Here is a 49547-nt window from a genome sequence, read left to right as displayed (position 1 = left end):
TCTGTTACCGTTCGACTTGCATGTGTTAAGCCTGCCGCCAGCGTTCAATCTGAGCCATGATCAAACTCTTCAATTTAAAGTTTAATTTGCACCGAAGTGCGACTCAATATTACTGACTAAAACTAATCACCGAAGTGATTGGTTATTCTGAATTAATGAATTAATGAATTAATTCGTGTGTCACTAAGTATTGATGTTGCCTTACAAGTAAGGTCTTTGATTTTTTTGAAATCACATCAACAATAAGTGCCCACACAGATTGTTTGATTAAATTGTTAAAGAGCGTGCCTTTCGGCGAGGTGCGTATATTACGCCACCTTAAAACGATGTCAACGTTAATTTAAATTTCAAATCAAACATCTTTCGTTATTAGACTTGGTTAACTGCTTGCGCCGCATCCCGTGTCTGTGGGTGCGCATTATAGAGATTCGAATCTTCTTGGCAACACTTTATTTGCAAATAAACACTGACTGCTCACTTAATAACCGAAAAGTGTTTTTCTTCATTTATATGCATATGCCAGAGTATATATGCATATGCCAGGGTAGTTGATCTTTCATGAGTGATTTATGAACGATTTGGAACTGCATGGTAATTCGCTATAATCAGTTTCGTCGAAAATTTGAAACCAGCGTGCAGACGAGGCTTAAAACTAGTATAAAGAAACAACCCCCTAAATTTTAATGAAGAGGTTATAAATCTATTTTTTAATTGTACAAGGTTTTATCCCTGCCTCAGGATTCGACTACTAATTCAAGCAGCCTTGGAAATATAAGGCACAGTTTTAATCCGCCTTCTTCACAGTTTTCTGCTTCAATTTCTCCTTCTAACCTTTGAGTTACTAGATTGTAAGCCAGATGCAGCCCTAATCCCACACTGCCCTGATAACGGTTTGACGTATAAAAAGGTTCAAAGATCCGAGCAATCGGTTCAATATCCACGCCGCAGCCGTTATCAATAAAATACAGTTCAACTAAGCCGTTTTTCATACGGCAGTCTAGTTGTACCTTGGGCTGGAACTCAGCGCCTGTTTGTTTTTTAAATGCATGGGCTAATGCATTGCTAAAAAATACTGATAATACTTTTCTTAATATGCCGATATACGTTTGTACAAAAATTTCATCCCCGCTTATTTGTATCTCTATTCCGGCATCTTCCTGAGAATACAGCCATACATTGGCCAGCTGCTGCAGAAAACTTTTCAGTTCAAACTGCGTTACGCCTTCCGGTCCATGTTCAAGGGATAACTCTTTAAACATACTGACCAGGTCGCTGGAGCGTCGAACATTACTGCTGATCAAGGCGGCAGCTTTCGCCAGAGTTTCAAGCTGCGAGGTAAGCTCGCTTTTTGTGAGCGTCTCATTGTTAACCATAGTACTTAAGTTTGTCCCCGCCCCCTCAACCAGTCCCGCGGCTGTAACACAAATACCCAGCGGGGTATTCAGCTCGTGAGCAATGCCTGCTGTCAGCTGCCCCAAAGAGGCCATCTTTTCACTTTGCACTAAACGACTTTGGGTCTCGGTTAACGCGGCAAGTGTTGAATTTAATTCTTTATTTGTTTGACTTAACGCCTGGGTTCGTTCCTCTACCTTCTGCTCCAGCTGGATCTGATCAGTTATTACTTTTTCCGATAACTGCTCAAGTACCGCTGATATCTGCAGAAACTCAGAAAAGCGTAAACCTGATACATGATATTGATAATCCCCCTGGGAAAAAGCCTTAACCTGACTGATTAACTTAGCTATCTGTTGTCCCACCAGTCGGGTTATCAGTAACGAAATAAAGGAAACAAACAGTAATATGCTTCCTACAATTAGACTTAAACGCCATAGATCTTCAAAAACAATCGCTTTAAGATCTTCGGAAGGTTCAGTAATACGCAGAATGAAGGTTTTATCTGCCAGTTTAATCGCCGCATCCCAGCTCATAATATTGGAGTCAGCTTCATTCTCTTTTATTAAACCCGTGCTATAAAGTTTTACATCCTGCTCCAGCAGCTGCAGCCCGCCATTGTCCGATCGCCACTTTTCAAATATCTCACTGAAAAATTGATAGGGCTCAAGCGTTACCAGGCTTCCCACCACCTTAAATTTAGTACTGCCGTGCTGAGTTTCCTGAATTAACGGTAATACCATCACCATTATCCAGCTGTTTTTAATCCCCTCGGTTAAATTATTCTCATTCAAAGCGGCAACGACAGCAGGATCATTTATATTAAAAACTAACGGCTTAATAATCTGCTCTTGTTCAACCTGCTGCAGAAACGGCTCCACCCGGCTGGTTATCGACGCCAGTTTCACCTGCTCTGCAGCAATCGGGTATACCTCAACAGGCCAATGGTCACGGTCTAAAATATAGCTGGCGCTGGCCGTGGGGGAGCGGCCGATAAATTTTTTAAGCTGCACGCCGGCCTGGTAACCAAATACGGCAGAGGTGGGTGTAAGCCTGACATCCGGGGTTTGAGACAGACGCTCAAGAGAATTCAACTGCACCGCCAACTGCTGCTCCAGCAGCTCCGACTGCAGCTCTGCTCTATGGCTTAAACTGGCTAATACCTGCTCGCGTGACTGCTGAGCAACCTTATCCAGCAGCAGATAAGTAACAAGCACCGTAGGCAGCAGGGCCACTAAAATAATCACCAGCCAGAACAGCCTATAAAGACTGCTTGAGCCTAAATGAGATAAAATCCTCATAATACGCTTAAAACACATATGACCATTACTCGGCTCCGGGTTATTTTTCGCTTTGTGATTTTTGATAATCCCGCTCCGCAAATTTCTGCATATAGTCAGCAGCCTCTTTTGCAGAGGAAATACCAGCCATATAGCGTTCAAAACCTTTTCTCATTCCTAACCAGGCACTGGCCATAACAGGATCCGGCGGCATGGGACTTGCCTGTGCCAGTTGTTTTAATAACATCTTAATATTGTCACTGGCAGCCGCCTGCACATGTTTAAATGAATTCTGATTTACTGGTAAAAAACGCTGTTGTTCAAAAAGACGATCTTGAAAGTCACTGCTTTGAAAAAACAGCGCCAAGGCAGATAATGATTTTGCCTTCTCTCCTTCTAGCGAGTTGTTCGGAAACAGTAAACCTAGTGTGGAAAAAAGCGGTCGAAACGGCTTATCATCAATGGCCGGGATCAATGTAATGCCCAGGTTTTTACCAAGCGAACGCTCAAAATCTGCTAAGGCCCATTCCCCGTTAATGGAGTAAGCAAAACGCTGATCCTGAAAATCTTTCTGGGCACAATCATAATCACATGCAGGGGGGATTAAACCTGAATCAACGAGCTCCTTGTAAAAAATAAGCGCATCTACATATGCCGGTGAATTAAGAGAAAGTTTGCCGTTATTAAGAATGGAACCGCCTAAGGTCTCAGCAAAACCGCTGAACCAGTACATTTCATGGTAGTTCCAGCCGATAGGTTCAATACCTTTGGCTCTTAATTCAGGCGCTTGTGCTTTAAGTTCTTTCCAGCTTTCTGCCGGCTTCTGCACATATTTTTTGTTATAAAAAAGCATCAAATGATTACCGCTGATCACCGGCACGCCGTAATAATTTTCCTGATAGCGCATAGAAGCGGCGGCTTCCGGCATCAGCTCAGAACTCAATAGAGATGCAGGCAGTTTAGATAGTTTGATAATGGGGGCGAGAGACGCAAAATCCGAAGGTGCCAGGACTACATCGGGCAATGAATTGTTAAGCGCGCCTTTAATCAGCAGCTGTTTTAAATTATCGGTATGTACAAATACCAGATTAACTTTATAACCCGACTCCTGCTCAAACAGCTTTACCCCTTGTTTAAGCATCGGCTCTGCAGACTCACGGGCATGCACCATATTGATACTGTGCCGGCTTTCCTGAATGCTTACTTCTGCAGCGGCGGTTCCAGCAAAAATAAACACTAATAAAATTTGATAATATATTAACTTATAAAGAAAATTTTTCATAATAGCCTCTAAACATCTCCTTATTAGAAGTCTAGTAGAGCTTTGTTTATTTGATCTGAAAAATCAGCTAAACATTAGAAACGATGAGCTAGGCTATGACTAGCGGTATTTTTTAGCGTGAAAGTCCCCTCTTTTATGTTAAACAGCTGTGCACTTTCCCCCTGGCTGAATATAAAGATTAAATTTATAGTTTTATAATTAGTACCTAGCTATCTGATTTAGGTAACATAGCGCCCTTTCTTTTTTTCAGTTTTATTTTGAGTGGTATTTTATGACATTTTCTTTGGGTCAACGTTGGATCAGTGATGCAGAATCGGAGTTAGGATTAGGCACTATTGTCGCTTTAGAAGGGCGTATGTTGACATTATTATTTGCAGCTTCCGGCGAACAGCGCCTTTATTCTATCGAAGAAGCACCGATCACCCGTGTTCGTTTTAATATTGGTGACGAAATACTAAGTCATGAAGAATGGAAATTATTAGTTAGTGAAGTTAAGGAAAACGACAATCTAATTACCTATGTTGGTGTACGTGTAGATACTGGTGAACCATGCCAGTTAAAGGAAACCTTTTTAAACAACTTTATTAAGTTCAATAAACCTCAAGATAAACTTTTTGCCGGGCAGATAGATAAATTTGACCGTTTTATTCTGCGTTATAAAGCCCTCACTCATCAGCATCAGCAGCAGCAGTCTAATTTACGCGGTTTATTAGGCGCACGTGTGGATCTAATTCCCCACCAGTTTTATATTGCAGAAGAAGTCGGTAAACGTCATGCTCCGCGTATCTTATTAGCAGATGAGGTGGGTCTTGGTAAAACCATTGAAGCCGGATTAATTATTCATCAGCAGTTAATTACCGGCCGCGCAAAACGCGTATTAATCGTTCTGCCTGAAAATCTGCAGCACCAGTGGTTAGTTGAAATGATGCGCCGCTTTAATCTGCATTTCAGTATTTTCGATGACTCCCGCTGTAATGATGCTTATCTTGATGAAATTAACCCCTTTGAAACAGAACAGTTAGTTTTATGCAGCATTAACCTGTTACGTAAAAAGCAGCATTTTGAACATGTACTAGAAGCCGACTGGGATCTGTTGATCGTTGATGAAGCACATCACCTGATCTGGGATAAACAAAAGCCAAGCCGTGAATATCAAGTTGTTGAAGCGTTAGCAAATGATATTCCAGGTGTTTTACTTTTAACCGCAACACCGGAACAGCTCGGCCACGAAAGTCACTTTGCACGTCTGCGCCTTCTGGATCCTAATCGTTTCTATGATTACCAGGCGTTTGTTAATGAAGAAGCCGGTTACAAACCTGTCGTTAATGCCGTAAATCAGCTGGTTGATAATCAGCAGTTATCAGATGATGCTAAAAACAGTATAACTGAACTGCTTGGTGAACAAGATATTCAGCCGCTGCTTAGGGTTATTGATGATCTGTCTCTTGATGAAGATGAACGTCAGCAGGCAAAACATGAATTAATCAGTAACCTGTTAGACCGCCACGGTACCGGGCGTTTATTATTTCGTAATACCCGTTCTGCAATTAAAGGTTTTCCAAAACGCTGCTTAAAATCTATTGCACTGCAGCTGCCGGAGCAGTATAAAACCGCAATCAAAGTTTCAAAAATGCTGCCGTCAGGCACACTTGCAGAACAGGCTTTAACCGCACTGTATCCTGAGCAGACTTACCAGGCATTCGAAGGCACAAGCAGTAATTCCTGGTGTCAGTTTGATCCGCGTATCAACTGGATTATCGATCTGGCACAGCAGTTAAAAGATGAAAAAATATTAATTATTGCAGCTCAGGCTGAAACAGCTTTAGCGATTGAAGAAGCATTACGCACCCGGGAAGCTATCAAAGCAGCCGTTTTCCATGAAGGTTTATCACTGATCGAGCGTGATAAAGCCGCCGCCTATTTTGCGCAGGTCGAAGACGGTGCTCAGGTTATGGTTTGTTCTGAAATCGGTTCTGAAGGCCGTAACTTCCAGTTTGCTCATCATCTTGTGCTGTTTGATCTGCCGATTAACCCGGATTTATTAGAGCAGCGTATCGGTCGACTGGACCGCATCGGACAGCGTTGTGATATTCAGATTTATACTCCGTACTTAAAAGAGACTTCTCAAGAGTTCCTGCAGAGCTGGTATGAACAGGGCCTGAACGCCTTTACCCAGACAACACCAACCGGCCACACAGTTTACGAGCTGGTTAAAGATGATCTGATTAAGCTCCTGGCAACCGGTGAAAACAGTGACGGGGAATTTGATAAATTAATTCAGACCACCCGCAGTACCAACCAGACACTTAAAACCCAGCTTGAACAGGGCCGTGATAAACTGCTGGAAATCAATTCAAGCGGTTTACTGCATGAAAGCGATCTGCTTGACGATCTGACTGAACTGGATCAACTGCCTGATTTCACTCAGTTTGCCCTGCAGCTGTTTGATGTTGTTGGTGTACAGCAGGAAGATCAAAGTGAACACTGCCTGGTACTTCGCCCTACCCCGCATATGTTAAGCAGTGATTACCCGGGATTAAGCGAAGAAGGTGCAACAGTAACCTTTAACCGCCGGACAGCATTAAGCCGTGACGACGTACAGTATTTAAGCTGGGAACATCCGATGATCACCGGCGGTATGGAGATGGTATTAAGCTCAGATACAGGTACAACATCCGTTTCTATTCTTAAAAACAATTCACTGCCGCCCGCGTCAACTTTCCTGGAACTTATTTATGTTGTTGAAGCACTGAATACCGATAATGCACAGCTGAGCCGTTTCCTGCCGACAACGCCGATTCGCTTACTGCTGGATAAAAATGCTAAAGATCTTGGACAAAATGTTACTTTTGACAGCTTTAACCGTCAGCTGTCACCGGTTAACCGCCATATCAGCCGTAAAATTGCCAATACATCACAAGCTCTGATCCACCAGCTGATTAAAGACTCCCTGCCGACAGCACAGTCATTAATGGCCGATATTTTAGCGCAGGCTAAGCAGAATATGCAGCAGACACTGCAGCAGGAGCGCGATCGTCTGCAGGCATTACAGGCTGTCAATCCGAATATTCGTGAAGAAGAGATTCAGTTTATTCGCGATCAGCAGGCTGACTTTGAACAGATCTTAGATCAGACCCAGCTAAAACTAGATGCGATTAGATTTATTGTTTCAACTCATACATAAAAAGTAATATAACGATAATCTATATAAAGAGGAGTCCGCTCCTCTTTTTTATTAACCAAGAAATAGAGCCGACATGCCGAATTTTGTTTACAATCCGCCGCAGACCCCCTACCTGGATATTATTTATCAGGATCAAGATATTGTTGTCTTAAATAAACCCTATGGTTTATTAAGTGTACCGGGACGTGAGAAAAAACACTGGGACAGCCTGGCACTGCGTATTTTACGCGTCTGGCCGGATGCATGTGTCGTACACAGATTAGATATGGCAACATCGGGCATTATCATTTTAGCGATGCGTAAATCAGCACAAAGCCATATGGGCCGTCAGTTCCAGCAGAAAGTTATAGATAAAACCTATTACGCTCGTGTTGAAGGCATTATCAAACAAGACTCAGGCATCGTTGACCTGCCGATCCGCTGCGACTGGGAAAACAGGCCGCGCCAGATTGTCGATTTTGATCAGGGAAAAAGTTCACAAACCGAGTGGACTGTAGTTAAACGAGAAAAAATGACCACTCTGGTATGTTTAAAACCCTTAACCGGACGTACCCATCAGCTGCGTGTGCATATGCAGGCTCTTGGCCATCCGATTGTCGGTGATGAATTTTATGCTACAGAATTTGGCAGGAAACTGTCACCGACACGTTTAGCACTGCATGCGGCCAGTATTACTTTAACTCACCCGAGCAGTGAGGAAAGAATTACTTTTAACTGTCCGCCCCCGTTTGCAGATATTTAAGAACACGATATAAAAGAAGATTAATCAGCGGCTGATATCGCCGGCCGCTCCCTTTTTGTCTTTTGCTGACCTTCATTGCAAACTACTAAACACCAGCACGAACCTCGTAAATTAACAACAAAACCGCCTATATTTTATGTTTTCTTAATAATTAAAGACTGGATATAGCCTTTTGCTATATCAAGTAGCAAAATTGTTGCAAAAATCGCTCTATTTTAGAGTGAAAACAGTAGCCGAACGCATATTTATTCACTAATATTTACCTCCAATTTTATTGTTGTAAAAAAACAACATATATTGCACAACGCTATCATTACGGCTCACAGAGAGAGTATTTGTTTCTGTGTATTGATATAAATAAAAAGGGAAAAATGATCCAGATCTATTTTTCCCTTTTTATTGTACGTAAAATCGACCAATCATAATAACAAGCGATCACGGACTTAACTATGCAAATAGGTATACCTAGAGAGATCCAAGAGAATGAAAACCGCGTAGCAGCAACTCCAAAAACAGTTGAGTTACTGATCAAGCAGGGTTTCACTTTTCTTGTAGAAACAAACGCCGGAACAGCTGCAAGCTTTTCTGATCAAGCATATCAGGATTCAGGCGCCGAAATCGGCACTGATAATACTCTGGTATGGCAGTCAGACATTATCTTTAAAGTTAATGCGCCTACCGATACTGAAATTGAACAAATAAAAGAAGGGGCAACTCTGGTTAGTTTTATCTGGCCGGCACAAAACCCTGAACTGCTGAAAAAGCTGACAGCTAAAAAAATCAGCGTGATCGCAATGGATTCAGTACCTCGTACCTCGCGCGCACAGGCACTTGATGCCCTAAGCTCGATGGCGAATATCGCCGGTTACCGTGCGGTTATTGAATCTGCGAACCAGTTCGGCCGTTTCTTCACTGGTCAAATTACCGCGGCAGGTAAAGTGCCGCCGGCAAAAGTACTGATTATCGGTGCCGGTGTTGCAGGTCTTGCAGCCCTTGGTGCAGCCGGCAGCCTAGGTGCAATCGTACGTGCATTTGATACTCGCCCTGAAGTTAAAGAGCAGGTTGAAAGTATGGGTGCTGAGTTCCTGGTTGTAGACTACCAGGAAGAAGAAGAAGTCAGCTCTGACGGTTATGCTAAAACCATGAGTGCCGGTTATCAGGCTGCACAGGCTGAAATGATGGCTGAGCAGGCTAAAGATGTTGATATCATCATTACAACTGCACTTATCCCGGGTAAACCTGCACCGCTTCTGATCACTGAAGAGATGATCGCTTCAATGAAAGACGGCAGTGTGATTGTTGATCTAGCGGCACAGGCCGGCGGCAACGCGGCTTTAACTGTTAAAGATGAGATCTTCCAGACAGAAAACGGCGTGAAAATCATTGGTTACACTGATTTACCAAGCCGCTTACCAACACAGTCAAGTCAGCTGTATGCAACAAACTTAGTTAACTTGATGAAGCTGCTTTGTAAAGACAAAGACGGTACTATTGATATCGACTTTGAAGATGAAGTAGTTCGCGGTGCAACTGTTGTAAAAGACGGTGAAATTTCATGGCCGCCGCCGGCAATTAACGTAAGCGCAGCGCCAGCTCCAAAAGCTGCAGAAGTTAAAGAAGCCGTTGTGGTTGAAGAAAAACCAGCAAACAAGTGGATCAAACCTGCACTTGCGGTTGTGGCAGCTGGATTATTCGGCTGGTTAGCAAGTGTTGCTCCAACAGACTTCCTGGCACATTTCACAGTATTTATGCTGGCATGTATCGTAGGTTACGGTGTTGTCTGGAATGTTGCTCATTCTCTGCATACACCGCTTATGAGTGTAACAAATGCAATCAGCGGTATCATCATTATCGGTGCCCTGCTTCAGGTCGGCAGTGACAGCACAGTTGTTACTATGTTATCTACGATTGCGATACTGATCGCGACAATCAACATAGTCGGCGGTTTTACCGTGACACACCGTATGTTGAAAATGTTCCAGAAGGATAAATAACCATGTCTCAAGGATTAATTACTGCTGCATACATCATTGCAGCCATCCTGTTTATCGGCAGCCTTAACGGCTTAAGCAGTCAAGAAAGTGCTAAACGTGGTAACGTCTTCGGCATCATAGGCATGATCATCGCGGTGATTGCCACCATTGCCAGCGCACAGGTTTCCGGTTTAGGTTACATTACTGTCGCAATGGCTGTCGGCGCAGGTATCGGTGTACGTTTAGCATTAAAAGTTGAAATGACTTCAATGCCTGAACTTATCGCAGTTCTGCACAGCTTTGTTGGTCTGGCGGCTGTCTTTATCGGCTTCAACTCATATATTGACCACGGCGTTCTATTAGGCGCGGCTAAAACAATTCACGACGTTGAAGTATTCCTGGGGATCTTTATCGGTGCGGTAACCTTTACCGGTTCAATTGTTGCCTTTGGTAAACTAAGCGGTAAAGTGAACAGCTCTGCATTATCGCTGCCGGGGAAAAACTGGATCAATATCGCAGCCCTCACAGCTTCAGCTTTATTATTAGTCAGCTTTGTAAGCGGTGATTTAGGCTTAACTGCATTAATCATTATGACAGTAATTGCATTAGCATTCGGCTGGCACTTAGTCGCATCAATTGGTGGTGCGGATATGCCGGTTGTTGTTTCAATGCTTAACTCATACTCAGGCTGGGCAGCGGCGGCGACAGGTTTCATGCTGGCAAACGACCTGCTGATCATCACTGGTGCATTAGTAGGTTCTTCAGGTGCAATCCTTTCTTACATTATGTGTAAAGCAATGAACCGTTCATTTATCAGCGTTATTCTAGGCGGCTTTGGTAACGAAGAGTTTGTACAGGAAGGCGGCGAAGAATACGGCGAGCATTTTGAGACCAGCGCACAAGAAGTTGCTGACTCATTAGCTGCTGCTAAAAATGTAATTATCGTACCAGGTTACGGTATGGCGGTTGCACAGGCACAGTACCCGGTTGCTGAGCTGACTAAACGTTTACGCGATAAAGGTAAAAATGTGCGTTTTGGTATCCACCCTGTTGCAGGACGTTTACCTGGCCATATGAACGTATTATTAGCCGAGTCTAAAGTACCTTACGATATCGTATTAGAGATGGATGAGATCAACGATGATTTCCCTGAAACTGACGTGGTACTGGTAATCGGCGCTAACGATACAGTTAACCCTGCGGCTAATGAGCCGGGTACTCCTATCTCAGGTATGCCGGTCTTAAGCGTTTGGGAGTCAGAAAAAGTAGTTATCTTTAAACGTTCAATGGGTGCTGGTTATGCCGGCGTACAAAACCCGTTATTCTTTAAAGAAAACTCTGAAATGCTTCTAGGTGATGCAAAAGCTTCGGTGGATGCGATACTTTCTAATCTGTAATCAGCACTCTCTGCAGATAAAAGGCGCTCTTTAGCGCCTTTTTTATTGCCTGAAATAATTCAGTGACTTAGCTTATAAATTTAGCGCAGGCTTTAAGCTGACGGTTTACTATCTGTTATAAATAAACTCTATTTAAATAAGCGAGAAAGATTCTCTATGCTGGAGCTCATTTTTATTCTTATTATTACTGCGGCTGGACTTGCGGGCATTATTGAAGGGAATAAATTTCATAAGAAAAAGGTTAAAAATACCATACTGCGCGGCATGCAGAAACAAAGCAGCCAAAAGCAGCAGATTCAGCAGAATAAAATTCACCAGCTGGATAAACACTTTTCTACTGCACTGATCAGCAGCCGTGTTGAACATGCTTTTTATATTATCAAACAGGCCTGGTCTGAGCAGGATATCTCCTCTGCCCGTGCTTTTATCAGTGACGGTATCAGCGAGTCATTTCAGATTCAGTTTGAGATACAAAAAAAACAAAACCGCCGTCGTAGAATAAAAAATCTGACCATCAGCTGCTGCGAATTAGTTGGAGTAGAAGCAGATAAACACTTTGAAACACTGCATTTTAAAATTACATCACGAGCAGGTTATCCAGTCGAACAGACAGGAGACAATAAACACACAGACAGCCAGATCCCGTTAACAGTTAAAACTGAATATTTAACTTATGTGCGCTTACCCGGTGTGCAGACCCGCACACAGCCGGGATTAATAGAAGGAAGCTGTCCTAACTGCGGGAGCACCTTACAGCTTAGCCAGTCTGCACAATGTCAGGCCTGTTTATCCCTGGTTAGTTCCGGCGAATACGACTGGATTTTAGCTAAAATAACCCAGGAAGCGCAGTGGCGTTTTCAGAATGCAAAACGTCAGATAAGCGGTGTCTGTGATTATCAGGTTGTCGATCCTGCTTTTAATATCCCGCTGATTGAAGATCGGGTGAGTTCAGTTTTCTGGCGGCTGCAGAAGGCCTGGTTAATGCAGGACAGCGCCCCGCTTCTCTCAGTTGCCCATCCGAGTTATATCGAAAAATTCAACCAGCAGTCATCTGAACACTTCTTTGATAATGTTCAGCTCGGCCTGTGCGAAGTAAGTAAAGTACAGTTTGCTGAAGAGTTTGACAAAGTGTACCTGTTAGTAAAATGGCAGGGTAATAAGGTTTCACATAAAGGAAAAATGTCAGCCGCCGCCGGATATTATGCGCATCACCTGACTATGATAAGAAAGTCAGGTGTTAAAAGCGACATCAAAAAAGGCCTGCACTCTTTACACTGTTACGGCTGCGGTGCACCGCAAAGCGATAATTATCAGGACTGCTGTGAGTACTGCGGCAGTCGTTTTAACCAGGGTGAGCAGGACTGGATTTTACAAGACTTTACCCCGCATCTTGAACATATTGTTAAGATTAAAGGTCAAGAATTTGCAATAGCAGAAACAACGCAGATCAAAAGTGATCGTATTTTTGATCCCGTCTCACTGTTATCGGGGTTAGTCTTAGTTTTATTTGCCGACGGCAGAGTTGATGACCAGGAGAAACAGCTGCTGGAGCAGTTTGTTAAGAACCGCCGTATTCCGCAGCAGGTATTAGACGGGATCATTCAGGCGGCCGAAAACGGACAGTTAGATATGCTCACCCCGGACGAAACTCTAGATGCCTCTGACTGGTTAGATAAGCTGATTGAGATGTGCTTAGCTGACGGTCAGGTCTGCACAGAGGAACGTAAACTATTATTACAGTTTGGTGAAAAATTTAATATTTTAGCCATTGATATTAATCTGCGCATTAAACGTAAACGTCAGCAATTATATCAGCAGAACCGACAGACTTTAAAATCGACACATATTAATAATTAGGGATAAATAATGAATATAATTGATCGCGTCAAATACGATGGTCCCGGTGATGTTTTTGCCTGGCGCTGGCCCCATGACAGTCTGGTCTGGGGAACACAGGTTATTGTTAATCAGGCACAGGAGGTGGTCTTTTATAAAGACGGTAAAGCACTTGATGTGCTCGGCCCCGGCCGTCACACACTAAAATCTGCAAATATCCCGTTATTAGAGCATCTGGTTAATATCCCTTTTGATAACCTCTCTCCCTTCGCTGCAGAAGTGTATTACGTTAATAAAGCCGTTAACCTGGATATGAAATGGGGGACGCAGGAGCCGATTCCGATTTTAGAGCCGCTTTATAATGTTTACATCCCGTTGCGTGCCTTCGGACAGTTCGGCATAAAGATTACCGACGCTAAGAAGTTTGTTACCACGCTAGTGGGAACCCTTGATGAATTCGATGCTGAGCAGATTATTAACTATTTCCGCGGGCATCTGATGAGCCGCATAAAGGACTTTATCTCCGAGAAGGTCATTAACGATAAAATATCCGTGCTTAATATCAGCGCACATCTAAATGAAATGTCGGCGACTCTGCAGCATGATATCAGTGCTGAATTTAACCGTTTCGGCATTGAAATCGTTAATTTTTATTTAAACTCAATAAACGTGCCCCAGGATGATGACAGCGTAAAACGTTTAAAAGAGATACTGGCCAAAAAAGCTGAGTTTGATATTTACGGTGAAACCTATAACACAGTCAAAATGTTTGATGTCGCGGAAAAAGCGGCCGCTAATGAAGGTGCTGGCGGTGTTGCTGGAGCAGGTGTCGGCATGGGAGTTGGTTTCGGTATAGGTAATCAGATGATGAATATGAACTCAGCATTAACGGCAGGTGAGCAGAGCACTATTAAAACAGGAGCCTCCTGCCCTTCTTGTCAACAAACTGTTCCGCAGGGCGCAAAATTCTGCCCCAACTGCGGCGGCGAGCAGGCCCAGGCAAAGCAGTTCTGTACGGACTGCGGCACAGAGAAACCGCTGAATGCTAAATTCTGTCCCGGCTGCGGTAAAAAACAATAAGCAGGAAAGGCATTCTGAACTGCCTGAAAGCAGAAATTCAGGCAGTTCATCCTGACTAATTTAATACCCTTTTAATAAATTCAGCCGCCGCTTCTACTGCTTTATGCAGATGCTGCTGATGGCTGAACCCGCTTTTGATCCGCGGTTTCAAATCATGGCTGCCGTCTGCAAGCCATAACCATTCAATATCAGCCGGCAGTCCGTAACTGTTCACCTCTTCTTTACTCCCCATAGTGTCTCGTTCACCTTGAATAATTAATATATCCTGTTTAATTAACGGAAAATGTTCGGTTCTAAGTTTTTCAGGTTTACCGCTTGGGTGAAAGGGAAAACCTAAACAGGTTATGCCTTTTATATTTTCTGCATTGCGGCAGCCGCTGACAAGCTGTGAAGCAGCCAGGGTTGCCATGCGCCCGCCCATTGATTTACCGCCGATCACCATAGGTTGATCAAACTGCTCCAGCAGCTCAACAAACTGTGCTGTTAACTTCGGCGCCCGTTCCGGCGGACGACGGGTACCGTTATCAACCCGCTGCTGCATATACGGGAAATTAAAGCGCACTACACGAATCCCCTGCTCAGCAAGCCCTTCGGCAATAATTTCCATAAAATCAGAATCAGCAGGTGCTCCTGCACCATGAGCAAAAACAAATAAAGGCCCGTCAAGCGGGCCGTTGTAGATTAGATTCATTGTTATCCAACAATTTAAATTAATATAAAAGTATAATGCTCAGCAGAGTTTAGATGGTCAAGGTTTAAAATCTTAGATTTATATTCAACAGCCGTTCTTTTCTCTGTCAGCAGAAGTACTGATCTTAACTGCCTCAGCCTGCTGAGTAACGATAGAAAATGAAAAAAATGTGCAGCAGGCTGTAGCATTACGACTTCTATTTTGCCAAAATCAAAGCACAGATAAATCAACACCTTATTCTCACGATAATTTCCTATTAATTATAAATAAAAGGCATACCCTTCCGTTATTACAGTACACAGCAGTAGTTGCTCCTTACCACTCTATTCAGGAATTAAACATGGCAGATCCCTTAGAGCTCAATATCAATTCTATTTTAAAACCCGGTAACAGTTTTCAGCCGCCCTCCGTCTGTTCTAGAGAATTTGCCAAGTGGACAAAAACCCTGCATACGGCCTTTAAAGGGAACAAAATAAAAGCAACACCTTATCTGCAGAGAGGCATTGATATTGTCTACTCTAATCTTGAAGCGATGAAACACAGGCACCATAAGAAACTAAGTGAAAGCTATGGTTATGGTGCATTTGATGTGACCAATGATCCGGTATGGATGGTTCTGTGCAGTCAGATTAGAGTACATTTCAGCAAAATAATAAGGGAGGTCCGTCCAAGTAGAACTCCGCTGGAAAATATCCGCTTTAAATGTATTAACCGCACCACCTATAATTTTTTGCTGCAGCAGATAAAACTCATTGAATCGCTGCAGACAAATATTGTTCAAAGCGGTGAGTTAGGGCGTATACAGCTTGAAGTGATTGATGCTCAACTTGACAGTCTGAAAAGTTTGTACGACCAGAAAGAGAGCATGGATAATAATGTCTGGCAGATCCTCAACGACCAGCATAAACGCAGTTTATATACAGCGATCTGCCATAAAGGTTTCAAGACAGGTTATGAAGATAAAGCTTCGGCAAAAGACGGCGCACTGAGCACCGAAAATACTCTGGACCTTTTTGCTGAAGCCAAAATTAAGATAAAACGTACCTGGGACTTTAAGAACATTATCCGTAATGAAGTCGATATACAGGCCGGATTTGAAGCGCGAGTCAAAGGAAAAATGGGCATGCACGCAAAATTCGGCGGCAACGGCGGTGCAACTGTCACCCAGGGACGGGCCGGCAAGCCGGAAATCGGCATCACAGGCAATGCAGGTGTCAGCCAGGTTCTGGCAAAAGAAACAAACTTTTCACAAGCCGAGCTGGAAAACCGTAACGGCTTTGCACCTATGCAGCTGGTTCCAGGTATCGATATCGGAGTCAATCTTGAGCTGGCTGCAAAATGCGGCCTGGTAGTTGAAGTCAGCCATGAACTGAGTATCGGGCAGTTATTTGCTCTGCAGAGCGAAGCATCCTTATTTGTCGGCGCAGAAGTTAAAGCACAGGTAAACGGAGCATTCAACAGCAGCAATATTCTCGGGGCTGATGAATTTATTGTCGGCAGTATCGGCGGCAGTGCGTTTATTGGTGCTAAAGCCAAGGGCTCGGTGACAGCTGTTTTTAAGGCGCGCAGTATTGATGCGGCACGCTTTAAAATTGAAGGGGCGGTGAGTGCCGGTGCAGGAATAAACGCGAAGGTTGAAGCGGTTGTCCGCGGCAGCGGCGACCTTAAAGTAAGAATGGCTGCAGGTGTGACAGCCGGCATCGGTACTGATTTTGATACAGAAACTATGGTTAACCCTATGCTCCTTAAAATTCTGTTATGGGATAAATTAGCCAGCCACTTAACCAGCAAAGCCTATCAGAAACGTAAAAATGAAAAGTATGACCGCAGTGTAAACAGAGTGGCACTTTGCCGTTGTCAGGATAAAGCTCTCACTTACATGGCGATATTAGATCAAAGCTACCAGCATCTTGGCGAAGAGTTATGGCGGATTTCCGTTGTCACTGACTTTACAAAATCCGATATCGAAGGCATGCGCGGCACTCTGCCGAGTCTGTTCAGACCGCCGGAACTTGAACAGGCCTACCTCGACTCGACTGATAACAGCGATGATGCGCTGACCAATGCCCAGGCCGGGGTGGAAAGAGCGGCGAATACACGCTTTAAAGAAAAACAGGGAGCGAAAAAGAAATCAAGCGCAGCAGCCAAACTGGGCAGCTTACTGGTCTTAGAGCCCCAGGTTTAATCTTCGTAAATTCAAAACACAGGGAAGCTTTAAACTTAAGCTCCCTGTGTTTATTGTATTTCCCGTTAATCATCACTGTAAAAATGCTGCTAATCGAATGAAATTCATACACTATTTAACAGATTGACACTCAAACCCCGCCCTTACTGGATTTTTTGCAGTCCGGCCTCTACAATGCGCGACAATTTTTATTCCTATATTTGCGAACAAAGATCATAACCTTTGATTTTACAGACAAATATTATCACTTAGATGAATCATGCCATGAGTAATTTACAAAAAAGACGTATTCGCCATGCAAAAGGCCCTTTTGCAATGACCGTGGTATACAGCTTTACTGGCGCGGCAATTTTAGCTTCCATTATTTTTTCCCTGCTGCTTTTTCTGTCGATAGACGATGATCCGTGGATGAAAGTTTTATTCGGCTCTCTGGCGGTTATTTTTGAATTAGGCAAGTTTTTTGCCTGGTATGAATTCGGCGAACGCATGGCAAGGCGGCATTTAACAGCGGCCCTTTCCGCATTTACTTTTTATTCAATTTTAGCAGCCATCTCAATCGGCGGCAGTATCGGCGGCATTAACAGTGCAACAAATACAGCACAGCGTCATGTGGATGTGCAGCAGAGTAAAGTTCATGCCTTTGATTTACAGATTGCCGCCATTGACAAGCAGATTGATTTAAACAACATAGCAGCTGAGAAATATATTACCCTGAACCGAATTGCTACAGGCGTTGCCCGCATTCAAAAAGAGAACGCCAAACTTCGTCAGCAGCAGGTTGAACTGGCAGTGCAGAGAGATAATTTACCCGTTGCCAGCCAGGGCTCGGTATTCGGGCTGATCGGCAGCCTGGCCGACGGCCTTAATACCACTCCTGTGACAGCGCAGCTGGGATTAGTGATCTTTTTATCGGTATTACTGGATCTTTTTGCAGCCTTTTTTGTCGGATTAATCGGCGAAGAGCTTAGATTTACCCGTACGACAGCAGCCGTAAAAAAACAAAGTGAACAGGCTGCGCAGACACCTCAGGCAGCACAGCCGATAGAGTCTAATGAACAACACAACGAAACCAGGATAGAGATATCACGTCCCGATATACTGTTTCAAAAAGCACTGGACATCCTGCTTACTGGTGATGTCCGCTGCAGTAAAAAAGCAGTTGCCGATAAACTTGATATCAGCAGTGAAGAGGTTAACCACATCTTTCACGCCCTGCTGGAAAAAGGTTTTGTCACCCAGAAACCTAACCGTCACTTCACCTGGCAGGGGGAGCAGGCCTGACCGCTAAACACCTTCATCTTGAACACCACTCTGCAGCTGTTTGTTTCGTGCTTTCTGATAAAAGTAGGAAACACTCAGCAGTATCGCACCGATCACCATAAAGGCGATAACCTTCTGGATAATCTCAAAGCTGGCCATATCCACCAGCAGAACTTTAATACAGGCTAATGCAAACACAGCTCCCGCTAACCTGATCATGCCCTTCCGCCCGGCCCTCAGGCTGATAAACATTAAAACACTGCCGTGTATCACAAGAAGAATGGCACTTAACGGCGCGGCAGCCAGTGTACTCAGCTGGTAACTCCACAACAGATAGCTCAAGGCTAACAAAATATGCCAGCCCCAGCGCAGCACATCCAGCGGCAGACTTTTCCGATGCAGACGAACGGCAGCCCCCCGTTCAACAATTAATTTCCCCAGGATCAGCAGTGTGCACAGCTCACAAAGCATCACTATCAGGCTTTCAGCAGATAAGCTGAAAGACACCTGGCTATGCAGCAGTACAGGCGCAGCGGCAAAAACAAACAGCAGTGCGTAAGCTGCGCTATAACTAGAGCGTAATACCAAAGCAGACGGGTGACGGCGAAGCAGTAAATAAAAATAGGCACACAAAGCTGCGGCAACAACTGCCCACTCAGGCTGCCATAAGCTCATTAAACTATGGGTAATAACCGCTAGAACCAGAGCAAAATAATAGGGGCTTAACTGCCACTGTAAGCGCAGAATAAGCTGCTGCAGCCTGTCCAGGTACAGATAACGATAAACTAAAAAGCCCATAAACAAGCCCCCTGCTGCTAATGCCGCCAGCCCCTGCCACAGTTCAAACAGGCAGCTGAGCGCAGTAATAATAATCGCGCTTATGGTTAGAATTTTGGCCTCTAAAATCAAAGCCCTATGTTTAACATATCGAGCCAGCATCAAGCTGATAAAGCCGCTTAACCAAAGTGCAATACTGATATAGTCAGTAAACAGGCGTATTACTTTCGGCAGGAACAGTAAAGGGACAGCTAATAAGCACAGAAGCTGCAGACGATAGGCTAATTTAATGATCTTCGAATCGCTGAAATAACGCCTGTACCAGTAATAAGTCAATAACAGAGAAACAAACAGTTCCACTCGGGCTAACTGTGCATAAAGCGGCTGCTGCGTAAAACTATAGCTGCCGGAGTCCATAATACCCAGTACCGTCAGAGCCAGCAGCGGTAAAAGCAGCAGCCAGGCGGTTATTTCAGTAAATTTAAGCTTATCTTTAGCGGCTAAATAAAGCAGCAGCAGGCTGATCACAGGAGCAATATTTACAAAATACAGCTCACTAAGCAGATAGGCGCTAAACAATAAACAGACGGTATAACTCAGGCTGAGCAGCTCTTTAATTACTATCCATATTTTCCCTTCAAGAGCTATAAACAATACTTGTCCATTGTTAAAAAGCAGTTTTTTCATCAAGGCAGCGCTTGTATACAGGGCTGCAGCTGTCATAAATAAAATAATTAAAGTAAAAGCATAGGAATCAAAATTATTAAGATTGTAGTGGCTGACACTAACAGCTTCACTTAAAGCGCCAATATTAACCAGCAGCCCAGCGGCTAAAAGAACATAGGCTTCTGAACGCGCAGTCAGATAGGATTCTTTAGCACCTAACCACAGCAGCAGCGTCCCTTCCAGCAGCAGCACTAAACCTAAAAAGTCGCGGCTGACCAGCTGCAGAGCGGCAAAACCGGCAAAGCTGGCGGCAAACACCAGCAGTATGGGACGCAGCGGCTTATAGCGGCTGAAAAACAGGTATCCGGCACTGCACAGCAGGGCGTTAACTAAAAATATCTGACCGCTGAATACACTTAACTGACTGACCGTCAGCAGTACAAAGGCCAGTAAAGCAAACGGCATAACCTGTATTGCTTTATTCATTAAACCAGGCTTTTCATCCGGCAGCCGCTCTCTTTTATTAAAAGCAAGTATGGCCGTCAAGGCGTAAACATAAAACAGGAGGTTTACCGAGAGCAGCGCGGCCAGCACCTGCCAGTCTAAAGACACAAAGGGTCGACCAAGATAAAGCATAAACAGTTCGATACAGGCAATATGCACTAAGGCAGTTACCTCCATCAGTGCCGGCCAGTTAAGCATACGGCTCTGCACCACAGCACAGCAGCCGATCAACAGCAGATAAGGCAGATACAGCAGCGGAGCCTGACTGTCAAAAAGCAGCATAACAGGAGCAAGCGAGCCCCCCAGAAGAGCAACAACGGCAATTACCCGAGTTTCAAGTTTCATGGAAAGAACAAAACCGGCAGAGGTGATCAGCAGTAGTAAAAGAAAGCTCATACTGCTCGGAATCAGTTCAAAATAGGGGCCGATAAAATAAGTACATAGATAGTTAAGGATCAGCCCCAGGCCGACCAGTCCCGAGGAGAAATCCTCCATACCGGGGCGTTTTTTACGGATAAACACAGCGAGAAGCAGAACAGCATTGGCGGCTGCAAACCCCGATAATGCCTTGGCCAGCTCTGAAAACCAGTTATTGATCGAATACTGCAGCAGATAAGCAAAACCAAGGGTCAGGGTAATAATTCCCACCACCGTCATTAAGAAAACCGGGCCTAACCCGCGCTGCTGATAATGTTTATAAAAAGAGTGAATTTGACAACTGACAGCGCTAAAGGGGCCGAATAAAGCACCGGCAAATTCGCCTAAGCGGTTTAACAGGCCTGACTGGCTGAGCTGAATAACAGCTTCCCGGGTAATTTCAACGCTAAGCTCCGGCTGTGCACTGCTGTTGTTCTGCTCACGAATATGCTCTGCACTGCTTGATAAAATATCGGCAGTGATTTCTTCACGCCCCGGGCGCAGTGTTTCATTTTCATAGGCATGAAAAACGGCATTACCATTTTTTATAGCAAGCTGCACAGTCTCTCTTGACTGCTTTCCTGAAGAGGACTGGCTATCAGCACTGTCTGACAACGAACCTAACTGCTCCAGCCGGCGGCTTAAATCATTAAAGCGCTTGTTTATATTCTGCTGCTGTTTATCCTGCGAGGTCCTGAGCAAATCAAGCTCGGCCCTAAGATTTAATAGCTCATCCTTTAACTGCATAATCCTGTCCCGAATCAATTTAGCTATAACACTCTATTTTTACAGAGAATAGTGTAGCCGCCTATTGTTCCTAGAGCTAGGAATATCATGTTTTTATGATTATCTTGTTAGATAGAGAGGAATACAGGCAGACATATCCCAGTTAACTGGGATATGTCTGAATTATTTTAAAAAGTTAACTTGCAAACTGTTCTTGATGCCAGTGATTTAAACGCGGCATTAACATCATCAGCAGCAGACTTAACGATAAACTGCCCATCAGTACAATGACTGCGTAAGGCGCGCTTAATCCGGTCTGCTGAGTAAGGCCGGCAAGCAGGGCTGCGCCGCTCATCTGGATACAGCCGAGCATTGCCGAAGCCGTTCCGGCGCGTTCGCCGAATGCAGACAGTGCCATGCTGGTAGCCGGTCCAAGCAGCAGTGCAAAACCGATACACAGCAGCATCATAGGCAGCATAAAGGTAAATGCGCCGGCTAGACCGGCATTCGGCCCCCACTGCTGCCCGATAAACTGCAGTACAGCTGATGCTAATAAGGTAGACAAGGCAATAATTACCGTCGGACGGTTACCAAAGCGTTTAATTACCATAGGTGCGCAGAAGCAGGCGGCAATATTAACCGCGGCATTCAGGCCGAATAACGCACTGAAACCTAATTCAGAAATACCCAGGTGTCTAATCAGCCAGTCGGGAGCGTAGGATACGTAGGTTAAAATAGATGCCATACCGGCCATGCAGGCTAAAGCATAAAACATAAAGTGCGGCTCGCGCAGAACGGGTTTAAAACGCTCCCAATGATATAGACGCCCGCTGGTATCGGTATTTTCCGGACGAGTTTCAGGCAGCCTGTATAACACAATCAGCAGTACCAGTATCGCAAACAGAGCCATAAAAATAAAAGTTGCACGCCAGCCGAACTGCAGCGCAAGCAGTCCGCCTAAGGTTGGGGCTAATGCCGGGATCACACAGATAACACCGTTCAGATAACTGTAATAATGCGCACTCTGCTGACTGTTAAAGCTGTCCCGCACGGCACTGAATACCACAATAGAAGTTGCACAAGCGGCAATCCCCTGCAGTATCCTGGCAATCTGCAGCCATTCAAACTGCACCGCCATGGCGCCTAATAAACTGCTCAGACCGTAAAGTACAATACCGGCAATCGCAATCGGACGGCGTCCAAAACGATCCGCCAGCGGGCCGATCAGAATTTGGCCTATACCCATAGCAAATAAAAACAACACTAAAGTAGACTGTACTTCACTGGCTGAAACATTAAACTCTGTTGCCATAACCGGCATAGAAGGTAAATAAATATCGATAGCTAAGGGGCTTAAAACCACCATAGTCATCAGTACGGGTAATATATTTTTGCGCATTTTTTTCCTCTGTAATTTTCTTTAAATAACACAGTAATAATCTAATTTTGTTCTTAGACTATGCGGCGCAGTTTACCCGGGTTATGATATGAATCATAATGGCATAATGTCCAAACCTAATTTCCTTTAAGGAATATCTATGAATATTGATAAACTAGCACGCATTGATCTTAATTTATTAGTAATCCTGCAGATACTTCTTGAAGAAGAGAGTGTTACCCGGGCGGCCAGCCGCCTGCACCTTAGCCAGTCTGCACTGAGTAAAAGCCTTAACCGGCTGCGGGATACCTTAGAAGATCCGCTTTTTTTACGCGGCGCCCACGGTCTAAAACCCACCAGCCATGCGCTGCAGTTAAAATCACAGCTGCCGGGCATTCTGCAGGGCCTGTATCAGGTTACCCTGCCGCCGCGCTTTACTCCAGCCGGCAGCCATCGCCAGTTCTCCTTTGCGATGGTCGAAAGCGCCTATGATACTCTGCTGCCTTATTATATCGGCCCGCTTCTACGCCAGGCACCTAATATTACTTTGAACTCATACGGCTGGACTGAAAAGTCAATGCAGGGGCTGCTGCAGGGGCAGATTGATCTGGGTATTACCGCCCGGGATCTGCACCCGACTTCTGATTTTAGACTCAATAACCTGCCCGACGGTATCACCCAGAGCACACTGTTTACCGATCAGCAGATCTGTTTAGTACGGCAGAATCATCCGGTTCTAGAAATATTAAAAACAGAGCAGTGGGATCTGGATAAGTATCTGCAGATGTCACATGTGCAGATACGCTGCGAAGGAAATGACTGGTGGGCACTGGATTATCATTTAGCCGAATCCGGTAAGCATCGCCAGATCAGTACTACCCTGCCCGATTTTTACGGCGCAGTCAGCGCCTGTGCACACAGCGATCTGATTGTTACCCTGCCGTCCAGTTTTGTGCCCCATGCCCAGAGGCTTTACCCGTTAGTGCAGCTGCCCTTGCCGATAGAGTTTTCACCGCTCGTTTATGTACTGTTATGGCACAAACGTAATGATGACGAACCCGGTCATAAATGGCTGCGTGAAACTATTTGTCAAAGTGTTGCGCAGGTCTTGCCGGCGGCGGATACAAGCTCAACCAGGCTCTGAAAAAAACATAAATAAGATTTTCTGTTTTACCTTATACCCAGGCCGCCTGCTGATTCCTGCATCTTCAAGTGGTTTGGCTATATAAATATTGAGCACTAGACTCCTTACAATACTATTTTCTTAACTCATTGATTTTTCAGCAAGTACAAAATTCACACAAGCACAAACTCCCTGTCTCTGTGCTTTTTCACTTTAATTCACAAGTTTTCACGAAATTTCATGCCGGTAAAATCCAGCTCTCGGTTAGCATAATCTGCATCATAATAAGGCTGGAGTTAACAATGAAAAATGATGCAGGCGAGCAGAGAGCGCAGTATGCCAAATTTTTATACCGCGCAACTTTTGGTCCGAAACAAGGTGAAATCGATAACTTACAAAAAATGGGTCTTAAGGCCTGGTTTGAACAACAGACACAAAGTCCGGCTTCTTATCATCTTGCAAAAGCGCAGGAATTTGCGGCACTAAGCGAAGAACCCGTAAATGACAATATGCGCACCGGTGCGTGGTGGCAGAGAAGCATACAGGCAGATGATCAGCTTAGGCAGAGAACGGCTTATGCACTAAGTCAGATATTTGTTGTGTCAAAACACGGCGTAGGCAACCGCCATGCAGAACTAGCCAATTATTACGATATTCTGCTCAAGCACGCTTTCGGTAATTTCCGTGATCTTCTGGAGGAGGTTACTTTAAGTTCGGTAATGGGCAGATACCTGACTCTGGAAGGCAGCCGCAAGGCAGATGCAGATAAGAACACTTTTCCGGATGAAAACTTTGCCCGGGAAATTATGCAGCTGTTCACTTTAGGCTTATGGCAGCTTCAGCCGAACGGCTGGCCTAAACTTGATGCGCAGGGCAATAAGATACCGTCATACTCTCAGAATGATGTCGAAGAGCTGGCCAGGGCGTTCACCGGCTGGCGCAGCAGCGACCTTTTTGCCCCTATGTATGCCGACAACGGACGCCACGACAGTGAAGCTAAAGAGATACTCGGCAGCTCTTTTCCTGCCGGTCAAAGTGCTGAAAATGATATGCAGCAGGCCTTAGATCTGCTGTTTAACCACGACAACACTCCGGCATTTATTGCAGCCTTATTAATAAAACGCTTTGTTACCAGTAATCCGCGCAGACAGTATATCCTGCGTGTGGCAGATGTATTTAGAAGTAATGCCGACGGTATCAGAGGTGATCTACTGGCAGTACTGAGCGCAGTACTGACCGACAGTGATGTAATCAACGGCTTCGCAGAATCCGGTGATCTGCAGAGAAAAAACACCTTCGGACGGGTACACGAGCCTATTATTGCAGTAGCTAATCAGGCCAGAGCTTTTGACATGGTTTCAGAGGGTCCACGGTGGTGGGATTTTCAGTACACTGAGGCTAATTTAGGGCAGTCTCCGCTAACCTCCCCGACAGTCTTTAACTTTTATACGTCGGACTTTACTCCCCAGGGCGAACTGGCAGAAAATAATCTGACTTCGCCGGAATTTTATCTGCTGACGGCAGATAATATGCGTCGTATTCATAACCGTTTATGGGGAAATATCTATGCGGCCTGGGCTTCACCCAGCGAAAGAAAATGGACCTGGGATGCTGCTGAATTTGAAGCACTAGAGGCCTTTCCCGAGCAGTATATAGCACTGATTAATGAGCGCTTATTCGGCGGTTTAATGTCACAAGAGTTAGCGGATTATCTCAATTATATGCTTACTGTTGAGCTGCAGGGCGAATATGTCCATCTCAGGGTAAGGAACACTCTGTATGTCGCTGTAACGTCACCTGAATTTTTCTGCCCGGAGTAATAGAATGAAACTATCTCGTCGATCTTTTTTACAAATGAGCGCAACGCTTGCATCATCAACGGCACTGGCATCACTGCCGAATACAGCTTCAGCTGCTGACATTCAAGACGGCCACAAAGCGCTGGTATGCATCTTTTTATTTGGCGGTAACGATGCTTATAATATGCTGGTGCCGCTCTCAGAGCCTGCATATTCAGAGTACATTAGCGCCCGACCGGAGCTAGGCCTGACTAAAGAGCAGATTAGCCCCACAGGACTGACTACAGATAACGGTGTAGCGCTGGGTATTCATCATGCTATGGCTTCTATGCTGCCGTTATTTGCAGACGGTCAGGCCAGCGTAGTTATTAACAGTGGCCAGCTGATCGAACCGACCACACGAAGTCAGATAGAACAAGGAGAAGTAGACTTACCCGATTTTTTAATGGCGCATAATTCGCAGCAGGAGATGTGGCAGTCAGGTACAGAGAATCTTTCGCATCCCTACGGCTGGGCCGGTCGAATGATGGATATGCTCGGCATCAGCAGCGGGATATCTCCTTTGTTTTCGATTAGCAATGAAGCAAAACTGCTGCGTAATGCATCCAGCAGTCAGACAGTTATCAACAGTTCAGGCGTAGATAACTACAACGCCTGGGATCAGGAAAGCCGAGTGAACGGTTATTTTTCTCACTTCAAAGACAGGGAGTACAGCAATGTCTATGAACGTAATTATGCTCTGCGAATGAAAGAAAGCGTCATAGAAAATGATGAATTAAAAAATGTGCTTAATGCCTACCCGGCAACGGGCAGTTATCCGCAAAGCGATCTGGCAGAGCAGTTAAGCATGGCAAGCCGTTTAATTCAGGCCAATGATATGATGGGACAAAAGCGCCAGGTCTTTTTTGTCGGAATAGGCGGCTTTGATACCCACAAAGATCAAAAGACTGCTCACCATAACCTGCTGGCTCAAGTTAGTGATGCCGTAGCGGCCTTTAATCAGGATATGAATGACCAGGGACTCAGTGAACAGGTAACCAGTATTACCATGTCAGATTTCGGACGGCGCATCATAGCTAATGCTTCGGGTACGGATCACGGCTGGGCCGGACATCAGATTATCAGCGGCGGTGCAGTTAATGCAGCCTCAGCTTACGGGAACTGGCCGGACTTAACACTCGAGAGTGAGCATAACTACAATAACGGCCGTATCATTCCGGGAACTGCAGCCGATCAGGTCAACGCTTCATTATGCAGCTGGTTTGGTCTAGATAACGCGCAGATTCTAGAGTTATTTCCGAACTTAAACAATTTTGACTCACCTTACTTAGGCTTTGTTAGTGTATAAGAGGTAGAAAAATAACGGCAGGTATATACCTGTCGATATTAATCTTATAATTCTATTTTCTTTTCTGTAATACACTGGTTAACAGCGTTTTCCATACTGCAGATCACCTGACTGCCGTTTATATCCAGCAGGCGCAGGTGATTAAGAGTTTTTCTTAAAAAATACTGCTTAATAAAACGTGACTCGTCATCAGATGAAATATGAACTTCTCTATCGAGCATTAATAGATAAATATTATCTCCAAGCCGCCCGAATACAGCTTTACCAAAAAAAAACGAACCTTTATCCGTTTCAATTGCAGTGTAGGCGATACCGTTCTCACACTTCATCTTGAAATCGAAGCGTTCCCTTTCCCCATGAAAATCCATTGAACAGGAAGTGCCGATCAGGAACGGCGCGCTCAATACTACGAATATTATTAACAGTCCCGCACCGACAAATAATGATGGTTTATTTCTAAACAGTGAAAAGTTCATAAAAAATTCGGGCCTTTATTTAATCGCCTGTTAACTTGCAGTATGGCTTGTCAGGGGAATCATCACAAAAATAAGTGCTGGAAAATGGAGAATAGATATTATTAGCCAGCAGCAGCGTTAATAACAGTAATGCGGTTAAATATATAATATGTTTATAGGACCACTCACTGTTAAGCCCCGTTTGCTCAGATAAAATCTGCTCTTGCGGGTTTAAGTTCACATCAGCTTCGCCTAAGCGGCTCTGCTGTGAACTTAAGTCAATAACAGATAAAGATTCAGGCTCAAATTCAAGGCCGTCAGCAAGAGAAAAATAAACGGGTATAATTTCAGCATCAATATAATAACCTCTGGAAGGTACTGTTGTTATGCTGTTTTCAACACCAAGCTCCTGCAGTTTTCTTCTTAGACTTTTAATCGCCACACTGAGCGTATTATTACTTACAACCCGCTCCGGCCAGCCGGTTTTCAGAAGAGCCTCCCTTTCCACCACCTTTCCGGCATGCGCTAATAACAAACCTAATATATTTATTTCTGAATGGGGCAGTTGAATTTTTTTATTTTCCAAGCACAAAGTGTGATGCTCAATTTTTATTTTTTGTGTCATATCTGTGTCTTCATAACTAACCATAGGCTTTGAATATAATGGGATTTCACCTGAGCACAGGCGAAAATACGACATGACTTAACATTCTCTTATAGATAACCCGCGGCGCAGAATGTAAAGCACAGGTTTATACTCTAATTAATAATCTATCATTTATGTCAGTGCTCCCACCCCGCACTTATACCCCAAAAGTAATAACTTTAACAGTCCTGTATACAGCAGTTAACAATATTTATACAAACGAAGCATAAATGGTTATCAGTCTAAAACTCTTTTTATAGTGAGTTTGTCCAGATTTGCCGCAACGGCCGGGAGCTTTTGCTCTCACAAACATGTACTTCTAAATAATCATTAATAACTGCTGCTGTTTATAAATTAGTTATATATCAGCATCATACACATTAGCACTGATGCACTAGCTTTATCAGTAATTATCAATAATAGTTTTTGATTTTTTTCTTCAGGCGGAACTCCCTAGGCTGGTATCCGATTTAGTAACCCATGCCTGAATGTAAGCAGATATATCAGGCACCTGAACAAATAGGACAAACTATGCTTAAACAGCTTTGTGCGGCGCCCCTGCTTGTATTTACTGTAAATACTTACGCCTCCGATGTTACCGCCATTCCGGAACAGTCCGGATGGAACGGATTTTTAATGGGAGGACTCGGCAGTACGCAGTTCTCATCAAACTTTGTTTCCGGCACGCAAATGAACAGCCTGTCATCCGCAGATACAGACTCTCTTTACGGCTCACCGCAGAAAGAATCAACATTCGCTGTGCAGTATAACTTTGATGTTCGTTACACTTTTGCAGACAGCGGCACTCAGCTTGTATTAGGAAATCTGATGCAGGATGCACTGCGCCTGGATTTCAGTCAGCAGCTGGGTATTCGTCAACAGGTAAAAAACAAGGGTATTGTCTCCGTTTCTTACCTGTTTTCAGGTATTGCCAGCGAAGTGTGGGTTGATCCCTATCAGACAGACACGCAGCGCAGCAGCACTGAAAAAAGCTCAAACGGTGTACGCCTAGGGTGGGAACAGATATGGGCAACACCGTTAACATTGACTTACACCCGCCGGGAGCAGACCTTAGCAGAAGAAAGCAGCGGCGGCAGTTTAGGCTTAACAACTGACGAGCAGCAGAGTCTGGACCGCAACGGTACAATAAATTCCCTTGAAAGTGCCTACCGCTGGCGGCTGCAGAAAAATCAGCAGCTGACCGGTGCGCTAATATGGGAAAATTATGATCTGCAGGGGGAAGCAATGAGCCGCACACGTATCGGCGGACAGCTCACACATAGTTTATCCACTCAGAACTACACTATTGTCAGCAACCTTTATGCAGGTGCTTTACGCTATGATGAAAACAATCCTGTCTATGATACTAAAACCGATGCTGCTGAAATAGCTGTCAATGTCAGTTTATTCAGACATAACCTCTTTGGGGTAGAGTCACTAAGCGGGCTGGCGACAGCCCTGTGGGGACGCTCAAATTCCCAGGAAGATTTCTTTGACTCCACCATGAGCCGCATTTCAGCCGGTATCGTTTACAAGTTTTAAAGCGGACTTATCCGCTAAGCAAGTATTGTGTCAGAATACCCGGTAATACAAACCCGCTTAAAACTCACAACAAGCTGCGGGCTGTTATTGTATTTCTGACAATGCTTTTTTTATTTTTCCTGCCGTTGCTCTATCAAGCCATTTTGTCCAGACCTCCGGGAAGTGCACTAAAAAATATTCAGCCGCATCTTTACCGTCAGCCCGCTGCTCTTCCATCCAGGCTAATAACTGGTTCATTTGTGCATTAGTAAATGAACGCGCTGAAATGTAGGCTAATGCTTCAGGCGAATTCATTGCAAACCTTTCGGTCACTACAGTATCGACAGCAGAGTGCGGATACATGGTGACTTTAGATGCTGCGCAGTCATTTTGAGTAATACATTCTTTAAAATATTGTTCGTCTGTTCCCGAACCGAAATCAACCTTGACCATTTTATATTTACCAAGCACAGATGTCGGCGCCCAGTAATAACCAAACCATGCCTGTTTACGCTTATAAGCTTCAGCAATCGAAGCGGCAAGCGCGATACCTGAGCCTGGATCAACTAAATCAAAACCGAACTTATCTAATTCCAGCGCGCGAAACAGGTGGCCGGCTGAAATTCGGCAGTTCCAGCCGACAGGGCAGCCCATAAAAACAGACTTATCCGGATGCTGCGGATCTCTAAATAATGCAGCATTCGCTTTAATACCGGCAATCGTAGCTAATTCAGGATTTTTCTTCACCATATATTCCGGTACCCAGAAGCCCTCTTCTCCACCGTCGGATAATGGTGAACCAGCATAACGTATTCGCTCTTCCTGTACACCAAGATCTAATGCCTGCTTAAACGAACTACTCCAGAACTCAGGAGCGATATCCGGCTGCCCTGAAGCAATCATAGAAGTTCCCGTAGGCATAGTATCGCCGGCTATAATCTGAACATCACAACCAAAACCATGCTCAAGAATAAAGCGGTCGAGACTGGCAATCAGAGTCGCTGAATCCCAGTTCATATCTGCAATACTGACTCTGCCGCAGTCACTGGAAAAAGCGCGGCTGGAAAGTGAGGTTAATACAAGAAAAAAAGAGATGATGAGGATCTTTCGCATACTAATATCCCTATTATTTATAATCTTGGTTTAATCTATATAGCCAACAACAGGCTGTGTGATTTTGTATAAATTTATGCATTTATTTATCTAGATTAAGACAGAAAACATAATCCCGCCTGCTTATTTTGCGAACCTGCAGCAATAAAAGTGATTTTCAGCGGATAATTTATAAGCGCATAAAGTTTATAAACCAGCAGCCAACCATCCCCATAAAAACAACTACTTATATAAACAATTTAATATCATTTATATAAGAATCACATAAATGAGCAAAATTTGACCGTTATATTGATCACAATATTATTGTCGCTGACTTTTATTTTCTTATTAAAAATACATTATAGGGACCGGTCCCGGGACCAGTCCCAAAAAGTGGTGAGAGCAAACAATTTTAAACGAAGAACTTCATAAACTCTTTGGCACAGACATTCTCATTAACCGGATAAATGACCAGATTTACTAAAAACATCTTTAAAAACAAGGTGTAGAAAGGAAACACAGCAAATCCAGACTGCTTATATGATTAAGCTTTAACACAATAAGGAAACAACAATGAAACTATTACCTCTTGCAGGCGCAATTTCTGCAGCACTATTATCAGCAAATGTAACGGCAGAAACGTCTCCTCTAGAATTTAACGGTTACATGCGCGGTGGTGTGGGCCTGGGCAGTGAAAGCGGTTCGAATCCAAAATGGGAAGTCAATAAAGTTGGACGTTTAGGTAACGAAAATGACCTCTACGGTGAGTTTGGTTTTAAAAAAGAAGTTTTTAATGATGGTGAAACTTCATATGTGGTTGATTCAATGCTTAAGTACTGGGCAGGTCAGGACGGAGCCGGCGGTGATGTAGAAGTTGCACAGTTTAATGTACAGGCACAAGGTCTGTTTGAAGATAAAGATATTGTTCTTTGGGGCGGTAAACGTTACTACCAGCGTCATGACGTACATATCCTTGATTCTTACTACTGGGATATAAGCGGCACAGGTGCAGGTATTGAGCATATCAATATGGGCCCGGGTAAACTGTCTATGGCATTAATTCAAGATGATGTTGCAGGTGATCTTGATGACGGTCAGGAAATCACTGCAGTGATAGCCGATATCCGCTATGCAGGCATTCCTCTATGGAACAGAGCTGATTTAGAAGTGGGTGTTGACTACAATTACGGGCATGAAAGAAACGGCCAGAAAATTGACGCTGATGACAGCATCTTGTTGACTGCAAGCATAACCCAGAACTTAGATGCCGGTTTTAATAAAACCATTTTACAGGCAGCCACTGCCGGATATGCAGAGCAGATGACAGGTTACGGTTCTGGTAACGGCATAAAACGTGATGTTAATGATAACGATGCTTCAGGCTACCGTATTATCAACTGGGGTGTAGTGTCTTTAAGTGATGATATCGAATTTGGTCACTCTGTACTTTTTGCAGCTGCTGGAGATGTTGACGGTACTGATACCGATGACACGCTGTTCAGTGTCGTTGCTCGTCCAATGTACAAATGGACTGAGAAGATGCGTACCATAGTAGAAGTGGGCGGCTTTACTCAAACAATCAATGATGTTGACGGTGCCGGCAGTAAAGTTACTGTTGCTCAGGCATGGGTGCCGCAGGTAGGTTTCTGGTCACGCCCTGAAATTCGTGTTTTCGCCAGCTACATGAATGACTACGAAAATGAGACCGCATTCAACGGTGCAGACAGCGAAGTTAGTGTGGGCATGCAGGCTGAAGCATGGTGGTAAACCCAGGCTGACCTGACAATCAGATTAACAGGAGCCCCCTGCTCCTGTTAATCTTCTTATTCCTTTAAGTACAAAGACTCACTACTGCAGGCCCATCGCATATTTCATCACTCTGTTTTTAAGGGCCCCGCTGTTCTGTGCCAGTCCTAAAATGCCTTTACGTAATAAGCGCACCGAACTTAATTCACACTTACTGCCTTTATAAAAAACATCCATAGCCGTCTGCATCAGTAAATTGGCTGGTTTACGTCTGTTTTCGTAGCGTTTTAATATACTCTGCAGCGGCAGATCGCGGCTGTTGTGCAGAAGATCTACTAAGCATTCAACATCCTTAAAACCCAGGTTTACTCCCTGCCCGGCTAAGGGGTTAATAGTATGAGCGGCATCACCTAACAATACACATGCACCTTTATAATAAGAGTGCGCATGGCGGCGGGTCAGCGGAAACGAAGCTTTATCCTGCACTTCAAAGTCAAAATCTAAAGGGGCAAACTCAGCTTTTACGGCATCTTTTAACTGCGCATTAGACAATGACTTTAACTGATTGATTTTTCTTGGGTTATGGTACCAGACTAAACTGGCGTTATTATCTGCAAGCGGTAAAAATGCACAGGGGCCCGTTTCCCGAAACTCCTGCCAGGTAATATCCTGCTGAGTGCTGTTGGTTTTAATATTAATCAGCATACACTGCTGACGATAATCCCATGCTGTAATACCAATATTTAATAACTGGCGGACAGCAGAATTTGCGCCGTCACAGGCAATTAAAAGATCCGCACTGATCTGCCCGGCGTTATCTAAATCTACCGATACACCTGAATCTGAATTATTGATCCCCTTAACTTCTCTGTTCTCATAGAAGGTAACATTATTAAGTTCTTTGAGCGCCTGCCATAATACCGCCTGGATCCAGCGGTTTTCAGCAATATAACCTAAAGCGTCAATACCAATATCAGCACTGTCAAATTTCAATTTGCTGCTGCCCCTTTCCCAGGTCTGTAAGCCCCGGTAAGCACAAAGGCGGTTTGCCGGGATCAAATCCCATACTCCGGCAAGCTCTAAGAGGTTTTTACTTTGCGCGCTGAACGCCGATACTCGCAGATCAAAGGCTTCGTCTACAGACGGCATAGTGCAGGGCGTTTTTTCCACAAGGTGAACCAGCTCCCCCTGCCGGGCTAACAATAATGCAGTTAATGCACCAACCATACCGCCGCCGATTACTATTACTTCTCTGTTTTGCATTATTATTTTCCTGAAAATTTTAAGCTGCGTTTATTGTAATCAAATTATTCTGACTTATGGGAAAAACAATAGAGAAAAAGGCTCAAATTCAGAAACTTAATTCCCTGCTGTTTTTAAGCCCTTTAGCTGTTATTAATAGAGTTAAACAAAAAGTAGCATGATTGCGGTGAAGTGCGTAAAATGCGACCTCTTTTTATAGAACACAGTATGAGTAAACAGATTATGAGCATGAAATTACACGTCAAAACTTGGGGTTGTCAGATGAATGAATACGATTCATCAAAGATGGCAGACCTGTTAAATTCAAGCAACGGTTATACCACCGTAGATAATGCAGAAGATGCAGACGTTATTTTACTTAATACTTGTTCAATTCGTGAAAAAGCCCAGGAAAAAGTATTTCATCAGCTTGGGCGCTGGAAAAAATTAAAAGATAAAAAACCAGATTTAGTGATTGGTGTCGGCGGCTGCGTAGCGTCTCAGGAAGGCAAAGCAATCCGCCGCCGCGCGCCTTATGTAGATATTATTTTCGGTCCGCAGACTCTGCACCGTCTGCCGGAGATGATTAAACAGGTTAAAGAAGATCACGGCACAGTTGTTGATGTCAGCTTCCCTGAAATTGAAAAGTTTGATTCACTGCCTGAGCCGCGCGCAGAAGGTGCAACCGCATTTGTTTCCATTATGGAAGGCTGCTCAAAATACTGCACTTACTGTATTGTTCCTTATACCCGCGGTGAAGAAGTCAGCCGTCCGCTTGATGATATCCTGCTGGAAGTTGCGCAGTTAGCCGAACAGGGCGTACGTGAAATTAACCTGTTAGGACAGAATGTAAACTCATTTATCGGCGCAACTCACGACGGCGGCACCTGCAGTTTTGCCGAGTTATTACGTTATGTAGCCTCAATCGACGGCATTGACCGTTTACGTTACACCACTAGTAATCCGATTGATTTCAGTGATGATATTATTGACGTCTATAGAGATACTCCTGAGTTAGTGGATTTCCTGCATTTACCCGTGCAGGCCGGTGCAGACCGTATTCTCAGCCTGATGAAACGCGGCCATACGGCCGACGAGTACAAAGAAAGAATTGCCAGTCTGAAAGCGGTTCGTCCGAACCTGACGGTAAGCTCTGACTTTATTGTTGGTTTTCCGAATGAAACCGACGCAGATTTTCAAGAGACAATGGATTTAATTAACCATATCGGTTTTGATACCAGCTACAGCTTTATCTACAGTCAGCGCCCGGGTACACCGGCCGCCGATATGCCCGATGATGTGACTCTAGAAACCAAAAAACAGCGTTTAGCTGTTCTGCAGGATAGAATTCATCAGCACTCGCAGCTGATCGGCCGCCGTATGGTGGGATCTGTACAGCGGATTTTAGTAGAAGGCCCTTCACGTAAAAATATTATGGAACTGTGCGGACGTACTGAAAACAACCGTATTGTTAACTTTGAAGGTGATCACCGCTCAATCGGCGGTTTCGTTGATGTTGAAATTACTGAGGTGCATAGCAACTCAATTCGCGGTAAGTTTATCCGCGCTGAAGCAGATATGAATCTGCGTGAATCGATTCGTCCTGGCGATATCGTGAATAAACATGAGAAAAACCTGGGTGTTGAAACATTCACACCTGAATTAAACGGTTAATATATACCAGACAGCCTCAAGATGCTGATTCCTGCATATTGAGGCGGCCTGGCTATAAAGTACGGGTATATCTTCTTTGCTGTGCCCGCTCTTATAAAGAATTAATAATTCTGACTGCCCTGCGCAGCACATAACTTTCATTAAGAAACTAATTCAAACAGCTTCATCTGCAATAAGGTTCAATTATTTTGACAACAAAACTGACTACCGTTCATCTTGATTTAGTACCGGAAGACACTAACCGTTTAGCGGTATTATGCGGCTCTTTTGATGACAACCTTAAACAGATTGAGCGTCGTTTAGGTGTTGAGATTATTTATAAAAACTCACACTTCCAGGTTGTCGGCGAGCATCGTTATGCTCAGGCATGCTCGGACCTTTTAAAAGATCTGTATGTCGACACAATGCCGGTCAAAGGTAAAACAGCCGCTTTATCAGATGAAGAGGTGCACCTTGCACTGCAGGATTTAATTTCCCACCATCGTTTATTAGAAGTCAAACCGGCTGACGATCAAGGCGGTTATCACAGCCTGTCAATTAAAACCAAACGTGGTGTCATTAAACCTCGCGGTGAAAATCAGACCAAATACGTCAGCAGCATATTAAGAAACGACATCAGTTTTGGTATTGGACCGGCCGGAACGGGTAAAACCTATTTAGCGGTTGCCTGTGCGGTTGAAGCTTTAGAACGCCAGGAAGTACGCCGCATTTTACTGACCCGTCCAGCCGTTGAAGCAGGTGAAAAGCTAGGTTTCTTACCCGGTGATCTGTCGCAGAAAGTAGATCCTTACCTGCGCCCGTTATATGACGCTCTGTTTGAAATGTTAGGTTTTGAAAAAGTTGAAAAACTAATTGAACGAAATGTTATTGAGATTGCCCCATTAGCATACATGCGCGGCCGTACTTTAAATGATGCATTTGTTATTCTTGATGAAAGCCAGAATACCACGATTGAACAGATGAAAATGTTCTTAACCCGAATCGGTTTTAATTCAACCGCAGTGATTACCGGTGATATCACTCAGATTGATCTGCCCCGTCATCAGAAATCGGGGCTGCGCCATGCAATAGAAGTTCTGGGTAATGTTGAAGACGATATCAGCTTTAGTTTCTTCGCTGCAGAGGATGTTGTACGCCACCCGGTTGTGGCACGTATTGTTAAAGCTTATGAAGCATTTGACCGCAAAGCTGAGATTGCCGCGTCAGAAGCCTCTCAACAGGACAAAAAATAATGGATCTGTTTGTTGATTTACAAATTGCCAGTGAAAATGAAGACCAGCTGCCGGATCTGCCCTCTATTGAAAAATGGGTGCATACGGCTCTGCTTGCAGGTTTAGAAACACCGCGCGAAGAAGCGGAATTAACCGTGCGCATTGTGGATCAGGATGAAAGTCAGGAACTGAACAGTTCCTACCGCGCTAAAGATAAGCCGACCAATGTACTGTCATTCCCTTTTCAAAATCCGCCGGGGATCACATTGCCTTTATTAGGTGATCTGGTAATCTGTAAACAAGTGGTTGAAAATGAAGCACTACAGCAGAATAAATCCGTGACGGAACATTGGGCGCATATGCTTATCCACGGCACATTACACCTGTTAGGCTATGATCATATCATCGAGCAGGAAGCTGTTGAGATGGAAACCCTTGAGACAAAACTATTAATAGAACTTGGTTTTGCTGATCCCTATTTAAGTGAAAAAGAGTAAATAAAATTAATGTCTGAAGACAATATACAATCAGCGCCTGAAAATTCTAAATCTGGTCTATTAGACAAAATCGGCAGCCTTTTCCAGGGAGAGCCGCAGAACCAGAAAGAATTATTTGAAATAATTAAAGGCGCGAAAAAACGTCAGGTTATTGATCAGAAAACTAAAGAGATGATCAAAGGTGTATTGGATGTTTCCAAATTACGCGTACGCGACATTATGATCCCCCGCTCACAGATGATCACACTGGGCCTGCATCAGAGTGTAGAAGAGTTTCTTCCGCAGTTAATTGAATCCGCTCACTCGCGCTTCCCTGTTATTACAGAAGACAAAGACCATATTGTCGGACTGCTGCTGGCTAAAGATCTGCTTAAATTTGGTTTCAGCAGTGAAGCAGACGATTTTAAAATTGAAGATATCCTGCGTGAAGCCGTTGTTGTTCCGGAAAGCAAACGCTTAGATACCCTGCTTAAAGATTTCCGCAGTCAGCGTTACCATATGGCGATTGTTGTTGATGAATACGGCGGCGTTTCCGGTCTGGTGACCATAGAAGATATCTTAGAAGTTATCGTCGGTGAGATCGAAGATGAATTTGATGATATCGATGTCGCCGAAATCCGCAAAATCGGTAAACGAACTTATGCGGTAAATGCCTTAACCTCAATTGATGATTTTAATGACTATTTTGCAACTGAGTTTAATATTGATGAGCAGGATACCATCGCCGGTTTAATTATCCATAAACTCGGCCATCTGCCGGGCCGCGGTGAAAGCATCTCCATTGAAGGTCATAGATTTAAAGTGATCAACGCCGATAACCGCCGCTTAGTACAACTTCAAGTTCGTCTGCCTAAAGAGCTAAAAAATATTGATCAATAATACCCTCAAAAAACTACACACTGTTACAGAAAATCTACCGGGGCAGCTTTTTGCTGCCCTTATTGTTGGTGCTGTACAGGTTTTCGCTTTTGCGCCTTTTGCATTATGGTGGACAGTCTACCCTTCATTTATCGGCTTGTTTCTATTACTGCAGCAGGTACAAAAAACCACGCAGCGCTATTTTTTAGTCAGCTTTACCTTCAGCTTATCGATGTTTATCGCTACCATTCACTGGGTTTATGTCAGCATGGATCAGTTCGGGGGAATGCCGGCAGCGGTCAGCGTTTTTTTAATTGTTCTGCTGTGTGCTTATTTAGCCCTGTTTCCAACCCTGGCATTATGGGCAAGTACACGTTTTCTGCACTTTTCAAATACAAAACGTTATCTGCTGATTATCCCGGTTTTCTGGCTGATTTCTGACTGGCTCCGAGGTTATGTTTTAACCGGATTCCCGTGGGCTTATCTAGGTTACAGTCACGCAGATACTCCTTTAGTCGGGTTTGCACCTGTATTAGGCGTTCAGGGGATCACGCTGGCGATTATGATTATCTGCGGCGCGCTGACTCTGATTATCCAGAAGCAGAAAATTCTCTTAAATGTGCTTTTAATCTGCACTATTCTGCTAGGCGGTTATATTTTACAGCAGCAGAAATACACGCAGCTTCAGCCGCAGGTAATGGTTTCGCTGGTGCAGGGTAATATTGACCAGAATGAAAAATGGCAGAGAGATCAGCTCTACCCGTCACTGTTTAAATACCTGGATCTTAGTGAAACCGGATTAGATGACCAGAGCGAGCTTATTATCTGGCCGGAATCAGCGATTGCCGCATTAGAGCTGGATATGCAGCGCTTTCTAGAGCCTTTATCTGCAGAGCTGAGCGGTAAAAATAAAAGCCTGATCACCGGTATTGTCGGTTATGACCCGGCAACAGAGGACTACCACAATACAATTATTATGCTGGGCAAACTGCCGCAGGGGCATGAGTATTCATTAAAAGGGGATAACCGCTACCAGAAACATCAGTTACTGCCGATCGGCGAGTTTGTTCCTTTCGAAGAGTACCTGCGCCCGCTTGCCCCCTATTTCAATCTGCCTATGTCAAGCTTCCAGCGCGGCGCTGAAATTCAGCCGAATCTGCATAATGAACAGGCCGATCTAGCATCCGCTTTATGTTATGAGATCGCCTTTCCCGAATTATTACGCAAAAATATCGCAGAAAAAACCGGCTTTATTTTAACCTTAAGCAACGATGCCTGGTTCGGTGACTCAATAGGCCCGGAACAGCATTTAGAGATAGCCAGAATGCGCGCCATTGAGTTTGCCAGACCAGTGCTGCGCAGCACAAATAACGGCGTAACAGCTATTTTTGATTCATCCGGCAATGAAGTCGGGCGCTTACCGGTCAACACAGCGGCAGTCTTAAGTAAAAATGTGCAGCCGGCATTCGGGCAGACCCCCTATCAGCGTTACGGAACCACACCGCTGTACTTATACTGCTTATTAATACTGACAGGGATGTTTTTCTACCATAGAAAACGAAAGAAACCTGCAGGCTAATAAATGAAAAACAAAATTGCCACATTTCGACATCCTGACTTCCAGAACAAGCTCTGGAAGTTAGCTCTGCCTATTACTTTTCAGTCGCTGTTATACTCTTTTCTCGGCCTGGTTGATATTTTAATGGTCAGCCAGTTAGGTGAGAGTGAAATTGCCGCCGTTGGACTGGGTAATAAAATATTCTTCTTTAATCTGCTGGTTATGGTGGGCATCAGTCACGCCGGCGGTGTGCTGGCCTCTCAATATTACGGAGCAGAAGATCTTTCCGGATTAAGACGCAGCCTGGTAATTTCGCTGTTATTTTCTGTAGTCAGCATCCTGCCCTTTATTGCTTTTTATGTTTTATTCCCGGAAACAGTTACCGGGCTTGCTAGTGATGACTCACATCTTTTAGGGTTCGCCAACGACTATTTAGTCATTACCGCGTGGAGCTTTATTTTCACCGCCATTGTACTGCCCGTTGAGACCGCCCTGCGCTCCGCCGGCGATACTAAAACGGCAATGCGTATCAGTATGCTGGCACTGCCGATCAATGCATTTCTAAACTACATACTCATTTTCGGACATTTAGGGTTCCCGGCAATGGGTGTAGAAGGCAGCGCCTGGGGTACGGTGGCGGCCCGTTTTATTCAGTTACTGTTAATGCTCGCTTTTGTTGCTAAAAGGCGCCCCTTTATTATTGCAGCCGCCACGGAAATCAAACAGGCACTCAGTGCCTTTGAAATCAAACGTTATATAAAACTTGCTGTACCTATGGTTATGCATGACGGCTGCTGGGCACTGGGTGTTTTTGTCTATACCTTGATTTTCGCTATGATAGGCATTCAGGAACTGGCTGTTATGAGCATGGTATCCACTATAGAACAAACCATTTTTGCTCTGTTTATCGGCATTGCCATTGCCAGCGGCACCATGATAGGCCATGAACTGGGCGCCAAGTCATTCGATAGAGCCTGGCAGCAGGCCTGGACCTTTATTTTATTTGTGCCGATCCTGGCGGTTTTCTTTGCTCCGATTATTATTTTCTTCAGGGAGCCGGTGTTAGCATTTTTTCCGACTCTTTCTGTCAGCGCGGCGGCAAGCGCCTCACAGGTATTGATGGTACTGGCATTGGCTTTGTTCGTCCGGGTAATTAACTTTATCGGTATCATAGGCGTATTACGCAGCGGCGGAGATGTTAACTACAGTACATTCATTGATATTTTTTGTATGTGGTGCGTCGGTATTCCGCTGACTTTTATTGCCGTTAAATATTATCATTTCACCTTAGTTGAAGCTTATCTGGTCACTTTATCAGAAGAACTTATCAAGGTTATTCTGGTTATTCAGCGCGTCCACAAAAAGCACTGGTTAAAAAACATGCTGCATCCGTAAAAATTCCACTTTATATCTAATTGTTATGAAGCTAACTCAGCAAAATAGTGAGATTAATCCTGCTATTTTGATGTCAAGCTGATAACATCTATTATTTGATTATCATATATATGGCTAAGGAATTTTTAATGTTTTTAAATAAAACAGTGCTGTTGACTGCACTTGCTCTTTTTGTGACTTCCGGCTGTGTCAGTATTGATACTGAATCACAACAAACACAAATAACCAACCTTCAGGGTGAACTTGTGGAATCACAGAAAACCAACCAGAAAACTCAAGATGAGTTAGCAGCAGCCAGCAAAGCATTAAAAGCCAGCCAGGATAAAATCACAGAATTAGATGCTTTATTAGTTAAAGCTAAAAAAGTTAAAGTGCAGAAACCTAAAACTGAAACAGTAGCAGTTGTCGATAAAGAAAAGATAGTGCAGTTCGATGATAAAACCGTCCTGGGACGCATTGAATGGGTTTATATTTCCGCGGCTAAAAGCAGCTACAAAGGACGCATTGATACCGGAGCGGCCACTTCATCACTTAATGCCGTTGATATTGAACGCTTCGAACGTGACGGAAAAAAGTGGGTACGTTTCAGCTTAAACCATGATAAAGGCGGCGATAGCCAGCGCATTGAAGCAAAAATAGAACGTATAGCAAAAATAAGTCAGTCAAGTAAGCCAGGTGTCACTGACGACCGCCCGGTTGTTAAGTTACAGGTACGTATCGGTGAGACGGTACACCTGACCGAATTCACTTTAACTGACCGCCAGCATATGGAATACCCGGTATTAATCGGCCGTACATTTATGCGTGATGTAATTCTGGTTGATGTCAGCCAGGAATATATCCACCCGAAATATCAAAAAAAAGCTAAAAAATAGGGAACCGTTATGAATGCTCGTATTTTCTTTTATCTTCTCGTTGCCGGCTTATTTACCCTAGGGTTATCGCAGACAATTCAGCGCCATGTCGCATTTGATATTCCATGGATGCCGGGTGAAACACGCACCATCTGGAATATTGATGCAAAAATCGATTTTGAAGCCGACGGACGGGAGGTTATTGCTTCCCTAACCACACCTAAGGTACAAGCCGGTTATCTGCAGCTGAGCCAGAATGCAGCGTCTCCAGGTTACGGCCTGTCGTTTATAGAAGAGAACAGTGTTCCACAGGCGCAGTGGACAATTCGCGAAGCAAACGGCAGACAGACTCTATACTACAATGTCCAGTTTCTAGCCGATTCTAAAAGCACTGATCAGCCTATAAATGAAATGCCGCCTCTGCTGGATCTGCAGTATGATCCGGCCGGGCAGACAGCAGGTGCAGAAATCATTAATGATGCATTAAAAACCAGTGCAGATGCATTCAGCTTTACCAGGGAACTCCTGAAAGTATTAAACGCAGAGCAAACCAGCCAGAATGTCAGCCTGGTTCTTAACGATAACAGCAGCAAAACCGATCTGTTAATCTCATTACTGAACAAAGCTAAAATTCCCTCGAAAAAAGTCGGCGCGCTTTATCTGGAAGACGGACGACGACGCCAGCATCTGCAGCCTCTAGTTGAAGTTTTTCAGGAAAAAGACGGCGTTATAACTTCACGTCTGTTTAATGCTGACAGCGTAGAGGCGGTAGACCGCAGCAACCTGCTGCTTTGGGACCAAAGCGGTAAAGCACTGCTGGAATTAACCGGTGGAACAAACTCAAAGGTCAGCTTTTCCATGATTCAGCAGGAACAGCCGGCACTGGCTGCGATTCTGCAGAAAGCCGAAAATGAACATCTGTTCAACTTTTCCATTCACAGCCTGCCAGTTGAAGACCAGTCACTATTTAAAGGCATCTTAATGATTCCTTTAGGTGTTTTAATTGTAGTAATAATGCGGGTATTAATCGGCCTTAAAACATCGGGCACCTTTATGCCGGTTTTAATCGCCATGGCATTTATTCAAACAAGCCTGCTGACCGGGTTAATCGGCTTTATTCTACTGGTAGCTGTCGGTTTATTTATCCGCTCATACCTTTCCCACCTCAACCTGCTTCTGGTGTCGCGAATATCAACGGTAATCATTATGGTTATCCTGCTGATTGCTATGTTCGGCGTGCTCTCCTATAAGCTTGGATTAACCGAGGGGCTTAAAATCACCTTCTTCCCGATGATTATTCTTTCCTGGACAATTGAACGTATGTCGGTGTTATGGGAAGAGGAAGGTGCGAAAGATGTTATCGCTCAAGGCGGCGGCAGTTTAATTGTTGCAGTGCTTGCCTACTTTGCAATGAGCAACGAAGTTACCCGTCACCTGATGTTCAACTTCATTGGTCTGCAGTTCGTTGTTATGGCGCTGGTACTGCTTCTTGGAAGTTATACCGGTTACCGTTTATTAGAGCTGCGCCGTTTTAAACCTTTAGCCGATAAGGAATAAACCATGGTTTTCTGCAGCCCTTTTAAACTTAGAAGCAAAGGAATTATGGGCATGAACCAGCGTAACAGCGGCTATATCGGACGCTATAATCCGCGTAAACTGTACCCGCTGGTTGATAATAAATTAAAGACTAAAATTATTGCCCGCGAAGCAGATGTGACAACACCGGCTTTATTAGGTGTTATCTCTATGCAGGCGGAAGTTGAAGGCGTTGAAGCCTATATCAAAGACACGCCCGGCTTTGTTATTAAACCCGCAAAAGGCAGCGGCGGTAAAGGCATTCTGGTTATTACTAAAATTGAAAACGGGCGCTATTTCAAGCCGAACGGCAGTGAAGAGAGCCTGTCTGAAATTAAACGCCATGTTACCGATATCCTTGCCGGCCTGTTCAGCTTAGGCGGCAGTGCGGATGTTGCTGTCGTAGAAGGTTTAATCCAGTTCGATAATGCCTTTGACGGTTTTAGTTTTGAAGGCGTGCCCGATGTACGGGTTATCGTCTTTAAAGGCTTTCCAGTGATGGCGATGATGCGCCTGTCAACAGCAGCCTCTGACGGTAAAGCTAATTTACACCAGGGAGCGGTTGGTGTCGGTGTAGATATCACCACGGGTAAAGCGCTGCACGCCGTACAGTTTGATCAGCCGGTAAAGTATCATCCGGATACCAATAAAGAGCTTGCTCTGTTAGAAGTACCGAAATGGGAGCGTTTGATCTATCTGGCCGCCAGCTGTTATGAAATGTCCGGTATGGGTTATTTAGGCACAGATATGGTGCTTGACCGGGATTTAGGGCCCATGCTGTTAGAGCTTAATGCACGCCCCGGCCTGGCTATTCAGATAGCTAACGGTGAAGGTATCCTGCCGCGTTTAAAACTGATTGAAAGCCTTGGTGATGACCATGGTATGGACGCGGAGGAGCGAGTAGCTTTTTCTAAGAAACATTTCTCTCAGTAATAAAAGCATCTACACACAGCCGCTGTCTGCCGCCCGGACAGCGGCTTTTTTATAGGAAAAAATTATGGCTAAACTGTCCGGGCCTGCTAATGCGCTGAAAATGAATACGAATGACTGTGCACACGGCATTTACCGTCTGCCTTTGGCACTCAACTTTATTATCAGCGGCGCATTTACAGTGCTGTTTTTTAAACTGCTCTGGAGCGCCCTGTATACTCAGCAGATAGCAGGATATCTGGTTATCGGCAGGGTTAAACCCGTCCTGTTTGCAGCTGAACCCTGGCTGTTCTCAGTGTCGACTGCGGTAACATTATTAATGATACCTGCCTGCTTATATTCTATTTATCTATTCTGGGTAAAAAGCGATCTAAACAGCGCCAACCAGAAGTAGTTTTAATTAAAACATTTACTGCAGATATAAAAAAACCGAGATAAATCTCGGTTTTTCAACATTCCTAAAGGTTACTTAACCACGGTTAAGCTTGGGCGTTTACCCGGCTTAGGTTTTTTAGGCGCTTCAGCTGTCGGCTCTAAAGGCTTATCCAGCGCCTGATAAGCAGGCTCTTCAGGAAAGATAGTACCGGCACCGTTTTCACGGGCGTAAATGCCTTCAATTGCGTATAAAGGCACATATACCTGCATCGGCTGTCCTGCAAATCGAGCATTAAATGCTACTGCATCATCATCCATGGAAAACTGCATCACAGACTGCGGCGCAATATTAAGAACAATTTTTCCGTCTTCAACATACTGCTGAGGCACTTCAACACAAGGCTGAGCCGCATCAACAATAATATGCGGAGTACATTCACTATCAACAATCCAGTTATAGAATGCACGTAAAAGATACGGACGCTGCACTAACATAGCTGTCATTACATACCTACTCTAATTTCACGTTCAGTTTCAGTCATTGATGCCTGGAAAGATTCACGTTCGAATACTTTAACCATATAGCTTTTGATACCGCTGACATTTTCATTACCTAAATCGATGTTTAGTTCAGGTAAACGCCATAATAACGGCGCCATGTAACAGTCAACTAATGTAAACTCTTCTGACATAAAGTAGCTGAAATGATCAAATACAGGTGCAATTAATAAAATTGATTCACGTAATTTAACACGTGCCTGCTCAGCAGCCTGTGCATCGCTGCCCATAATGATTTCAACTAGCGGATACCAGTCGCTTTCAACACGCTGCATCATCAGACGGCTTTTGCCGCGCTCTACCGGGTAAACAGGCATAAGAGGCGGATGCGGAAAACGTTCGTCTAAATATTCCATAATAATACGTGAGTTGTATAAAACCAGCTCGCGGTCAACCAGTGTAGGCACGTTGTTATAAGGGTTTAGTTCAGCTAACTCTTCAGGCCAGTTCTCTTCGTCAGCGAATGTGATTTCAACATTAACGCCTTTTTCTGCCAAAACAATACGTGTTTGATGACTATACAGATCTGATGCACCCGAAAAGAGTGTCATTACAGAACGTTTATTTGCAGCTACGGCCATGAAAATCCCCTAATATTTATTAAAATTCTATTTGTTTAAAAAACGACAACGGCAATGACGGTATAAAACCAGCATTGCCGATAATTACGCACTATCTGCTCCTAACATTAGGAGAAGAAAGTTTTAGTGAATATCACGCCAATATTCTTTCTTCAATAAGTAACTGAGAACAAAGAGTATCACTAGGAAAGCAAGTACCCAAATACCTAAATTCTGACGTTCTAACTTATTCGGCTCACCGGCGTAAACGAGGAAGTTTACCAGATCCAGTACCGCCGCGTCATACTCATCGGATGACATCTCACCGTTTTCATTGCTTTCAAAACCGACAATCGTTTTATGCTCAACGCCGTTTACAACTTTAGTTTCGAAAACAGCCGTTGGAATACCCTGCAGTTCTTCAAGTACATGAGGCATACCCACGTCTTTAAATACCGTATTATTCACACCAAACGGACGGCTTTCATCTTTATAAAAAGAACGCAGATAAGTGTAGATCCAGTCAGGACCACGCAGACGTGCTTCTAATGTCAGGTCTAACGGAGGATTACCAAACCATTTGCCAGCATCTTTTTTATCCATGCTGTTATTCATCAAATCACCGATTTTACTGTCGGTAAAAATCAGATTCTCTTTCATTAATTCAGCAGGTATATCCAGATCCGCCGCTACTCTCTGGTAACGCTGATACCCGGTTGAATGACATGCAAAACAGTAATTCATAAACAATTTAGCGCCGTTCTGCAGCGAGGTTTTGTCCGTTAAATCATATTCTGCTTTATCTAAATGAACATTACCACCGGCGGCAGACACCAGTGTCGGTAACAGTGCCACTAAGGCTATCATTAATTTTTTCATTTGAATGTTAACCTCGTTGGCAACGGTTTAGTTTTTTCATTTTTACTGTATATCCAAAGCGCAATAAAGAAACCGAAGTAACCAACAGAGGCAATCTGCGCAATGATGGTACGAACCGGTGTTGCCGCTAGCGCGCCTAATACACCTAAGACAATGAAACAGATAATAAACTGAGTAATGTTCGCTTTATGAATCCAGCTGCGGTAGCGGATTGATTTCACTTTACAGCGGTCTAACCACGGCAGCAGGAACAAAATAGCAATTGATCCGCCGAAGAATACCACACCGATTAACTTGTCAGGAATAGCACGCAGAATTGCATAATACGGCGTGTAGTACCACACAGGAGCGATATGATCCGGTGTTTTCAGACCGTTTGCCGGCTCAAAGTTCGGCGGCTCAAGGAAGTAACCGCCGCCTTCCGGCAGGAAGAAGATAACTGCACAGAAGAAAATTAAGAAGCCCGCGACTCCCATAATATCTTTGACCGTGAAATAGGGATGGAAGGGAACGGCATCGATAATATCTTTTTTACCGCTGTAATGTTTGTGGAAAGTGAACTTACCTTTGGCTTCTTCAGAAGCACTGCCTTTTTTCTGTTTAATTTCAATGCCGTCTGGATTATTTGAGCCCACTTCATGCAGTGCAACAATATGCAGAAAAACTAAAGCGACCAGGGCTAACGGTAAAGCGACAACATGCAGAGCAAAGAAACGGTTCAGGGTGGCTCCGGAAATAACATAGTCCCCACGGATCCACAGTGTCAGATCATCACCAATAATTGGAATTGCACCAAACAGAGAGATAATTACCTGTGCTCCCCAGAAAGACATCTGTCCCCAAGGCAGCAGATAACCCATAAATGCTTCAGCCATCAGCACCAGAAAGATCAGCATGCCGAAGATCCAGATAAGCTCACGCGGTTTCTGGTAAGAGCCGTAAATTAAACCGCGGAACATATGCAGGTAGATAACCACAAAGAATGCAGAAGCCCCCGTTGAATGCATATAGCGTAATAACCATCCGTAGGGTACATCACGCATAATGTACTCAACCGAAGCAAATGCTCCTTCAGCAGACGGATTATAATGCATGGTTAACCAGATACCGGTTAACAGCTGATTAACAAGCACTAACATCGCCAGTGAACCAAAAAAGTACCAGAAGTTAAAGTTAACAGGCGTCGGATACTGTGCTAAATGCTTGTTCCATGTTTCAGTCATCGGAATACGCGCATCAACCCAGTCGATTGTGCCTGTGACTAATTTTTTAAGCATTAGGCATCTCCTTTATCTAAACCGATTAAAATTTGTGTATCACTTACATAATGATGCGGCGGCACAACTAAATTTAACGGAGCCGGTACATTCTGAAAGACTCGTCCCGCCATATCAAATTTAGAACCATGACAAGGACAGAAGAAACCTGATTCGACCCCCTCAACCTGCTCGGCAAAGGAATCTGGAAGGTAAGTAGGAGAGCAGCCCAGGTGGGTACATAAACCAACCGCAACAAAAATCTCTTCTTTTAATGAACGGTTTATATTTGCCGCGTATTCAGGCTGCTGCGGCTCCTGTGAGTCAGGATCGCGTAACTGACCTGCAAGGGAAGCTAATTCATCAATAATCTTCTGCGTACGAGATACAATCCAAACGGGCTTACCGCGCCACTCAACACGAATCAGCTGACCCGGCTGGATCTTGCTGACATCAACGGCAACAGGGGCTCCAGCCGCTTTTGCTTTTTCACTTGGGCTCCAAGATTTCACGAAAGGTACTGCAACAGCGGCAGCCCCCACCCCGCCGACAACCGAAGTTGTCAGTGTCAGAAACTTGCGGCGACCAGAATTAACAGGCGCATTGCTCATTTAACCATCTCCATTGTGAGCTGCAGAAAAGCAGTTCAGAAAACATAAAACTTGATATACACATTTTTCAGTTGATATTAAGTGCACAAAAACTGGCTGAATTCTAAAGAAATAGACCAATATTTACAAGCTATTAACATTACTTTTACGAAGGCAGAAGAAGAAAAGCACGGCTTAATTGACCATGCTCTCATTAAGTGAACTATTTATGAGGTAATAGGCTAAAAATAAACGACATTAACTATGCAGGGCTGTCCATTATTGAAGGTGAGCCGTTCTTAGCTAAATCAGCAAGATCTTTATCAACCCAGAACAAGGCCTTACCGTCTTCACCTACTAATTTTATTTTATCTAAAATACCCTTGAACAACTTCTCTTCTTCATGCTGCTCCGCAACATACCACTGTAAAAAGTTAAAAGTAGAATAATCCTGAGTTGAGAAAGCCACATGGGTAAGCTCATTAATCTGTTTAGTAATCAGACATTCATGCTGATAAGTTTCCATAAAGATATCTTTTAAAGAGTCAAATTCATGCGGCGGTGCCTCAATAGCCCCTAAAACAGGTAATGCGCCAGTTTCACTAACGTAGGTAAAGAGACGGTTCATATGCTCCATCTCTTCTGCTGCGTGATTACGCAGCATTAATGCGGCACCTTCAAAACCTTTATCTTCACACCACGCGCTCATCTGCAGATACAGGTTCGAAGAATAAAATTCCAGATTAATCTGCTCGTTCAATTTTTCAACCATAGTCTCGGCCAGCATCTCTATCTCCATTTCATTTACCCAAACAACTTAGGTATAAATTATTTTAAATATTCACTTTATACCAAATAGATAGAATAAGCGATGATGAAAATATAATGAGAGTTGAGCAGGAAAATAAAGAAGAAAGAGGAACAGAGTGCAAAGCAGAGATAAAAAAAAGGCTATGTCTTAGTTAGCTGTTGCGACACTCGTCCAACAGCCTCAAATAAACAAATCTCAGGTGTTATTTCCGTACGATAACG

Annotated in this window: 38 protein-coding genes and 1 rRNA gene; 23 read left to right on the top strand and 16 right to left on the bottom strand. The window is 44.2% G+C overall.

Annotation, left to right across the window (positions count from 1 at the left end):
* The 3 genes from G337_RS0113650 to G337_RS0113640 all read right to left on the bottom strand — a co-directional run.
* Positions 1-76, bottom strand: a 16S ribosomal RNA gene (locus G337_RS0113650); the annotation flags it as partial.
* Between the two features lie 658 nt (positions 77-734).
* Positions 735-2693 carry a sensor histidine kinase gene (locus tag G337_RS0113645; protein ID WP_028864392.1) on the bottom strand — a complete coding sequence of 653 codons (1959 nt, stop codon included), beginning with the start codon at positions 2691-2693 and terminating at the stop codon, positions 735-737.
* A gap of 40 nt (positions 2694-2733) precedes the next feature.
* Positions 2734-3954 carry a sugar ABC transporter substrate-binding protein gene (locus G337_RS0113640; protein WP_028864391.1) on the bottom strand — a complete coding sequence of 407 codons (1221 nt, stop codon included), beginning with the start codon at positions 3952-3954 and terminating at the stop codon, positions 2734-2736.
* Positions 3955-4225: 271 nt separating this feature from the next.
* Here G337_RS0113640 and rapA point away from each other — a divergent pair, with 271 nt between their 5' ends.
* From rapA to G337_RS0113610, 6 genes are all read left to right on the top strand, one after another.
* Positions 4226-7138 (top strand): RNA polymerase-associated protein RapA, encoded by a 2913-nt coding sequence (gene rapA / locus G337_RS0113635; RefSeq protein ID WP_028864390.1) that lies wholly within the window; start codon positions 4226-4228, stop codon positions 7136-7138.
* A 73-nt stretch (positions 7139-7211) separates the two neighbouring features.
* Positions 7212-7880, top strand: coding sequence for an RluA family pseudouridine synthase (locus tag G337_RS0113630; protein WP_028864389.1), 669 nt, complete (start codon positions 7212-7214; stop codon positions 7878-7880).
* A 449-nt stretch (positions 7881-8329) separates the two neighbouring features.
* Positions 8330-9874 carry a Re/Si-specific NAD(P)(+) transhydrogenase subunit alpha gene (locus tag G337_RS0113625; protein ID WP_028864388.1) on the top strand — a complete coding sequence of 515 codons (1545 nt, stop codon included), beginning with the start codon at positions 8330-8332 and terminating at the stop codon, positions 9872-9874.
* Between the two features lie 2 nt (positions 9875-9876).
* Entirely contained in the window at positions 9877-11250 is a 1374-nt protein-coding gene (pntB, locus tag G337_RS0113620; RefSeq protein ID WP_028864387.1) for a Re/Si-specific NAD(P)(+) transhydrogenase subunit beta, read from the top strand.
* A 156-nt stretch (positions 11251-11406) separates the two neighbouring features.
* Positions 11407-13107 carry a tellurite resistance TerB family protein gene (locus G337_RS0113615; protein ID WP_028864386.1) on the top strand — a complete coding sequence of 567 codons (1701 nt, stop codon included), beginning with the start codon at positions 11407-11409 and terminating at the stop codon, positions 13105-13107.
* 9 nt (positions 13108-13116) lie between these two features.
* Entirely contained in the window at positions 13117-14166 is a 1050-nt protein-coding gene (locus G337_RS0113610) for an SPFH domain-containing protein (RefSeq protein ID WP_028864385.1), read from the top strand.
* Between the two features lie 55 nt (positions 14167-14221).
* Here the strand turns inward: G337_RS0113610 and G337_RS0113605 are convergent, their stop codons facing one another.
* On the bottom strand, positions 14222-14857 hold the full coding sequence (locus tag G337_RS0113605; protein WP_028864384.1) for an alpha/beta fold hydrolase: 636 nt from the start codon (positions 14855-14857) through the stop codon (positions 14222-14224).
* A 340-nt stretch (positions 14858-15197) separates the two neighbouring features.
* On the opposite strand from G337_RS0113605, the gene G337_RS0113595 reads away from it, so the two are divergent.
* Complete coding sequence (locus G337_RS0113595; RefSeq protein ID WP_028864383.1) at positions 15198-17042, top strand: hypothetical protein; 1845 nt, start codon at positions 15198-15200, stop codon at positions 17040-17042.
* A gap of 264 nt (positions 17043-17306) precedes the next feature.
* Entirely contained in the window at positions 17307-18323 is a 1017-nt protein-coding gene (locus G337_RS0113590; protein WP_028864382.1) for a hypothetical protein, read from the top strand.
* Positions 18324-18326: 3 nt separating this feature from the next.
* Here G337_RS0113590 and G337_RS0113585 read toward each other — a convergent pair whose 3' ends face one another.
* Positions 18327-21413 (bottom strand): DUF2339 domain-containing protein, encoded by a 3087-nt coding sequence (locus tag G337_RS0113585; protein ID WP_037027505.1) that lies wholly within the window; start codon positions 21411-21413, stop codon positions 18327-18329.
* Between the two features lie 175 nt (positions 21414-21588).
* Positions 21589-22791 (bottom strand): multidrug effflux MFS transporter, encoded by a 1203-nt coding sequence (locus tag G337_RS0113580; RefSeq protein WP_028864380.1) that lies wholly within the window; start codon positions 22789-22791, stop codon positions 21589-21591.
* A 139-nt stretch (positions 22792-22930) separates the two neighbouring features.
* Here G337_RS0113580 and G337_RS0113575 point away from each other — a divergent pair, with 139 nt between their 5' ends.
* The 3 genes from G337_RS0113575 (at position 22931) to G337_RS0113565 (ending at position 27040) form a co-directional block, all read left to right on the top strand.
* Positions 22931-23914, top strand: coding sequence for a LysR substrate-binding domain-containing protein (locus G337_RS0113575; protein ID WP_028864379.1), 984 nt, complete (start codon positions 22931-22933; stop codon positions 23912-23914).
* Positions 23915-24195: 281 nt separating this feature from the next.
* Complete coding sequence (locus G337_RS0113570) at positions 24196-25713, top strand: DUF1800 domain-containing protein (protein ID WP_028864378.1); 1518 nt, start codon at positions 24196-24198, stop codon at positions 25711-25713.
* A 4-nt stretch (positions 25714-25717) separates the two neighbouring features.
* Positions 25718-27040 (top strand): DUF1501 domain-containing protein, encoded by a 1323-nt coding sequence (locus G337_RS0113565; RefSeq protein WP_028864377.1) that lies wholly within the window; start codon positions 25718-25720, stop codon positions 27038-27040.
* Positions 27041-27084: 44 nt separating this feature from the next.
* Here G337_RS0113565 and G337_RS0113560 read toward each other — a convergent pair whose 3' ends face one another.
* Both G337_RS0113560 and G337_RS27745 read right to left on the bottom strand, forming a co-directional pair.
* Positions 27085-27516: a hypothetical protein gene (locus tag G337_RS0113560; RefSeq protein ID WP_028864376.1), complete on the bottom strand. Its 432-nt coding sequence runs from the start codon at positions 27514-27516 to the stop codon at positions 27085-27087.
* Between the two features lie 19 nt (positions 27517-27535).
* Positions 27536-28120 carry a winged helix-turn-helix domain-containing protein gene (locus tag G337_RS27745; RefSeq protein ID WP_169719630.1) on the bottom strand — a complete coding sequence of 195 codons (585 nt, stop codon included), beginning with the start codon at positions 28118-28120 and terminating at the stop codon, positions 27536-27538.
* A 552-nt stretch (positions 28121-28672) separates the two neighbouring features.
* Between G337_RS27745 and G337_RS0113550 the strand changes: the two genes are divergently transcribed.
* Positions 28673-29683, top strand: a complete 1011-nt coding sequence (locus G337_RS0113550) for a DUF2860 family protein (protein ID WP_169719629.1) — start codon at positions 28673-28675, stop codon at positions 29681-29683.
* An 84-nt stretch (positions 29684-29767) separates the two neighbouring features.
* Here the strand turns inward: G337_RS0113550 and G337_RS0113545 are convergent, their stop codons facing one another.
* Positions 29768-30775, bottom strand: coding sequence for an ABC transporter substrate-binding protein (locus G337_RS0113545; RefSeq protein WP_028864373.1), 1008 nt, complete (start codon positions 30773-30775; stop codon positions 29768-29770).
* A gap of 555 nt (positions 30776-31330) precedes the next feature.
* On the opposite strand from G337_RS0113545, the gene G337_RS0113540 reads away from it, so the two are divergent.
* Positions 31331-32524, top strand: coding sequence for a carbohydrate porin (locus G337_RS0113540; RefSeq protein WP_028864372.1), 1194 nt, complete (start codon positions 31331-31333; stop codon positions 32522-32524).
* A gap of 81 nt (positions 32525-32605) precedes the next feature.
* Here the strand turns inward: G337_RS0113540 and G337_RS0113535 are convergent, their stop codons facing one another.
* Entirely contained in the window at positions 32606-33766 is a 1161-nt protein-coding gene (locus G337_RS0113535; protein WP_028864371.1) for an FAD-dependent monooxygenase, read from the bottom strand.
* 222 nt (positions 33767-33988) lie between these two features.
* Here G337_RS0113535 and miaB point away from each other — a divergent pair, with 222 nt between their 5' ends.
* The 10 genes from miaB (at position 33989) to G337_RS0113485 (ending at position 44691) form a co-directional block, all read left to right on the top strand.
* On the top strand, positions 33989-35419 hold the full coding sequence (miaB, locus tag G337_RS0113530; RefSeq protein WP_028864370.1) for a tRNA (N6-isopentenyl adenosine(37)-C2)-methylthiotransferase MiaB: 1431 nt from the start codon (positions 33989-33991) through the stop codon (positions 35417-35419).
* Between the two features lie 188 nt (positions 35420-35607).
* Complete coding sequence (locus G337_RS0113525; RefSeq protein ID WP_028864369.1) at positions 35608-36651, top strand: PhoH family protein; 1044 nt, start codon at positions 35608-35610, stop codon at positions 36649-36651.
* Positions 36651-37127 carry an rRNA maturation RNase YbeY gene (ybeY, locus tag G337_RS0113520; RefSeq protein ID WP_037027502.1) on the top strand — a complete coding sequence of 159 codons (477 nt, stop codon included), beginning with the start codon at positions 36651-36653 and terminating at the stop codon, positions 37125-37127. The genes G337_RS0113525 and ybeY overlap by 1 nt, the downstream gene beginning before the upstream one ends.
* A gap of 9 nt (positions 37128-37136) precedes the next feature.
* Positions 37137-38006 carry a CNNM family magnesium/cobalt transport protein CorC gene (corC, locus tag G337_RS0113515; protein WP_028864367.1) on the top strand — a complete coding sequence of 290 codons (870 nt, stop codon included), beginning with the start codon at positions 37137-37139 and terminating at the stop codon, positions 38004-38006.
* Complete coding sequence (lnt, locus tag G337_RS0113510) at positions 37996-39564, top strand: apolipoprotein N-acyltransferase (protein WP_028864366.1); 1569 nt, start codon at positions 37996-37998, stop codon at positions 39562-39564. The genes corC and lnt overlap by 11 nt, the downstream gene beginning before the upstream one ends.
* A gap of 3 nt (positions 39565-39567) precedes the next feature.
* Positions 39568-40938: an MATE family efflux transporter gene (locus tag G337_RS0113505; protein WP_028864365.1), complete on the top strand. Its 1371-nt coding sequence runs from the start codon at positions 39568-39570 to the stop codon at positions 40936-40938.
* Positions 40939-41066: 128 nt separating this feature from the next.
* Positions 41067-41813 (top strand): ATP-dependent zinc protease family protein, encoded by a 747-nt coding sequence (locus tag G337_RS0113500; RefSeq protein ID WP_051303253.1) that lies wholly within the window; start codon positions 41067-41069, stop codon positions 41811-41813.
* A gap of 9 nt (positions 41814-41822) precedes the next feature.
* Positions 41823-43349 carry an inactive transglutaminase family protein gene (locus G337_RS0113495; RefSeq protein ID WP_028864363.1) on the top strand — a complete coding sequence of 509 codons (1527 nt, stop codon included), beginning with the start codon at positions 41823-41825 and terminating at the stop codon, positions 43347-43349.
* 3 nt (positions 43350-43352) lie between these two features.
* Positions 43353-44300: an alpha-L-glutamate ligase-like protein gene (locus G337_RS0113490; RefSeq protein ID WP_028864362.1), complete on the top strand. Its 948-nt coding sequence runs from the start codon at positions 43353-43355 to the stop codon at positions 44298-44300.
* Positions 44301-44364: 64 nt separating this feature from the next.
* Positions 44365-44691, top strand: coding sequence for a hypothetical protein (locus tag G337_RS0113485; protein ID WP_028864361.1), 327 nt, complete (start codon positions 44365-44367; stop codon positions 44689-44691).
* 71 nt (positions 44692-44762) lie between these two features.
* On the opposite strand, the gene G337_RS0113480 is transcribed toward G337_RS0113485, so the two are convergent.
* The 6 genes from G337_RS0113480 to ftnA all read right to left on the bottom strand — a co-directional run bounded on the left by G337_RS0113480 (position 44763) and on the right by ftnA (position 49302).
* On the bottom strand, positions 44763-45167 hold the full coding sequence (locus G337_RS0113480) for a ClpXP protease specificity-enhancing factor (protein ID WP_028864360.1): 405 nt from the start codon (positions 45165-45167) through the stop codon (positions 44763-44765).
* Positions 45168-45175: 8 nt separating this feature from the next.
* On the bottom strand, positions 45176-45811 hold the full coding sequence (sspA, locus tag G337_RS0113475; RefSeq protein ID WP_028864359.1) for a stringent starvation protein SspA: 636 nt from the start codon (positions 45809-45811) through the stop codon (positions 45176-45178).
* Between the two features lie 123 nt (positions 45812-45934).
* Positions 45935-46669, bottom strand: coding sequence for a cytochrome c1 (locus G337_RS0113470; protein ID WP_028864358.1), 735 nt, complete (start codon positions 46667-46669; stop codon positions 45935-45937).
* Entirely contained in the window at positions 46666-47946 is a 1281-nt protein-coding gene (locus tag G337_RS0113465) for a cytochrome b (protein ID WP_028864357.1), read from the bottom strand. Before G337_RS0113465 ends, G337_RS0113470 begins: the two co-directional genes overlap by 4 nt.
* On the bottom strand, positions 47946-48536 hold the full coding sequence (gene petA / locus G337_RS0113460; protein ID WP_028864356.1) for a ubiquinol-cytochrome c reductase iron-sulfur subunit: 591 nt from the start codon (positions 48534-48536) through the stop codon (positions 47946-47948). The genes G337_RS0113465 and petA overlap by 1 nt, the downstream gene beginning before the upstream one ends.
* Positions 48537-48777: 241 nt before the next feature.
* Positions 48778-49302, bottom strand: a complete 525-nt coding sequence (ftnA, locus tag G337_RS0113455) for a non-heme ferritin (RefSeq protein WP_028864355.1) — start codon at positions 49300-49302, stop codon at positions 48778-48780.
* Positions 49303-49547: the final 245 nt, after the last annotated feature.

Origin of the sequence: Psychromonas aquimarina ATCC BAA-1526, assembly GCF_000428725.1 — a bacterium.
Taxonomy (GTDB): domain Bacteria; phylum Pseudomonadota; class Gammaproteobacteria; order Enterobacterales; family Psychromonadaceae; genus Psychromonas; species Psychromonas aquimarina.
This window is presented reverse-complemented; position numbering and strand designations above follow the sequence as displayed.

Excerpts from the sequence above, each read along its gene's own strand:
- G337_RS0113645 (WP_028864392.1), bottom strand. The coding sequence starts at position 2,693 with ATGAGGATTTTATCTCATTTAGGCTCAAGCAGTCTTTATAGGCTGTTC.
- G337_RS0113640 (WP_028864391.1), bottom strand. The coding sequence starts at position 3,954 with ATGAAAAATTTTCTTTATAAGTTAATATATTATCAAATTTTATTAGTG.
- rapA (WP_028864390.1), top strand. The coding sequence starts at position 4,226 with ATGACATTTTCTTTGGGTCAACGTTGGATCAGTGATGCAGAATCGGAG.
- G337_RS0113630 (WP_028864389.1), top strand. The coding sequence starts at position 7,212 with ATGCCGAATTTTGTTTACAATCCGCCGCAGACCCCCTACCTGGATATT.
- G337_RS0113625 (WP_028864388.1), top strand. The coding sequence starts at position 8,330 with ATGCAAATAGGTATACCTAGAGAGATCCAAGAGAATGAAAACCGCGTA.
- pntB (WP_028864387.1), top strand. The coding sequence starts at position 9,877 with ATGTCTCAAGGATTAATTACTGCTGCATACATCATTGCAGCCATCCTG.
- G337_RS0113615 (WP_028864386.1), top strand. The coding sequence starts at position 11,407 with ATGCTGGAGCTCATTTTTATTCTTATTATTACTGCGGCTGGACTTGCG.
- G337_RS0113610 (WP_028864385.1), top strand. The coding sequence starts at position 13,117 with ATGAATATAATTGATCGCGTCAAATACGATGGTCCCGGTGATGTTTTT.
- G337_RS0113605 (WP_028864384.1), bottom strand. The coding sequence starts at position 14,857 with ATGAATCTAATCTACAACGGCCCGCTTGACGGGCCTTTATTTGTTTTT.
- G337_RS0113595 (WP_028864383.1), top strand. The coding sequence starts at position 15,198 with ATGGCAGATCCCTTAGAGCTCAATATCAATTCTATTTTAAAACCCGGT.
- G337_RS0113590 (WP_028864382.1), top strand. The coding sequence starts at position 17,307 with ATGAGTAATTTACAAAAAAGACGTATTCGCCATGCAAAAGGCCCTTTT.
- G337_RS0113585 (WP_037027505.1), bottom strand. The coding sequence starts at position 21,413 with ATGCAGTTAAAGGATGAGCTATTAAATCTTAGGGCCGAGCTTGATTTG.
- G337_RS0113580 (WP_028864380.1), bottom strand. The coding sequence starts at position 22,791 with ATGCGCAAAAATATATTACCCGTACTGATGACTATGGTGGTTTTAAGC.
- G337_RS0113575 (WP_028864379.1), top strand. The coding sequence starts at position 22,931 with ATGAATATTGATAAACTAGCACGCATTGATCTTAATTTATTAGTAATC.
- G337_RS0113570 (WP_028864378.1), top strand. The coding sequence starts at position 24,196 with ATGAAAAATGATGCAGGCGAGCAGAGAGCGCAGTATGCCAAATTTTTA.
- G337_RS0113565 (WP_028864377.1), top strand. The coding sequence starts at position 25,718 with ATGAAACTATCTCGTCGATCTTTTTTACAAATGAGCGCAACGCTTGCA.
- G337_RS0113560 (WP_028864376.1), bottom strand. The coding sequence starts at position 27,516 with ATGAACTTTTCACTGTTTAGAAATAAACCATCATTATTTGTCGGTGCG.
- G337_RS27745 (WP_169719630.1), bottom strand. The coding sequence starts at position 28,120 with ATGACACAAAAAATAAAAATTGAGCATCACACTTTGTGCTTGGAAAAT.
- G337_RS0113550 (WP_169719629.1), top strand. The coding sequence starts at position 28,673 with ATGCTTAAACAGCTTTGTGCGGCGCCCCTGCTTGTATTTACTGTAAAT.
- G337_RS0113545 (WP_028864373.1), bottom strand. The coding sequence starts at position 30,775 with ATGCGAAAGATCCTCATCATCTCTTTTTTTCTTGTATTAACCTCACTT.
- G337_RS0113540 (WP_028864372.1), top strand. The coding sequence starts at position 31,331 with ATGAAACTATTACCTCTTGCAGGCGCAATTTCTGCAGCACTATTATCA.
- G337_RS0113535 (WP_028864371.1), bottom strand. The coding sequence starts at position 33,766 with ATGCAAAACAGAGAAGTAATAGTAATCGGCGGCGGTATGGTTGGTGCA.
- miaB (WP_028864370.1), top strand. The coding sequence starts at position 33,989 with ATGAGCATGAAATTACACGTCAAAACTTGGGGTTGTCAGATGAATGAA.
- ybeY (WP_037027502.1), top strand. The coding sequence starts at position 36,651 with ATGGATCTGTTTGTTGATTTACAAATTGCCAGTGAAAATGAAGACCAG.
- corC (WP_028864367.1), top strand. The coding sequence starts at position 37,137 with ATGTCTGAAGACAATATACAATCAGCGCCTGAAAATTCTAAATCTGGT.
- G337_RS0113505 (WP_028864365.1), top strand. The coding sequence starts at position 39,568 with ATGAAAAACAAAATTGCCACATTTCGACATCCTGACTTCCAGAACAAG.
- G337_RS0113500 (WP_051303253.1), top strand. The coding sequence starts at position 41,067 with ATGTTTTTAAATAAAACAGTGCTGTTGACTGCACTTGCTCTTTTTGTG.
- G337_RS0113495 (WP_028864363.1), top strand. The coding sequence starts at position 41,823 with ATGAATGCTCGTATTTTCTTTTATCTTCTCGTTGCCGGCTTATTTACC.
- G337_RS0113490 (WP_028864362.1), top strand. The coding sequence starts at position 43,353 with ATGGTTTTCTGCAGCCCTTTTAAACTTAGAAGCAAAGGAATTATGGGC.
- G337_RS0113485 (WP_028864361.1), top strand. The coding sequence starts at position 44,365 with ATGGCTAAACTGTCCGGGCCTGCTAATGCGCTGAAAATGAATACGAAT.
- G337_RS0113480 (WP_028864360.1), bottom strand. The coding sequence starts at position 45,167 with ATGTTAGTGCAGCGTCCGTATCTTTTACGTGCATTCTATAACTGGATT.
- sspA (WP_028864359.1), bottom strand. The coding sequence starts at position 45,811 with ATGGCCGTAGCTGCAAATAAACGTTCTGTAATGACACTCTTTTCGGGT.
- G337_RS0113470 (WP_028864358.1), bottom strand. The coding sequence starts at position 46,669 with ATGAAAAAATTAATGATAGCCTTAGTGGCACTGTTACCGACACTGGTG.
- G337_RS0113465 (WP_028864357.1), bottom strand. The coding sequence starts at position 47,946 with ATGCTTAAAAAATTAGTCACAGGCACAATCGACTGGGTTGATGCGCGT.
- petA (WP_028864356.1), bottom strand. The coding sequence starts at position 48,536 with ATGAGCAATGCGCCTGTTAATTCTGGTCGCCGCAAGTTTCTGACACTG.
- ftnA (WP_028864355.1), bottom strand. The coding sequence starts at position 49,302 with ATGCTGGCCGAGACTATGGTTGAAAAATTGAACGAGCAGATTAATCTG.